Annotated in this window: 56 protein-coding genes and 7 tRNA genes (1 of these 63 only partly in view); 46 read left to right on the top strand and 17 right to left on the bottom strand. The window is 51.6% G+C overall.

The features are described from left to right. Positions 1-168 precede the first annotated feature (168 nt). From asnB to OGV89_RS18830, 8 genes are all read left to right on the top strand, one after another. On the top strand, positions 169-1,833 hold the full coding sequence (asnB, locus tag OGV89_RS18865; protein WP_003835552.1) for an asparagine synthase B: 1,665 nt from the start codon (positions 169-171) through the stop codon (positions 1,831-1,833). Positions 1,834-2,057: 224 nt separating this feature from the next. Beyond that, positions 2,058-2,134, top strand: a tRNA-Met gene (locus OGV89_RS18860). Positions 2,135-2,143: 9 nt separating this feature from the next. After that, positions 2,144-2,228, top strand: a tRNA-Leu gene (locus OGV89_RS18855). A 23-nt stretch (positions 2,229-2,251) separates the two neighbouring features. After that, a tRNA-Gln gene (locus OGV89_RS18850) sits at positions 2,252-2,326 on the top strand. Positions 2,327-2,363: 37 nt separating this feature from the next. Next, positions 2,364-2,438, top strand: a tRNA-Gln gene (locus tag OGV89_RS18845). A 21-nt stretch (positions 2,439-2,459) separates the two neighbouring features. Continuing rightward, positions 2,460-2,536, top strand: a tRNA-Met gene (locus tag OGV89_RS18840). 43 nt (positions 2,537-2,579) lie between these two features. Further along, positions 2,580-2,654, top strand: a tRNA-Gln gene (locus OGV89_RS18835). Positions 2,655-2,690: 36 nt separating this feature from the next. After that, a tRNA-Gln gene (locus tag OGV89_RS18830) sits at positions 2,691-2,765 on the top strand. A gap of 120 nt (positions 2,766-2,885) precedes the next feature. Here the strand turns inward: OGV89_RS18830 and ubiF are convergent. Next, on the bottom strand, positions 2,886-4,061 hold the full coding sequence (gene ubiF, locus OGV89_RS18825; RefSeq protein ID WP_048998183.1) for a 3-demethoxyubiquinol 3-hydroxylase: 1,176 nt from the start codon (positions 4,059-4,061) through the stop codon (positions 2,886-2,888). A gap of 145 nt (positions 4,062-4,206) precedes the next feature. On the opposite strand from ubiF, the gene miaB reads away from it, so the two are divergent. From miaB to rihA, 10 genes are all read left to right on the top strand, one after another. Continuing rightward, entirely contained in the window at positions 4,207-5,637 is a 1,431-nt protein-coding gene (gene miaB, locus OGV89_RS18820; protein ID WP_003022779.1) for a tRNA (N6-isopentenyl adenosine(37)-C2)-methylthiotransferase MiaB, read from the top strand. 206 nt (positions 5,638-5,843) lie between these two features. Next, on the top strand, positions 5,844-6,890 hold the full coding sequence (locus tag OGV89_RS18815) for a PhoH family protein (protein WP_003022776.1): 1,047 nt from the start codon (positions 5,844-5,846) through the stop codon (positions 6,888-6,890). After that, on the top strand, positions 6,887-7,360 hold the full coding sequence (gene ybeY / locus OGV89_RS18810; RefSeq protein WP_003022773.1) for an rRNA maturation RNase YbeY: 474 nt from the start codon (positions 6,887-6,889) through the stop codon (positions 7,358-7,360). The genes OGV89_RS18815 and ybeY overlap by 4 nt, the downstream gene beginning before the upstream one ends. Before the next feature lie 158 nt (positions 7,361-7,518). Further along, the gene (gene corC, locus OGV89_RS18805; RefSeq protein ID WP_003847383.1) at positions 7,519-8,397 is read left to right on the top strand and encodes a CNNM family magnesium/cobalt transport protein CorC; all 879 of its coding nucleotides are present in this window, start codon (positions 7,519-7,521) and stop codon (positions 8,395-8,397) included. 24 nt (positions 8,398-8,421) lie between these two features. After that, a complete protein-coding gene (gene lnt, locus OGV89_RS18800; protein ID WP_003847385.1) occupies positions 8,422-9,960 on the top strand; it encodes an apolipoprotein N-acyltransferase in 1,539 nt (512 codons plus the stop codon). Between the two features lie 409 nt (positions 9,961-10,369). Next, positions 10,370-11,278 (top strand): glutamate/aspartate ABC transporter substrate-binding protein GltI, encoded by a 909-nt coding sequence (gene gltI / locus OGV89_RS18795; protein ID WP_003022762.1) that lies wholly within the window; start codon positions 10,370-10,372, stop codon positions 11,276-11,278. 159 nt (positions 11,279-11,437) lie between these two features. Beyond that, positions 11,438-12,178, top strand: a complete 741-nt coding sequence (gene gltJ / locus OGV89_RS18790; protein ID WP_003022759.1) for a glutamate/aspartate ABC transporter permease GltJ — start codon at positions 11,438-11,440, stop codon at positions 12,176-12,178. Next, entirely contained in the window at positions 12,178-12,852 is a 675-nt protein-coding gene (gltK, locus tag OGV89_RS18785) for a glutamate/aspartate ABC transporter permease GltK (RefSeq protein WP_003022757.1), read from the top strand. Before gltJ ends, gltK begins: the two co-directional genes overlap by 1 nt. Next, entirely contained in the window at positions 12,852-13,577 is a 726-nt protein-coding gene (gltL, locus tag OGV89_RS18780; protein WP_003022754.1) for a glutamate/aspartate ABC transporter ATP-binding protein GltL, read from the top strand. Before gltK ends, gltL begins: the two co-directional genes overlap by 1 nt. Before the next feature lie 116 nt (positions 13,578-13,693). After that, positions 13,694-14,629, top strand: coding sequence for a pyrimidine-specific ribonucleoside hydrolase RihA (gene rihA, locus OGV89_RS18775; protein ID WP_200014537.1), 936 nt, complete (start codon positions 13,694-13,696; stop codon positions 14,627-14,629). A gap of 96 nt (positions 14,630-14,725) precedes the next feature. On the opposite strand, the gene OGV89_RS18770 is transcribed toward rihA, so the two are convergent. Further along, positions 14,726-15,208, bottom strand: a complete 483-nt coding sequence (locus OGV89_RS18770; protein WP_003022748.1) for a zinc ribbon-containing protein — start codon at positions 15,206-15,208, stop codon at positions 14,726-14,728. Between the two features lie 235 nt (positions 15,209-15,443). Between OGV89_RS18770 and leuS the strand changes: the two genes are divergently transcribed. Genes leuS through nadD form a run of 4 tightly spaced genes read left to right on the top strand, consistent with a single transcriptional unit; the run spans position 15,444 to position 20,314 of the window. After that, on the top strand, positions 15,444-18,026 hold the full coding sequence (gene leuS, locus OGV89_RS18765) for a leucine--tRNA ligase (protein ID WP_096889490.1): 2,583 nt from the start codon (positions 15,444-15,446) through the stop codon (positions 18,024-18,026). A 14-nt stretch (positions 18,027-18,040) separates the two neighbouring features. After that, positions 18,041-18,640, top strand: coding sequence for an LPS assembly lipoprotein LptE (gene lptE, locus OGV89_RS18760; protein WP_286559123.1), 600 nt, complete (start codon positions 18,041-18,043; stop codon positions 18,638-18,640). Further along, the gene (gene holA / locus OGV89_RS18755; RefSeq protein WP_071684914.1) at positions 18,640-19,671 is read left to right on the top strand and encodes a DNA polymerase III subunit delta; all 1,032 of its coding nucleotides are present in this window, start codon (positions 18,640-18,642) and stop codon (positions 19,669-19,671) included. Before lptE ends, holA begins: the two co-directional genes overlap by 1 nt. 1 nt (position 19,672) lies before the next feature. Then, entirely contained in the window at positions 19,673-20,314 is a 642-nt protein-coding gene (nadD, locus tag OGV89_RS18750) for a nicotinate-nucleotide adenylyltransferase (protein ID WP_003022738.1), read from the top strand. On the opposite strand, the gene cobD is transcribed toward nadD, so the two are convergent. Further along, positions 20,289-21,383: a threonine-phosphate decarboxylase CobD gene (gene cobD / locus OGV89_RS18745; RefSeq protein ID WP_096878286.1), complete on the bottom strand. Its 1,095-nt coding sequence runs from the start codon at positions 21,381-21,383 to the stop codon at positions 20,289-20,291. The genes nadD and cobD overlap by 26 nt on opposite strands. A gap of 96 nt (positions 21,384-21,479) precedes the next feature. On the opposite strand from cobD, the gene OGV89_RS18740 reads away from it, so the two are divergent. The 10 genes from OGV89_RS18740 to lipA all read left to right on the top strand — a co-directional run bounded on the left by OGV89_RS18740 (position 21,480) and on the right by lipA (position 30,953). After that, a complete protein-coding gene (locus OGV89_RS18740) occupies positions 21,480-22,091 on the top strand; it encodes an adenosylcobalamin/alpha-ribazole phosphatase (RefSeq protein ID WP_286559120.1) in 612 nt (203 codons plus the stop codon). 254 nt (positions 22,092-22,345) lie between these two features. Beyond that, the gene (gene rsfS, locus OGV89_RS18735; protein WP_003022728.1) at positions 22,346-22,663 is read left to right on the top strand and encodes a ribosome silencing factor; all 318 of its coding nucleotides are present in this window, start codon (positions 22,346-22,348) and stop codon (positions 22,661-22,663) included. A gap of 3 nt (positions 22,664-22,666) precedes the next feature. Next, positions 22,667-23,134 (top strand): 23S rRNA (pseudouridine(1915)-N(3))-methyltransferase RlmH, encoded by a 468-nt coding sequence (gene rlmH, locus OGV89_RS18730; protein WP_003022725.1) that lies wholly within the window; start codon positions 22,667-22,669, stop codon positions 23,132-23,134. A 30-nt stretch (positions 23,135-23,164) separates the two neighbouring features. Beyond that, positions 23,165-25,066: a peptidoglycan DD-transpeptidase MrdA gene (mrdA, locus tag OGV89_RS18725; protein ID WP_057063295.1), complete on the top strand. Its 1,902-nt coding sequence runs from the start codon at positions 23,165-23,167 to the stop codon at positions 25,064-25,066. Positions 25,067-25,068: 2 nt separating this feature from the next. Beyond that, positions 25,069-26,181 carry a peptidoglycan glycosyltransferase MrdB gene (gene mrdB, locus OGV89_RS18720; RefSeq protein ID WP_003022718.1) on the top strand — a complete coding sequence of 371 codons (1,113 nt, stop codon included), beginning with the start codon at positions 25,069-25,071 and terminating at the stop codon, positions 26,179-26,181. A gap of 10 nt (positions 26,182-26,191) precedes the next feature. Next, positions 26,192-27,301, top strand: a complete 1,110-nt coding sequence (gene rlpA / locus OGV89_RS18715; protein WP_286559118.1) for an endolytic peptidoglycan transglycosylase RlpA — start codon at positions 26,192-26,194, stop codon at positions 27,299-27,301. Between the two features lie 142 nt (positions 27,302-27,443). Beyond that, positions 27,444-28,655, top strand: a complete 1,212-nt coding sequence (dacA, locus tag OGV89_RS18710; RefSeq protein ID WP_003022711.1) for a D-alanyl-D-alanine carboxypeptidase DacA — start codon at positions 27,444-27,446, stop codon at positions 28,653-28,655. A gap of 106 nt (positions 28,656-28,761) precedes the next feature. Next, complete coding sequence (gene ybeD / locus OGV89_RS18705) at positions 28,762-29,025, top strand: DUF493 family protein YbeD (RefSeq protein ID WP_003022706.1); 264 nt, start codon at positions 28,762-28,764, stop codon at positions 29,023-29,025. A 114-nt stretch (positions 29,026-29,139) separates the two neighbouring features. Continuing rightward, entirely contained in the window at positions 29,140-29,781 is a 642-nt protein-coding gene (lipB, locus tag OGV89_RS18700) for a lipoyl(octanoyl) transferase LipB (RefSeq protein ID WP_003022703.1), read from the top strand. A gap of 206 nt (positions 29,782-29,987) precedes the next feature. Beyond that, on the top strand, positions 29,988-30,953 hold the full coding sequence (lipA, locus tag OGV89_RS18695; RefSeq protein ID WP_003022702.1) for a lipoyl synthase: 966 nt from the start codon (positions 29,988-29,990) through the stop codon (positions 30,951-30,953). Positions 30,954-31,051: 98 nt separating this feature from the next. Here the strand turns inward: lipA and tatE are convergent, their stop codons facing one another. Continuing rightward, entirely contained in the window at positions 31,052-31,255 is a 204-nt protein-coding gene (tatE, locus tag OGV89_RS18690; RefSeq protein WP_003022699.1) for a twin-arginine translocase subunit TatE, read from the bottom strand. A 128-nt stretch (positions 31,256-31,383) separates the two neighbouring features. Beyond that, the gene (locus tag OGV89_RS18685) at positions 31,384-32,172 is read right to left on the bottom strand and encodes a deaminated glutathione amidase (protein ID WP_048233262.1); all 789 of its coding nucleotides are present in this window, start codon (positions 32,170-32,172) and stop codon (positions 31,384-31,386) included. Between the two features lie 90 nt (positions 32,173-32,262). Between OGV89_RS18685 and crcB the strand changes: the two genes are divergently transcribed. Beyond that, positions 32,263-32,646, top strand: a complete 384-nt coding sequence (crcB, locus tag OGV89_RS18680) for a fluoride efflux transporter CrcB (protein WP_003831281.1) — start codon at positions 32,263-32,265, stop codon at positions 32,644-32,646. Between the two features lie 51 nt (positions 32,647-32,697). On the opposite strand, the gene cspE is transcribed toward crcB, so the two are convergent. Both cspE and pagP read right to left on the bottom strand, forming a co-directional pair. After that, positions 32,698-32,907, bottom strand: a complete 210-nt coding sequence (gene cspE, locus OGV89_RS18675) for a transcription antiterminator/RNA stability regulator CspE (protein WP_000034825.1) — start codon at positions 32,905-32,907, stop codon at positions 32,698-32,700. A 189-nt stretch (positions 32,908-33,096) separates the two neighbouring features. After that, the gene (gene pagP, locus OGV89_RS18670) at positions 33,097-33,660 is read right to left on the bottom strand and encodes a lipid IV(A) palmitoyltransferase PagP (protein WP_003835590.1); all 564 of its coding nucleotides are present in this window, start codon (positions 33,658-33,660) and stop codon (positions 33,097-33,099) included. 462 nt (positions 33,661-34,122) lie between these two features. Here pagP and dcuC point away from each other — a divergent pair, with 462 nt between their 5' ends. Next, positions 34,123-35,508, top strand: a complete 1,386-nt coding sequence (gene dcuC, locus OGV89_RS18665; RefSeq protein WP_003835592.1) for an anaerobic C4-dicarboxylate transporter DcuC — start codon at positions 34,123-34,125, stop codon at positions 35,506-35,508. A 116-nt stretch (positions 35,509-35,624) separates the two neighbouring features. Here the strand turns inward: dcuC and dpiA are convergent, their stop codons facing one another. Both dpiA and dpiB read right to left on the bottom strand, forming a co-directional pair. Beyond that, a complete protein-coding gene (gene dpiA, locus OGV89_RS18660; protein WP_003022133.1) occupies positions 35,625-36,305 on the bottom strand; it encodes a two-component response regulator DpiA in 681 nt (226 codons plus the stop codon). Beyond that, a complete protein-coding gene (gene dpiB, locus OGV89_RS18655) occupies positions 36,274-37,935 on the bottom strand; it encodes a sensor histidine kinase DpiB (RefSeq protein ID WP_003847410.1) in 1,662 nt (553 codons plus the stop codon). Before dpiB ends, dpiA begins: the two co-directional genes overlap by 32 nt. 389 nt (positions 37,936-38,324) lie before the next feature. Between dpiB and citC the strand changes: the two genes are divergently transcribed. The 8 genes from citC (at position 38,325) to rna (ending at position 45,979) form a co-directional block, all read left to right on the top strand. Next, entirely contained in the window at positions 38,325-39,401 is a 1,077-nt protein-coding gene (gene citC, locus OGV89_RS18650) for a [citrate (pro-3S)-lyase] ligase (RefSeq protein ID WP_003022129.1), read from the top strand. After that, positions 39,398-39,694, top strand: coding sequence for a citrate lyase acyl carrier protein (citD, locus tag OGV89_RS18645; RefSeq protein ID WP_003022125.1), 297 nt, complete (start codon positions 39,398-39,400; stop codon positions 39,692-39,694). Before citC ends, citD begins: the two co-directional genes overlap by 4 nt. Further along, entirely contained in the window at positions 39,691-40,599 is a 909-nt protein-coding gene (locus tag OGV89_RS18640) for an aldolase/citrate lyase family protein (protein WP_003022123.1), read from the top strand. Before citD ends, OGV89_RS18640 begins: the two co-directional genes overlap by 4 nt. A gap of 9 nt (positions 40,600-40,608) precedes the next feature. Then, positions 40,609-42,141: a citrate lyase subunit alpha gene (gene citF, locus OGV89_RS18635; protein WP_003022120.1), complete on the top strand. Its 1,533-nt coding sequence runs from the start codon at positions 40,609-40,611 to the stop codon at positions 42,139-42,141. Between the two features lie 3 nt (positions 42,142-42,144). Continuing rightward, positions 42,145-42,699 (top strand): citrate lyase holo-[acyl-carrier protein] synthase, encoded by a 555-nt coding sequence (citX, locus tag OGV89_RS18630; protein ID WP_016149774.1) that lies wholly within the window; start codon positions 42,145-42,147, stop codon positions 42,697-42,699. After that, the gene (citG, locus tag OGV89_RS18625; protein WP_003835603.1) at positions 42,668-43,573 is read left to right on the top strand and encodes a triphosphoribosyl-dephospho-CoA synthase CitG; all 906 of its coding nucleotides are present in this window, start codon (positions 42,668-42,670) and stop codon (positions 43,571-43,573) included. The genes citX and citG overlap by 32 nt, the downstream gene beginning before the upstream one ends. Before the next feature lie 25 nt (positions 43,574-43,598). Next, positions 43,599-45,062, top strand: coding sequence for a citrate/succinate antiporter CitT (gene citT, locus OGV89_RS18620; protein WP_003022114.1), 1,464 nt, complete (start codon positions 43,599-43,601; stop codon positions 45,060-45,062). Positions 45,063-45,172: 110 nt separating this feature from the next. Beyond that, positions 45,173-45,979: a ribonuclease I gene (gene rna, locus OGV89_RS18615; protein WP_016149773.1), complete on the top strand. Its 807-nt coding sequence runs from the start codon at positions 45,173-45,175 to the stop codon at positions 45,977-45,979. Between the two features lie 41 nt (positions 45,980-46,020). Here the strand turns inward: rna and OGV89_RS18610 are convergent, their stop codons facing one another. Next, positions 46,021-46,644: a flavin reductase family protein gene (locus tag OGV89_RS18610; RefSeq protein WP_003022109.1), complete on the bottom strand. Its 624-nt coding sequence runs from the start codon at positions 46,642-46,644 to the stop codon at positions 46,021-46,023. A gap of 96 nt (positions 46,645-46,740) precedes the next feature. Beyond that, positions 46,741-47,571, bottom strand: a complete 831-nt coding sequence (locus OGV89_RS18605; RefSeq protein ID WP_044712726.1) for an alpha/beta fold hydrolase — start codon at positions 47,569-47,571, stop codon at positions 46,741-46,743. A 275-nt stretch (positions 47,572-47,846) separates the two neighbouring features. On the opposite strand from OGV89_RS18605, the gene rnk reads away from it, so the two are divergent. Together rnk and uspG are read left to right on the top strand one after the other, a co-directional pair. Beyond that, positions 47,847-48,257 carry a nucleoside diphosphate kinase regulator gene (rnk, locus tag OGV89_RS18600; protein ID WP_003022104.1) on the top strand — a complete coding sequence of 137 codons (411 nt, stop codon included), beginning with the start codon at positions 47,847-47,849 and terminating at the stop codon, positions 48,255-48,257. A gap of 183 nt (positions 48,258-48,440) precedes the next feature. Then, the gene (uspG, locus tag OGV89_RS18595) at positions 48,441-48,869 is read left to right on the top strand and encodes a universal stress protein UspG (RefSeq protein ID WP_003022101.1); all 429 of its coding nucleotides are present in this window, start codon (positions 48,441-48,443) and stop codon (positions 48,867-48,869) included. Between the two features lie 69 nt (positions 48,870-48,938). Here uspG and OGV89_RS18590 read toward each other — a convergent pair whose 3' ends face one another. The 6 genes from OGV89_RS18590 to ahpC all read right to left on the bottom strand — a co-directional run bounded on the left by OGV89_RS18590 (position 48,939) and on the right by ahpC (position 55,588). After that, on the bottom strand, positions 48,939-49,706 hold the full coding sequence (locus tag OGV89_RS18590; protein ID WP_286559116.1) for a dimethyl sulfoxide reductase anchor subunit family protein: 768 nt from the start codon (positions 49,704-49,706) through the stop codon (positions 48,939-48,941). Further along, on the bottom strand, positions 49,706-50,263 hold the full coding sequence (locus OGV89_RS18585) for a 4Fe-4S dicluster domain-containing protein (protein ID WP_060855584.1): 558 nt from the start codon (positions 50,261-50,263) through the stop codon (positions 49,706-49,708). The genes OGV89_RS18590 and OGV89_RS18585 overlap by 1 nt, the downstream gene beginning before the upstream one ends. Further along, entirely contained in the window at positions 50,260-52,530 is a 2,271-nt protein-coding gene (locus OGV89_RS18580) for a molybdopterin-dependent oxidoreductase (RefSeq protein ID WP_060855583.1), read from the bottom strand. Before OGV89_RS18580 ends, OGV89_RS18585 begins: the two co-directional genes overlap by 4 nt. Then, positions 52,527-53,081: a TorD/DmsD family molecular chaperone gene (locus OGV89_RS18575; RefSeq protein ID WP_069219714.1), complete on the bottom strand. Its 555-nt coding sequence runs from the start codon at positions 53,079-53,081 to the stop codon at positions 52,527-52,529. Before OGV89_RS18575 ends, OGV89_RS18580 begins: the two co-directional genes overlap by 4 nt. Positions 53,082-53,304: 223 nt before the next feature. Further along, positions 53,305-54,870, bottom strand: coding sequence for an alkyl hydroperoxide reductase subunit F (gene ahpF / locus OGV89_RS18570; protein WP_003835619.1), 1,566 nt, complete (start codon positions 54,868-54,870; stop codon positions 53,305-53,307). A 154-nt stretch (positions 54,871-55,024) separates the two neighbouring features. Beyond that, on the bottom strand, positions 55,025-55,588 hold the full coding sequence (gene ahpC / locus OGV89_RS18565) for an alkyl hydroperoxide reductase subunit C (RefSeq protein ID WP_002894394.1): 564 nt from the start codon (positions 55,586-55,588) through the stop codon (positions 55,025-55,027). Between the two features lie 366 nt (positions 55,589-55,954). Here ahpC and dsbG point away from each other — a divergent pair, with 366 nt between their 5' ends. Together dsbG and citR are read left to right on the top strand one after the other, a co-directional pair. After that, positions 55,955-56,701, top strand: a complete 747-nt coding sequence (dsbG, locus tag OGV89_RS18560; RefSeq protein WP_286559114.1) for a thiol:disulfide interchange protein DsbG — start codon at positions 55,955-55,957, stop codon at positions 56,699-56,701. A gap of 204 nt (positions 56,702-56,905) precedes the next feature. After that, positions 56,906-57,671 carry the 5' portion of a DNA-binding transcriptional repressor CitR gene (gene citR / locus OGV89_RS18555; protein ID WP_139935209.1) on the top strand. The gene runs 149 nt beyond the window's last position, so the window shows 766 of its 915 coding nt (coding positions 1-766); it begins with the start codon at positions 56,906-56,908; the stop codon falls past the right edge of the window.

Here is a 57,671-nt window from a genome sequence, read left to right as displayed (position 1 = left end):
TTCATCAATAAACACGTCTATTCTGTAATCTTTTTTCACCAATCCACAATGACCATTGCATTTTTTATTTTCTGACCCGCAATTCGCTTGCGCCCTCTCCCGCTTTGCGGCATTTTCTTTATCAAGCAAACATAAAAAGCATCACGCAACAGGTTAACGGAGAAGGTTATGTGTTCTATTTTTGGCGTATTCGATATTAAAACTGACGCAGTTGAACTGCGTAAAAAAGCCCTGGAATTGTCTCGTCTGATGCGCCATCGCGGCCCGGACTGGTCGGGTATTTACGCCAGTGATAACGCCATTCTGGCACACGAACGTCTGTCCATCGTCGACGTCAACGCCGGTGCTCAGCCGCTGTACAACGTGAAGAAAACGCATATCCTGGCGGTTAACGGTGAAATTTATAACCACCAGGCGCTGCGCGCTGAGTACGGCGATCGCTATCAGTTCCAGACCGGTTCCGACTGCGAAGTTATCCTCGCGCTGTATCAGGAAAAAGGCCCAGAGTTTCTGGATGATCTGCAAGGCATGTTTGCTTTTGCCCTGTATGACAGCGAGCAGGACGCTTATCTGATCGGTCGCGATCATATTGGGATCATCCCGCTGTATATGGGTTACGACGAACACGGTAACTTCTATGTTGCGTCTGAAATGAAAGCGCTGGTTCCTGTCTGCCGCACAATCAAAGAATTCCCGGCCGGTAGTTATTTATGGAGTAAAGACGGCGAAATTCGTCAGTACTACCAGCGCGACTGGTTTGAATACGATGCAGTCAAAGACAACGTTACCGATAAAAACGAGCTGCGCCAGGCGCTGGAAGATGCGGTTAAAAGCCACCTGATGTCTGATGTTCCTTATGGAGTACTGCTGTCCGGCGGTCTGGATTCATCCGTCATTTCCGCGATCACTAAAAAATACGCGGCACGCCGTGTTGAAGATCAGGAACGTAGCGAAGCCTGGTGGCCACAGCTGCACTCCTTCGCCGTCGGCCTGGAAGGCGCTCCGGATCTGAAAGCTGCGCAAGAGGTGGCAAACCATTTGGGTACCGTGCACCACGAGATCCACTTCACCGTGCAGGAAGGTCTGGATGCTATCCGCGACGTGATTTATCACATCGAAACTTACGATGTCACGACGATTCGCGCCTCGACGCCAATGTACTTAATGTCGCGTAAAATTAAAGCGATGGGCATTAAAATGGTGCTGTCGGGCGAAGGTTCGGACGAAGTATTTGGCGGTTATCTCTATTTCCACAAAGCACCAGATGCAAAAGAACTGCACGAAGAAACCGTGCGCAAGCTGCAGGCACTGCATATGTTCGACTGCGCTCGTGCCAACAAAGCGATGTCAGCCTGGGGTGTGGAGGCACGCGTGCCGTTTCTGGATAAGAAATTCCTTGATGTGGCGATGCGCATCAACCCGCAGGACAAAATGTGCGGCAACGGCAAAATGGAAAAACACGTTCTGCGCGAATGTTTTGAGTCCTACCTGCCAGCAAGCGTCGCATGGCGTCAGAAAGAGCAGTTCTCTGACGGTGTCGGTTACAGCTGGATTGATACGCTGAAAGAAGTCGCTGCTGAACAAGTTTCTGACCAACAACTGGAAACCGCCAGCTTCCGTTTCCCATACAACACGCCATCATCTAAAGAAGCGTATTTGTACCGTGAGATTTTCGAAGAGTTGTTCCCGGTTGCGAGCGCTGCGGAATGCGTACCTGGCGGGCCGTCTGTAGCCTGTTCTTCCGCTAAAGCGATCGAATGGGATGAAGCGTTTAAAACCATGAACGATCCGTCTGGTCGTGCGGTTGGCGTACACCAGTCCGCTTATAAATAAGTTAATCCTTAGAAAAGGGCCCTGCAGGGCTCTTTTTTTATGTCTGTTTTCTGTGCAAAAAAACAATTAATAACTAATAATTGCCGAATATTGCGTCATGCTGTTCGCAACCTAACCAAACAGTCACATTCCAGCTATTTTCAATGAAAAAGGGGTTGACGCTTCAAGGCTCAATACGCATAATGCGCCCCGCAACGCCGATAAGGTTACGCGAAAAAAAAGATGGCTACGTAGCTCAGCTGGTTAGAGCACATCACTCATAATGATGGGGTCACAGGTTCGAATCCCGTCGTAGCCACCATCTTTTTTTGCGGGAGTGGCGAAATTGGTAGACGCACCAGATTTAGGTTCTGGCGCCGCAAGGTGTGCGAGTTCAAGTCTCGCCTCCCGCACCATTCACCCGTAAGCGTTGCACGGATGGGGTATCGCCAAGCGGTAAGGCACCGGTTTTTGATACCGGCATTCCCTGGTTCGAATCCAGGTACCCCAGCCATTTTTTCTTCGATATAGCGGTTCACCGCAACGGTCATTGGGGTATCGCCAAGCGGTAAGGCACCGGTTTTTGATACCGGCATTCCCTGGTTCGAATCCAGGTACCCCAGCCATCGAAGAATATGATAGTATCTGGCTACGTAGCTCAGCTGGTTAGAGCACATCACTCATAATGATGGGGTCACAGGTTCGAATCCCGTCGTAGCCACCATATTAAGGACGTATCGACTCGTTCGGTAAATCCAAAAAATTGTTGGGGTATCGCCAAGCGGTAAGGCTCTGGTTTCTGATACCAGCATTCCGAGGTTCGAATCCTCGTACCCCAGCCAATTTCAAAAAGTCGTCCACTTTGTGGGTGCACCCGTTGGGGTATCGCCAAGCGGTAAGGCTCTGGTTTCTGATACCAGCATTCCGAGGTTCGAATCCTCGTACCCCAGCCATATTAAAAAAGCTCGCTTCGGCGAGCTTTTTGCTTTTCTAACGTCGTGTGATGGCAAGACTTACCAAGCCTACATGACTTGTAGGCCTGATAAGCGTAGCGCCATCAGGCACCACTCGAGCTACAACCCTAACGCATACTTCAGTACCTGACGTTTCAGTACGCCAGCGCGCTCTGCGGCCATGAGCCCGAGATTACGCATGATGCGCAGCGGCTGCAGGTTATTGCTGAATCCGGCGTAGAACAGATCCATACCGCTTTGCATGACGAAATTGTCAGTCATACGGCGATTCTGATAACGCTTGAGCACCGGCTGACTGGCCCAGGATTCACCGTAGCTGCGCGCATTCACCAGCACATCAATCAACGCATCGACATCACGAAAACCCAGATTAACGCCCTGCCCCGCCAGTGGGTGAATGGTATGCGCGGCATCACCTACCAGCGCCAGCCCCGGTTGCACATATTGCAGCGCATGACGACGCGTAAGTGGGAATGCCCCCGCCGCCACAGGCGTAACGTTACCGAGTCTTGAAGGGAAATGTTTAGCGATCTCCGCCTGCAGTTGCGGCATATTTAGCGCTTGCAATTGGCGGATGCGAGCTGGTGAGTCGTACCACACCAGCGAGGCCCAGTTATCGAACAACGGTAAAAACGCGCGCGGACCGTCAGGGGTAAATTGCTGCCAGGTGCTGTCTCCCGGCGAATGCTCGCATTGCACGGTAATCAACATACAGGACTGCGCATACTGCCAGGCATGAATGCCAATCCCGGCCATTTTCCGCACCTGAGAATTTGCACCATCCGCGCCGATAACCAGCTTCGCGCTGATTTTTTCACCGTCTGCCAGTTCAAGTTCATGCCGATCGTGATGTTGATGCAAAGAGAGAAGCGACGCCGGCACGCGCAGCGTAACTTTAGGGTGAACTTCCAGCGCCTGCCAGAGCGCCTGTTGCAGGACCGTGTTCTCCACCATATAGCCCAACAGAGGCAGCTTAAGCTCGGCGGCATCAAACATCACATGGGCATTTTCCCATTCCCACGTTTCCAGACGACGGTAAGGATGGCTACGCATTCCCTGAACCGTATCCCAGACGCCCAGCCCTTTCAGCAACGACACGGAGGCGGAGCTAATGGCCGAAATTCTGACATCAGGCTGTCCGCCAGCAACAAACGGCGCAGGAGCGGCATGTTCAATCACCGTTACCGAAAATCCATGCTGCGCCAGTCCCAGCGCCAGCGCGCCGCCGACCATCCCCCCGCCGACAATGGCAATTTCCGTTGGTTGATTTGTCATGGTCAATTTTCCAGTTACATGTATTGTGTAAGTTTACAGGATTTTTTACCCCTTGAGGCTGACATCCGTCATACTGGTCACAACCGCGCCAAAGCAGTACACTATGCGCCCTGCATTTCAGCCACAATTTCGCAAGAGCAAGTCGATGACCAAAAAACTCCATATTAAAACCTGGGGCTGTCAGATGAACGAATACGATTCATCGAAGATGGCCGATCTGCTGGATGCCACTCATGGGTATCAACTGACTGACGTGGCGGAAGAAGCGGATGTGCTGCTGCTGAATACCTGCTCAATCCGTGAGAAGGCTCAGGAAAAAGTGTTCCATCAACTGGGCCGCTGGAAACTGTTAAAAGAGAAAAATCCCAAGCTCATCATTGGGGTCGGTGGCTGTGTTGCGTCTCAGGAAGGCGATCATATTCGCCAGCGTGCGCATTACGTCGATATTATTTTTGGGCCGCAAACGCTGCATCGCCTGCCGGAAATGATCAACAAAGTGCGTGGAAGCACGACCCGTAGCCCGGTGGTTGATATCAGTTTCCCGGAGATCGAAAAGTTCGACCGCCTGCCGGAACCGCGTGCTGAAGGTCCAAGCGCGTTTGTGTCCATCATGGAAGGTTGTAATAAATATTGTACTTACTGCGTGGTTCCCTACACCCGCGGTGAGGAAGTCAGCCGTCCGGCGGATGATATTCTGTTTGAAATCGCCCAGCTTGCAGCCCAAGGCGTGCGTGAAGTGAACCTGCTGGGGCAAAACGTGAACGCCTGGCGTGGTGAAAACTACGACGGCACGATCGGATCCTTTGCCGATCTGCTGCGTCTGGTAGCAGCAATCGACGGCATTGATCGTATCCGCTTCACCACCAGCCATCCGATCGAATTCACCGATGATATCGTTGAAGTTTATCGCGATACGCCAGAGCTGGTGAGCTTCCTGCACCTGCCGGTACAGAGCGGCTCAGACCGCGTACTGAACCTGATGGGACGTACCCACACGGCGCTGGAATACAAAGCGATCATCCGCAAACTGCGCGCTGCGCGTCCGGATATCCAGATTAGCTCCGACTTCATCGTTGGCTTCCCAGGTGAAACCACGCAGGATTTCGAGCAGACCATGAAGCTGATCGCTGACGTCAATTTTGACATGAGCTACAGCTTTATCTTCTCTGCGCGTCCTGGCACCCCTGCCGCCGATATGGTTGATGACGTACCAGAAGAAGAGAAGAAACAGCGTCTGTACATTCTACAGGAGCGTATCAACCAGCAAGCTATGGCCTGGAGCCGTCGTATGGTTGGTACGACCCAGCGCATCCTGGTTGAAGGCACATCGCGTAAGAGCATTATGGAACTGTCAGGGCGTACCGAAAATAACCGCGTGGTGAACTTTGAAGGTACCCCGGATATGGTCGGTAAGTTTGTGGATGTTGAAATTACCGATGTCTGGACGAACTCCCTGCGCGGAAAAGTGGTGCGTACCGAAGACGAAATGGGCCTGCGCATCGCAGAATCCCCTGAATCGGTCATTGCGCGTACCCGCAAAGAAAACGATCTGGGTGTTGGTATTTATCAGCCTTAATCCTGCTGAAAGACGTAAAAAAGGCCCGATACCGCTACACTTATCGGGCCTACACTTCTGGGCTCGCTGTCCCGGCGGGCCTTGTAATCAGCCCTGGCATCCCCATATTTATTGCAATGCTTGCGCCTTTCCCCCATGGCGTGAATAATTTCCTTAGATGCCGGTAAATGTTCAGCGTCCGGCGAGACATGCATAAGAGGAACAGTTTGAACATAGACACTCGCGAAATCACCCTTGAACCCGCAGACAACGCCCGCCTGTTGAGCCTTTGCGGCCCATTTGATGACAACATCAAACAGCTGGAACGTCGCCTCGGCATCGAAATTAACCGCCGTGATAACCACTTTAAACTGACCGGCCGCCCAATTTGCGTCACCGCTGCGGCAGATATTTTACGTAGTCTGTACGTCGATACCGCCCCAATGCGCGGTCAGACGCAGGACATCGAGCCTGAACAAATTCATCTGGCGATCAAAGAAGCGCGTGTGCTTGAGCAAAGCGCAGACAGCGTGCCTGAATTTGGCAAAGCGGTGAACATCAAAACCAAGCGCGGGGTAATTAAGCCGCGTACGCCGAACCAGGCACAGTACATTGCGAATATCCTCGATCACGACATCACCTTCGGCGTTGGCCCTGCGGGTACGGGTAAAACGTATCTCGCTGTTGCCGCTGCGGTTGATGCGCTTGAGCGTCAGGAGATCCGTCGTATTCTGCTGACCCGTCCGGCAGTGGAAGCGGGCGAAAAACTGGGATTCCTGCCGGGGGATCTCAGCCAGAAAGTCGATCCCTATTTACGACCGCTATATGACGCGCTGTTCGAAATGCTCGGTTTTGAGAAGGTTGAAAAGCTGATTGAACGTAACGTCATTGAAGTTGCACCGCTGGCCTATATGCGCGGACGTACACTCAACGATGCGTTCATCATTCTTGATGAGAGCCAGAACACCACCATCGAACAGATGAAAATGTTCCTGACCCGTATCGGCTTTAACTCCAAAGCGGTTATCACCGGCGATATCACCCAGATTGACCTGCCGCGTAGCACCAAGTCCGGTCTGCGTCATGCCATTGAAGTGCTGGCTGAGGTCGACGAGATTAGTTTTAATTTCTTCCATAGCGAAGACGTGGTTCGCCATCCGGTGGTGGCTCGTATCGTCACGGCGTATGAAGCCTGGGAAGAAGCAGAACAGAAACGTAAAGCCGAGCAGGCTGCAGAACGCAAGCGCGAAGCTCAGGAGCAGGAACAAAAATGAGTCAGGTTATTCTCGATTTACAGCTGGCATGTGAAGACGAATCCGGTTTACCCACAGAAAGTCAGTTTCAGGGGTGGCTGGATGCGGTGATCCCGCAGTTTCAGGAAGAGTCTGAAGTAACCATTCGTCTGGTCGATGACGCGGAAAGCCATGAGCTCAACCTGACCTATCGCGGGAAAGATAAATCCACCAACGTGCTCTCTTTCCCGTTTGAAGCCCCGCCGGGCATTGAGATGCCGCTGCTGGGTGATTTGATCATCTGCCGTCAGGTCGTCGAGAAAGAAGCGCAGGAACAAGGTAAGCCGCTTGAGGCCCACTGGGCGCACATGGTGGTGCACGGAAGCTTGCATTTACTCGGCTACGACCATATCGAAGACGATGAAGCGGAGGAAATGGAATCCCTCGAAACAGAGATTATGCTTGCTCTGGGCTATGAGGATCCGTACATTGCCGAGAAGATTGCAGAATAGTAGCTTGCCGGATGGCGGCGCTTACGCCTTATCCGGCCTACATTCATGCCTTTCGTAGGCCTGATAAGCATAGCGCCATCAGGCAAAACATGCCGTCAACAGCTGAGTATACGCATGACGCGCTTTGTATTAACTAACATGAGAACCCATACGACGCCATGAGCGACGACAATTCACACAGTAGTGACACCTTAAACAGCAAAAAGGGATTTTTTTCCCTGTTACTGAGCCAACTTTTCCACGGTGAACCGAAAAACCGCGACGAACTGTTGGAGCTGATCCGTGATTCCGGGCAAAACGACCTTATCGATGAAGATACGCGCGATATGCTCGAAGGGGTAATGGATATTGCGGACCAACGCGTGCGCGACATCATGATCCCTCGCTCTCAGATGATTACCCTGAAACGCAACCAGACCCTGGATGAATGTCTCGATGTCATTATCGAGTCTGCTCACTCGCGTTTCCCGGTGATTAGCGAAGACAAAGATCACATTGAAGGGATTCTGATGGCCAAAGATTTGCTGCCGTTTATGCGCAGCGATGCCGAAGCCTTCAGCATGGAGAAAGTGTTACGCCAGGCGGTTGTCGTACCTGAAAGCAAGCGGGTTGACCGCATGCTGAAAGAGTTCCGCTCCCAGCGTTATCATATGGCTATCGTCATCGACGAGTTTGGCGGTGTCTCAGGTCTGGTGACCATTGAGGACATCCTTGAACTGATTGTCGGTGAAATTGAAGATGAGTACGACGAAGAAGACGATATTGATTTCCGTCAGCTCAGTCGCCACACCTGGACTATTCGCGCGCTGGCATCGATTGAAGACTTCAACGAAGCTTTCGGGACCCACTTTAGCGACGAAGAAGTCGATACCATTGGCGGGCTGGTCATGCAGGCCTTTGGTCATCTGCCCGCGCGTGGGGAAACTATCGACATTGATGGTTACCAGTTTAAAGTGGCAATGGCCGACAGCCGCCGTATTATTCAGGTTCATGTCAGAATTCCGGACGACTCACCCCAGCCAAAACTGGACGAATAAACCCGAAACTGGATCTAAGACTACATGGCATTTGCCCCATTAATTGAACGCCAGCGCATTCGCCTGCTGCTGGCGTTATTATTCGGTGCCTGCGGGACACTGGCTTTCTCACCGTATGACATCTGGCCCGCTGCGATTGTTTCGCTGATGGGCCTGCAGGCTCTCACCTTCAACCGCCGTCCGCTCCAGTCTGCCGCTATCGGCTACTTCTGGGGACTGGGACTGTTTGGCTCAGGCATCAACTGGGTTTACGTCAGTATCGCGCAGTTTGGCGGTATGCCCGGCCCGGTTAACATTTTCCTCGTGGTTCTGCTTGCCGCATACCTTTCCCTCTACACCGGTCTGTTTGCCGGCGTGTTGGCGCGCTTGTGGCCGAAAACCACCTGGCTGCGGGTGGCAATTGCCGCGCCGGTAGTCTGGCAAATCACGGAATTCCTGCGCGGTTGGGTACTGACCGGCTTCCCGTGGCTGCAGTTCGGTTATAGCCAGATCGACGGTCCGTTAAAGGGGCTGGCGCCGGTAATGGGCGTTGAGGCGATTAACTTCCTGCTGATGATGGTTAGCGGCCTGTTGGCGCTGGCGCTGGTGACACGTAACTGGAAGCCGCTGGTTGCCGCACTCGTGCTCTTTGCTCTGCCTTTTCCACTGCGCTATATCCAGTGGTACACGCTTGAGCCGGAAAAAACCACCCAGGTCTCGATGGTGCAGGGCGACATTCCGCAGTCGCTTAAATGGGATGAAGGTCAGTTACTCAACACCCTGAAGATTTATCTCGACGCCACCCAACCCGAGATGGGCAAATCACAGCTAATCATCTGGCCAGAATCTGCTATTCCGGATCTGGAAATTAACCAACAGCGTTTTCTGAGCATGATGGATGACCTGCTGAAATCGAAAAACAGCACACTGATTACCGGTATCGTGGACGCGCGTCTGAACAAGCAGAATCGTTACGACACCTACAACACCATCATCACACTGGGTAAAGACAGTCCATACAGCTACGACTCCAGCAACCGCTACAACAAAAACCATCTGGTACCGTTTGGCGAGTTTGTCCCTCTGGAATCAATCCTGCGACCGTTAGCGCCGTTCTTTGACCTGCCAATGTCTTCGTTCAGCCGTGGCCCGTATGTACAGCCGCAGCTGCATGCGCACGGCTTTAAGCTGACCGCTGCCATTTGCTACGAAATCATTCTTGGCGAACAGGTTCGGGATAACTTCCGTCCGGATACGGACTACCTGCTGACTATCTCCAACGATGCCTGGTTTGGTAAGTCCATTGGCCCGTGGCAGCACTTCCAGATGGCGCGGATGCGTTCCCTTGAGCTGGCGCGCCCCTTGCTGCGTAGCACCAACAATGGTATTACGGCGGTGATTGGTCCTCAGGGTGAGATTCAGGCGATGATCCCGCAGTTTACCCGTCAGGTTCTGACCACCAGCGTGACGCCAACCACGGGTCTGACCCCTTATGCCCGTACCGGTAACTGGCCGCTCTGGCTGCTGACTGCACTGTTTGGCTTTGGTGCGGTGGTAATGAGCCTGCGCCAACGTCGCAAATAAAACAGTGCCCCATCAAATTCAGGCCGGATAAGGCGGTACGCCGCCATCCGGCCGTTGTGCAGCATCTTGCCTGATGGCGCTAAGCTTATCAGGCCAACTCCCCTCCAAAAGACCATTTTGGCACGTCTATTGCTTTGTTCTACAAGGCAAACGCTGTTTTGGCTGAATGTGCAACCTGGTCGCACCAAAGTTGAGCGCCGGTAGCACCTGAAAAGTGCAACAAGATATTTTTGCCCCCAAATGGTGCGGCGCACTTCGCAAAAATAAACAATAACACAGCAAATTCTTTACATTCATCCAAACTAAATGTTAACAAACACATACAAGACTGCACGTTTTAGTAGCAAACAATAACAACATCACAATGGGTATCAATGCGTCCCTGGCGCAGACGATAAAGGAGTTGGATATGCAATTACGTAAGCTCGCCACTGCCATGCTGGTCATGGGAATGTCCGCCGGTCTGGCGCACGCAGAAGACGCAGCACCCGCGGCAGGCAGCACGCTGGATAAGATCGCCAAAAATGGCGTGATCGTGGTCGGTCACCGTGAATCATCGGTACCGTTTTCTTACTACGATAATCAGCAAAAAGTGGTCGGTTATTCACAGGATTACTCCAACGCGATCGTTGAAGCGGTGAAGAAAAAGCTGAACAAGCCCGATCTGCAGGTAAAACTGATCCCGATTACCTCACAGAACCGTATCCCGCTGCTGCAAAACGGTACCTTCGACTTTGAATGTGGCTCCACCACCAACAACGTCGAGCGCCAGAAACAAGCGGCATTCTCTGACACTATTTTCGTTGTCGGCACCCGTCTGCTGGCGAAAAAAGGCGGCGATGTTAAAGATTTCGCAGACCTGAAAGGCAAAGCCGTGGTCGTGACTTCGGGTACCACCTCAGAAGTGCTGCTGCACAAGCTGAACGAAGAACAAAAAATGGATATGCGCATCATCAGCGCGAAGGACCATGGTGACTCTTTCCGTACTCTGGAAAGCGGTCGCGCCGTTGCCTTTATGATGGATGATGCCCTGCTGGCTGGTGAACGCGCGAAGGCGAAGAAACCAGACAACTGGGAGATCGTCGGCAAGCCGCAGTCTCAGGAAGCCTACGGCTGCATGCTGCGCAAAGATGATCCTGAGTTCAAAAAGCTGATGGACGACACTATCGCCAAGGCGCAGACCTCAGGCGAAGCAGAGAAATGGTTTGATAAGTGGTTTAAAAATCCAATTCCACCGAAGAACCTGAACATGAATTTCGAACTGTCAGACGAGATGAAAGCCCTGTTCAAAGAACCGAATGATAAAGCGCTTAACTAACTAAAATAAATGGGAGGCTTCCCCTCCCTCTCGATTGTTACCCGGCACGGACAGACTATAAGCCTGATGGTCGTTCCCCATCAGGCCTGAAAACCGCAAAACGCCGAATAACAATCTTCGAGGGTAGCGCTGCTACCCTTTTTTTTCTGGAGTAGATTTATGTCTATAGACTGGAACTGGGGTATTTTTTTACAACAGGCCCCGTTCGGCAACACCACCTATCTCGGCTGGCTCTGGAGTGGTTTCCAGGTCACGGTCGCGTTATCTATCACCGCCTGGATTATCGCTTTCCTCATAGGCTCTTTATTCGGCATCTTACGTACCGTCCCAAATCGTTTCCTTTCCGGGATCGGCACGCTATACGTTGAGCTGTTTCGTAACGTCCCGCTCATCGTTCAGTTCTTTACCTGGTATCTGGTCATTCCTGAACTGCTGCCGGAAAACATTGGCATGTGGTTCAAGTCGGAACTGGATCCCAACATTCAGTTCTTCCTCTCATCCATGCTTTGTCTGGGGCTGTTTACCGCAGCTCGCGTCTGTGAGCAGGTTCGCGCTGCGATTCAGTCCCTGCCTCGCGGGCAAAAAAATGCCGCGCTGGCGATGGGGCTGACTTTGCCGCAGGCCTACCGCTATGTGCTGCTGCCAAACGCATACCGCGTGATTGTTCCGCCAATGACCTCAGAGATGATGAACCTGGTGAAGAACTCCGCGATCGCCTCCACCATCGGCCTGGTGGATATGGCGGCGCAAGCGGGCAAGCTGCTGGATTACTCCGCCCACGCATGGGAATCGTTTACCGCCATCACGCTGGCCTACGTCCTGATTAACGCCGTCATCATGCTGGTGATGAATCTCGTCGAACGCAAAATCCGCCTGCCTGGCAATTTGGGAGGCAAATAATGTACGAATTTGACTGGAGTTCTATCGTCCCTTCCCTGCCGTATCTGCTGGACGGGCTGATCATCACCCTGAAAATCACCGTTACGGCGGTCGTCATTGGTATTGTCTGGGGAACCATCCTTGCAGTAATGCGTCTGTCCAGCTTCGCGCCGATTGCCTGGTTTGCGAAAGGCTACGTCAACGTATTTCGTTCTATTCCGCTGGTCATGGTGCTGCTGTGGTTCTACCTGATTGTGCCCGGCTTTTTGCAAAACGTACTGGGTCTGTCGCCTAAAACCGATATTCGCCTGATCTCAGCGATGGTCGCGTTTTCGATGTTTGAAGCTGCGTACTATTCCGAGATTATCCGTGCCGGTATCCAGAGTATTTCTCGTGGGCAATCCAGCGCCGCGCTGGCGCTGGGGATGACACACTGGCAGTCGATGAAGCTGATCATTCTGCCACAGGCCTTCCGCGCGATGGTACCACTGCTGCTGACCCAGGGCATCGTACTGTTCCAGGATACCTCGCTGGTCTATGTATTGAGTCTGGCAGACTTCTTCCGTACCGCCTCCACCATTGGCGAGCGTGACGGCACACAGGTTGAAATGATCCTGTTTGCTGGCGCCGTTTATTTTGTATTCAGTCTGAGCGCATCGTTGTTGGTCAGCTATTTGAAGAAAAGGACAGTTTAATGATTACCCTGAAAAATGTTTCTAAATGGTATGGTCACTTTCAGGTGCTGACCGACTGCTCCACGGAAGTGAAAAAAGGTGAAGTGGTGGTGGTCTGCGGCCCGTCAGGTTCAGGTAAATCAACGCTTATCAAAACGGTGAACGGTTTGGAGCCGGTACAACAGGGCGTCATCACCGTTGATGGTACCGTGGTGAATGATAAAAAAACCGATCTGGCCAAACTGCGCTCTCGTGTTGGTATGGTGTTCCAGCACTTTGAACTGTTCCCACATCTGTCGATCATTGAGAACCTGACTCTGGCGCAGGTAAAAGTGCTTAAGCGCGATAAAAAGCCGGCCCGCGACAAAGCGCAAAAGTTACTGGAACGCGTTGGCCTGTCGGCACATGCCGAGAAGTTCCCCGCCCAGCTATCCGGGGGCCAGCAACAGCGTGTCGCCATCGCCCGGGCGCTGTGTATGGATCCTATCGCCATGCTGTTTGACGAACCGACATCGGCGCTTGATCCTGAAATGATCAACGAAGTACTGGACGTTATGGTTGAACTGGCCAATGAAGGGATGACCATGATGGTGGTGACCCATGAAATGGGCTTTGCGCGTAAAGTGGCGAACCGGGTGATCTTCATGGATGAAGGGAAAATTGTTGAAGACTCACCGAAAGAAGAGTTCTTCGCTAATCCGAAATCGGACCGCGCCAAAGACTTCCTCGCGAAAATCCTGCACTAATCTTGCTGGCGCGCATCTCCATGTGCGCGCCACCTCACGCTTTATCCCTTCGCCTCTCGAAACACATACAGCCCAGCGTTAACCTTGTCACAAAGTCCCACTTACAAGGAGCAACAATGGCACTACCGATCCTGTTTGATTGCGATCCAGGTCATGACGACGCTATCGCAATTGTACTCGCCCTCGCCTCACCTGAACTGGATGTGAAAGCGATAACCTCGTCAGCCGGGAATCAGACTCCCGACAAAACGCTGCGTAACGTATTGCGCATGCTGACGTTGCTCAAGCGTACGGATATTCCCGTCGCCGGTGGCGCTGTGAAACCACTGATGCGCGATCTGATTATCGCCGATAACGTTCATGGCGAGAGTGGGCTGGATGGTCCAGCGCTGCCGGAACCCACTTTTGCGCCACAAGACTGTACCGCTGTGGAACTGATGGCGAAAACCCTGCGTGAAAGCCCGGAACCGATGACGATTGTCTCCACCGGCCCGCAAACTAACGTGGCATTGCTACTAAATAGCCATCCTGAGCTGCACGCCAAAATCGACCGTATCGTGATAATGGGTGGTGCGATGGGCCTCGGAAACTGGACACCCGCCGCCGAGTTCAACATCTTTGTGGATCCCGAAGCCGCGGAGATCGTATTCCAGTCAGGTATTCCTGTGGTGATGGCTGGTCTGGACGTGACGCATAAAGCGCAAATACATCGCGAAGATACCGAGCGGTTCCGCGCTATCGGCAATCCTGTTTCAACGATCGTGGCTGAACTACTCGATTTCTTCTTTGAATATCACAAAGATGAAAAATGGGGATTCATCGGTGCACCGCTGCATGACCCATGCACCATTGCCTGGCTGCTGAAACCTGAACTGTTTACCACCGTCGAACGCTGGGTTGGCGTGGAAACTCAGGGGAAATATACCCAGGGAATGACCGTGGTGGACTACTACTTCCTGAGCGGCAATAAGCCAAACGCCACCGTGATGGTGGATGTTGATCGCCAGGGGTTTGTCGATTTGCTGGCAGAACGGCTGAAGTTTTACGACTAATACACGCCGGATGCCGCTAACGCTTATCCGGCCTACAAAATCGTGCAATTTGTAGGCCGGAGAAGACGCTTTGCGTCGCCATCCGGCAATAAGCAATTACGGTTCAAACGGTCGGCGCTGAAACTGATCGTGTCCGCATTTCGGACACAGCGGCAGCACATCCGGGGTGTAAACCGCTAAATGGAAGTGGCACTTCTCGCAGACCAGATTACCTAATCCGACCACCTCGCCGCTGTGATAAACACCGTGATGACTGAGGTCCTGGAACACTTCGCGCCATTCGAGCTGCGTTTTATCGGTAATATCGGCCAGTTCCTGCCAGATACTCTCCTTGATAACCCGCATAAAGACGCTGTCTGTCTCCTCATCGAGACTTTCTTCATAGCTCAGAGCAAACTCTTCCAGGTCACGTCTGACGGCCCGAGTGAGCTCTTCCACCTCGGTTCGCGTTAACTCCCCGGTCTGCATAACTCGTTGACGCGCCTGCTCCACCAACGCATCGATATCGCGTTCGCCATTACGCAGACGTTCGCTCAGTGAAGCTACCAGTTCACGGTAATATTGAGCAACCTTGTTCATCGCTTCGCCTCCTGGGTCGTTAACTGTCTATAATAATAGACGTTATTTACGCTACGCTTTGCAAGACTGTCCACAGAGTGTGTAAATTCGTGCAAGAATTATCCTTGCGGGAATTCAACGCTGAATGCGCGAAAGGCTGTTTTGGCGCGGGCGTTTGGGCTATGCTATGCGGATCTGAAACACCACATCTAGAGCTACGTTTGTAGCTGTATTGAAAACAGGACCACTGGCTGCCATGCAAGAGCAATACCGCCCGGAAGAGATAGAATCCAAAGTACAGCTTCACTGGGATGAGAAGCGCACATTTGAAGTTACCGAAGACGAGAGCAAAGAGAAGTATTACTGCCTGTCTATGCTTCCCTATCCTTCTGGTCGACTACACATGGGCCACGTACGTAACTACACCATCGGTGACGTGATCGCCCGCTACCAGCGCATGCTGGGCAAAAACGTACTGCAGCCAATTGGCTGGGATGCGTTCGGTCTGCCAGCAGAAGGTGCTGCGGTTAAAAACAACACCGCGCCGGCACCGTGGACGTACGACAACATCGCATACATGAAAAACCAGCTCAAAATGCTGGGTTTCGGTTACGACTGGAGCCGTGAGCTGGCGACCTGCACCCCGGAATATTACCGTTGGGAACAGAAATTCTTCACCGAGCTGTACAAAAAAGGCCTGGTGTACAAGAAAACGTCTGCGGTCAACTGGTGCCCGAATGACCAGACCGTACTGGCGAACGAACAGGTTATCGACGGATGCTGCTGGCGTTGTGATACCAAAGTCGAGCGTAAAGAGATCCCGCAGTGGTTCATCAAAATCACCGCTTACGCTGACGAACTGCTGCGTGACCTGGATAACCTGGATCACTGGCCTGACACCGTGAAAACGATGCAGCGCAACTGGATTGGCCGTTCTGAAGGCGTAGAAATCACCTTCGATGTGAACGATTACGACAACACGCTGACCGTTTACACAACCCGTCCGGACACCTTTATGGGTGCGACCTATCTGGCCGTTGCCGCAGGTCACCCGCTGGCGCAGAAAGCCGCTGCAAATAACCCGGAACTGGCCGCCTTCATTGACGAATGCCGCAACACCAAGGTTGCTGAAGCCGAAATGGCAACCATGGAGAAGAAAGGCGTCGACACGGGCTTTAAAGCCGTTCACCCGCTGACTGGCGAAGAGATCCCGGTTTGGGCAGCAAACTTCGTCCTGATGGAATACGGTACGGGCGCAGTCATGGCCGTTCCGGGCCACGATCAACGCGATTACGAGTTTGCGACTAAATATGGCCTGACCATCAAGCCTGTAATTCTGACCGCTGAAGGCGCAGAGCCGGATCTGTCCGAACAAGCTCTGACCGAAAAAGGGGTACTGTTTAACTCCGGTGAGTTTGACGGCCTCGACTTCGAAGCAGCCTTCAATGCCATTGCTGACAAGCTGGTGGCTCTTGGCGTGGGTGAGCGTAAAGTAAACTACCGTCTGCGTGACTGGGGTGTTTCCCGTCAGCGTTACTGGGGCGCGCCGATTCCGATGGTGACATTGGAAGACGGTACCGTACTGCCGACGCCAGAAGACCAGTTGCCGGTTATTCTGCCGGAAGACGTGGTTATGGATGGTATTACCAGCCCAATCAAAGCCGATCCGGAGTGGGCAAAAACCACCGTTAACGGCATGCCTGCACTGCGTGAAACCGACACTTTCGATACTTTTATGGAATCCTCCTGGTACTACGCGCGCTACACCTGCCCGCAGTACAACGAAGGGATGCTGGATCCAGAAGCTGCAAACTACTGGCTGCCGGTTGATATCTACATTGGTGGTATTGAACACGCCATCATGCACCTGCTCTACTTCCGCTTCTTCCACAAGCTGATGCGCGATGCGGGTATGGTCAACTCTGACGAACCGGCTAAACAGCTGCTGTGCCAGGGTATGGTGCTGGCCGATGCGTTCTATTACGTTGGTGCAAACGGTGAGCGTAACTGGGTTTCTCCGGTTGATGCCATCGTTGAGCGCGACGAGAAAGGTCGTATCGTCAAAGCTCAGGACGCAGAAGGCCATGAACTGGTGTATACCGGCATGAGCAAAATGTCCAAGTCGAAAAATAACGGTATCGACCCGCAGGTTATGGTTGAACGTTACGGCGCCGACACCGTACGTCTGTTCATGATGTTCGCTTCTCCGGCTGATATGACGCTGGAATGGCAAGAATCCGGCGTTGAAGGGGCGAACCGCTTCCTGAAACGTGTCTGGAAGCTGGTTTACGAACATACCTCCAAAGGTGATGTAGCTGAACTGAACGTTGATGTGTTGAGCGAAGACCAAAAAGCGCTGCGTCGCGACGTGCACAAAACCATTGCTAAAGTGACCGATGATATCGGTCGTCGTCAGACCTTTAACACCGCAATTGCGGCGATTATGGAGCTGATGAACAAGCTGGCGAAAGCACCGCAGAAAGACGAGCAGGACAGAGCCCTGATGCAGGAAGCGTTACTGGCCGTCGTTCGCATGCTGAACCCGTTCACCCCACACGTTTGCTTCACGATGTGGCAGGCGCTGAAAGGTGAAGGCGATATCGACAACGCACCGTGGCCGGTAGCTGACGAAGCCGCAATGGTTGAAGACTCGACGTTGGTTGTTGTTCAGGTGAACGGTAAAGTCCGTGGCAAAATTACCGTTCCGGTAAATGCGACAGAAGAACAGGTTCGTGAACGTGCTGGCCAGGAGCATCTGGTGGCAAAATATCTTGATGGCGTTACCGTACGTAAAGTGATTTATGTACCGGGTAAACTCCTCAATCTGGTCGTTGGCTAAGCGCGGGAGGAAGCGTGCGACTTCTGACAACATTGTTGTTATCTCTGGCGGTGCTTGCCACCGCCGGGTGTGGCTGGCATCTGCGTAGTACTACGCAGGTTCCACCCTCAATGAAAACCATGATCCTGAACTCTGGCGATCCGAACGGCCCGTTAAGCCGTGCGGTCCGTAACCAGCTGCGTCTGAACGGTGTGACGCTGCTTGAAGACGGTACAATGCGTAAAGATGTGACGTCTTTACGTCTTGGCGCGGTCAGCATTTCGCAGGATACGGCGTCGGTATTCCAGAACGGTCAAACGGCTGAATACCAGATGGTGATGTCCGTTAGCGCTACTGTGCTGATTCCAGGTCATGATATATACCCAATCAGCGCCAAAGTTTATCGTTCGTTCTTTGACAACCCACAGGCTGCACTGGCGAAGGATAACGAGCAGGACATGATCATCAAAGAGATGTATGACAAAGCTGCTGAACAGTTAATTCGTAAGCTGCCAAGCGTACATCTGGCTGATACTCTGTCATCCAATGCTGATGATGATGCTAAGCCAGCTGCGACAAAAGCCGCAGAGCCTGCGTCATCTCCGGCGCGTGTCTCCACCACGCTGGGTAACTGATGCTCAAGTTGTACCCTGAACAACTCCGCGCACAGCTCAATGAAGGGCTGCGCGCGGCGTATTTGCTCTTAGGTAACGATCCCCTCTTATTGCAGGAAAGCCAGGATGCCATCCGTCAGGCTGCTGCCACCCAAGGGTTCGAAGAACACCATGCCTTCACTCTGGACAACAGCACCGACTGGGGAGAGATTTTTTCACTCTGCCAGGCGATGAGCCTGTTTGCCAACCGTCAAACCCTGCTCCTGCAACTGCCTGAAAATGGCCCCAATGCCGCCATTAACGAACAGCTCGCTTCACTCGTCACACTGCTACATAACGACCTGCTGCTGATTGTTCGTGGCAACAAGCTGACTAAAGCGCAGGAAAACGCCGCATGGTATACCGGACTTGCCAATAATGCGGTGCAGGTCAGTTGCCAGACGCCGGAGCAAGCGCAGCTCCCGCGTTGGGTCGCCGCGAGGGCTAAACTCAATAACCTGCAACTGGATGACGCAGCCAATCAGCTGTTGTGCTATTGCTATGAAGGTAACCTGTTAGCACTGGCGCAAGCACTGGAACGGTTAGCATTGCTTTGGCCTGATGGCAAACTAACGCTGCCTCGCGTAGAGAAAGCCGTTAACGATGCAGCGCACTTTACCCCGTTCCACTGGGTGGATGCGTTGCTGATGGGCAAAAGCAAACGCGCGCTGCACATTCTGCAACAGCTACGTCTGGAAGGCAGTGAGCCGGTTATTTTGCTGCGTACTATACAGCGTGAATTGCTGTTGCTGGTCACCCTAAAACGGCAGTCGGCGAATACCCCCTTGCGCACGTTGTTTGATAAACACCGGGTGTGGCAAAATCGCCGGGGCATGATGGGTGATGCGCTAAACCGGCTGAACCCGGCACAGTTGCGTCAGGCGGTAACGCTGTTAACGCGTACGGAAATTACGCTTAAACAAGACTATGGTCAGTCAGTGTGGGCGGAACTTGAGGGTCTGTCCCTTTTGCTCTGCCATAAATCACTGGCCGATGTTTTTATTGATGGTTGATATGAAATCATTGCAGGCTCTGTTCGGCGGCACCTTTGATCCGGTGCATTATGGTCATCTTAAACCGGTTGAAATTCTGGCGAATCTGATTGGTCTTTCCCGGGTCATCATCATGCCCAATAACGTGCCGCCGCATCGTGCGCAGCCTGAAGCGTCCGGTGAGCAACGTAAGCGCATGGTTGAACTGGCCATTGCTGATAAACCGCTGTTTTCCCTGGATGAACGCGAACTGAAACGCGACACGGCCTCCTACACCGCGCAAACGCTAAAAGAGTGGCGCGAGGAACAAGGCCCGAACGTGCCGTTAGCGTTTATCATTGGTCAGGATTCGCTGCTGACCTTCCCTTCCTGGCACGACTACCACACGATTCTGGATAATACCCATCTCATCGTGTGCCGACGTCCAGGTTATCCTCTCGAAATGACGCAGGAAAAGCACCAGCAATGGCTGGAGGATCACCTGACTCATTCGCCGGATGACCTGCACAACCTGCCTTGCGGAAAAATCTACCTGGCCGAAACGCCGTGGTTCAACATCTCCGCCACGCTCATTCGCGAGCGCCTGGAAAAAGGCGAGCCGTGCGACGACCTGATGCCAGGCGCAGTGCTTGACTATATCAATCAGCAGGGGTTGTACCGCTAAGCGTGTTGTTTAATGCCGCCAGCAGGCGGTCATTTTCTTCCTGACTGCGAACAGCAACTCGGTAATAACGCGCGTCCAACCCAGGGTAATTGGCACAACTGCGAATCAAGACATGCTGTTCCAGCAACATCCGTTGCAAATCAATATCCGCGCGATCGCAGCGTAATAAACGATAATTTGCCTGGCCGGGATACACCGTCAGGCCAGGCAGGTTTTGTAGCTGTTGCTCAAACCGCGCACCCTCTTGTTCCAGCCATTTCCACGTCGCCTGCTGATAAGCGCTGTCGCGTAAAATAATCTCGCCGGCCAGAGCAGCAAACGCATTAATTGACCACGGCATTTGTCGGCTGCGCATATGTACAACGGCCTGCTCGTTACTATTAACCAGATACCCCAGACGCAGCCCCGGTATCGCATAGAACTTGGTGAGCGAGCGCAGTACCCAAATATGCGGGTTATCCCGAAGTAGCGGAATAAACCCCGGCTCCCCGGCAATAAAATCGATAAACGCTTCATCAAGGATCAGATTGATCCCAAGCCGCTCACAGCGTGAGGCAATCTCACGTAGTAGCCGGTTATCCGGTAGTAACCCGGTGGGGTTGTTGGGCGTGCAGAGAAACAGGCAGTCCAGCTCTGAGGTTAACGCATCGAGGATCACATCGGTAAGCTGCCAGCCATCGCCTTCGCGCAGCGCAAACTCATGGATCGTACAGTCTCCCCATTGCAGCGCCCGACGATATTCAGCAAACCCAGGCGTCACGATCATCGCGTGGCGTGGCTTCAGGCCATCTACCAGGGTAAAAATAGACTCGGTCTCACCGTTTCCGGCCAGGATCCACGAGGCCGGAATCTGATGATGCTCCGCCAGCGCTGCATGCAGTTGCGCGTAATCGACATCCGGGTAACGCTCCGCGCAGTCCATATTGTCGATAATTGCGCGTTTTAAACCTGCTGGCATACCCAGCGGATTAATATTCGCGCTAAAATCCAGCAATTGCTCAGGCGAGACGCCCAACAGTTCGGCGGCTTCTCGGGTATTACCACCATGCGCGCTCTTCAATAAAGACATCGTGCCGCTCCACGTAAAAAAAGGTATTTTAGTGAAAAATCTCTGCGCAATCAGGGCAAACATCATGTTTTGTGCGAATAACCCCAAGAGGAAAAAATGAGACTCTGGTTGGTACGTCATGGCGAAACTGAAGCCAACGTCGCGGGTTTATATAGCGGCCACGCTCCCACACCACTAACAGAACGGGGAATAGCTCAGGCGCAAACGCTGAGTACGCTGTTACGCAATGTGCCTGTCGACAACGTTCTGTGCAGCGAGCTGGAGCGCGCCCGCCATACAACGCAGTTGATCTTAGGCGATCGCGAGATTCCTGTGCGTAACATGCCTGAGCTCAATGAGATGTTTTTTGGCGACTGGGAAATGCGCCACCATCGAGATCTGGCGCGCGAAGACGCCGAAAACTACTCCGTGTGGTGTAACGACTGGCAGAACGCGACGCCCACTAATGGCGAAGGTTTTCAGGCATTTTCCCTGCGCGTGGAACGCTTCATTGCTCAACTCGATGATTACAAAATGTGCCAAAACCTGCTGGTGGTGAGCCATCAGGGTGTACTGAGCGTGTTGATCGCCCGTTTGTTGTCCATGCCGGCAGCAGCAATGTGGCATTTTCGCGTCGAACAAGGTTGCTGGAGCGCGATTGATTTTTGCGACGATTTTGCGGTTCTGAAAGTACTTAACAGCCGGGCTGTATGGTACGACGGAGAGTGAAAGCACTGTTTTTTCTGCCGAAGGGCTTCTCTCCCATTGACACCCCATGACAGGCTGTTATTCTCCGCAACCTGACTTTTCCCGCCCTTCAGAGCTTTGCAGAAATTGTTTTACAAAAATGGCGATGCATTCTGCGGCGTGGGGTGGGATGATAGCGCACTTCACAAGCGCTTTCGGAGACATTTGTCCCGATATCGCCTCTGGTTCAGGTATACTAACAGACGTTTTTAACTCTTTTCACCCAGGGGGAACACTTGCAGGGTAAAGCACTTCAGGATTTTGTAATCGACAAAATTGATGACCTGAAAGGTCAAGACATCATCGCCTTAGACGTTCAGGGCAAATCCAGCATCACTGATTGCATGATTATCTGTACTGGCACGTCCAGCCGTCATGTAATGTCTATCGCAGACCACGTTGTTCAGGAGTCCCGCACTGCTGGTCTGCTGCCGCTCGGCGTAGAAGGCGAGAACGTCGCAGACTGGATCGTCGTTGACCTCGGTGATGTGATTGTCCACGTGATGCAGGAAGAAAGCCGTCGCCTGTATGAACTGGAAAAACTCTGGAGTTAATGCGTGAAGCTGCAACTTGTCGCTGTGGGTACGAAAATGCCTGACTGGGTGCAAACCGGTTTTACGGAGTATCTCCGTCGGTTTCCGAAAGATATGCCCTTTGAGCTGATCGAAATCCCGGCAGGAAAACGCGGCAAGAACGCGGATATTAAACGCATTCTCGACAAAGAGGGTGAACAGATGCTGGCTGCCGCAGGCAAAAACCGCATCGTCACCCTTGATATCCCGGGCAAACCCTGGGACACGCCGCAGCTGGCGACCGAACTGGAACGCTGGAAACTGGACGGTCGTGACGTCAGTTTGTTGATTGGTGGGCCGGAAGGTCTTTCTCCTGCCTGTAAAGCAGCAGCAGAACAAAGCTGGTCACTCTCAGCGTTAACCCTTCCTCACCCTCTTGTTCGGGTTCTGGTTGCGGAGAGTCTGTACAGGGCGTGGAGCATTACCACCAACCATCCTTATCACCGTGAGTGATCATTGATTCTTGAGTAGATTAAGCAGCGGATGAAACTACAGAATTCTTTTCGCGACTATTCGGCTGAGTCCGCGCTATTTGTGCGCCGGGCGCTGGTCGCTTTTTTGGGGATTTTGCTGCTCACCGGCGTGCTGATCGCCAACCTTTATAATCTGCAAATCGTTCGCTTTACTGATTATCAGACCCGCTCGAACGAAAACCGCATCAAACTGGTGCCTATCGCCCCCAGTCGCGGCATCATTTATGACCGAAACGGAATTCCGCTCGCCCTTAACCGCACCATTTATCAGATAGAAATGATGCCAGAAAAGGTCGACAACGTTCAGGATACCCTCGACGCGCTGCGTAACGTCGTAGACCTGACGGACGATGACATTGCCGCCTTTAAAAAAGAGCGCGCCCGTTCACACCGTTTCACATCCATTCCGGTAAAAACTAACCTGAGTGAAGTTCAGGTCGCACGCTTTGCCGTTAATCAATATCGCTTTCCTGGCGTCGAAGTTAAAGGTTATAAACGCCGCTACTACCCCTACGGCTCTGCGCTGACCCATGTCATTGGCTACGTATCAAAAATCAACGATAAAGACGTAGACCGCCTGGACAAAGACGGCAAACTGGCTAACTACGCGGCGACGCACGACATCGGCAAGCTGGGTATTGAACGTTATTACGAAGATGTACTTCACGGCCAGACCGGTTATGAAGAGGTTGAGGTGAACAACCGCGGCCGCGTCATTCGCCAGCTGAAAGAAGTGGCGCCGCAGGCTGGGCACGATATCTATCTCACCCTCGATTTGAAACTCCAGCAGTACATTGAAACGCTGCTGGCAGGCAGTCGCGCCGCCGTGGTGGTTACCGACCCGCGTACCGGCGGCGTTCTCGCGCTGGTGTCCATGCCGAGCTACGACCCGAACCTGTTTGTCGATGGTATCTCCAGTAAAGATTACTCCGGGTTGCTCAATGACCCGAACACCCCATTGGTTAACCGCGCCACGCAGGGTGTTTACCCACCGGCTTCGACAGTTAAACCTTACGTCGCAGTTTCTGCATTAAGTGCAGGTGTCATCACCCGCAATACTGGTCTGTTCGATCCAGGTTGGTGGCAATTACCGGGCTCTGAAAAACGTTACCGTGACTGGAAAAAATGGGGGCACGGCCATCTGAACATCACCCGTTCTCTGGAAGAGTCGGCGGATACGTTTTTCTATCAAATCGCCTATGATATGGGGATTGACCGACTTTCAGAGTGGATGAGCAAGTTTGGCTACGGCCAATATACGGGCATCGATCTTGCCGAAGAGCGCGCGGGAAACATGCCAACTCGCGAGTGGAAGCAAAAACGGTTTAAAAAACCATGGTACCAGGGTGATACCATTCCGGTCGGCATCGGTCAGGGTTACTGGACGGCAACCCCTATCCAGATGAGTAAAGCGCTGATGATCCTTATCAACGACGGTTTGGTAAAAGTTCCGCATTTGTTGATGAGCACGGCAGAAAACGGCAAGCAAGTACCGTGGGTACAGCCACACGAACCCCCCGTTGGTGACATTCATTCCGGTTACTGGGAAATCGCAAAAGACGGTATGTACGGTGTAGCAAACCGTCCTAACGGTACTGCGCACAAGTATTTCGCTGGCGCACCTTACAAAATTGCGGCGAAATCCGGTACTGCCCAGGTCTTTGGCCTGAAAGCCAATGAAACCTATAACGCGCACAAGATCGCCGAGCGCTTACGTGACCACAAGCTGATGACGGCCTTCGCACCCTATGATAAGCCCCAGGTTGCTGTCGCCATAATCCTTGAAAACGGTGGCGCGGGCCCGGCTGTGGGTACCATTATGCGCCAGATCCTTGACCACATTATGTTGGGCGACAACAACACCAATCTGCCTGCAGAAAACCCCGCGGTTGCAGCAGCGGAGGACCAATAATCGTGACGGATAATCCGAACAAAAAAACATTCTGGGACAAAATCCACATCGATCCCACGATGTTGCTTATTTTGCTGGCGCTGCTGGTTTACAGCTCGCTGGTCATCTGGAGTGCCAGCGGCCAGGATATCGGCATGATGGAGCGCAAGGTCGGCCAGATCGCAATGGGCCTGGTCATCATGGTGGTGATGGCGCAAATCCCGCCCCGGGTTTATGAAGGCTGGGCACCCTATCTCTATATATTCTGCATCATCCTGTTGGTGGCGGTAGATGCCTTCGGCGCGATATCCAAAGGGGCGCAGCGCTGGCTGGATTTGGGTATTGTGCGTTTTCAGCCTTCCGAAATTGCCAAGATTGCCGTGCCGCTGATGGTCGCACGCTTCATCAACCGTGATGTTTGCCCGCCATCGCTAAAAAATACCGCCATTGCACTGGTGCTGATATTTATGCCCACCCTGCTGGTGGCCGCTCAGCCTGACCTCGGTACCTCAATACTGGTCGCCCTTTCCGGTCTGTTTGTTCTGTTCCTTTCTGGTTTAAGCTGGCGTTTAATCGGTGTTGCGGTGGTTCTGGTTGCGGCGTTTATCCCGATACTGTGGTTCTTCCTGATGCATGATTACCAGCGTCAGCGCGTCATGATGTTGCTCGATCCGGAAACCGATCCACTGGGTGCGGGATATCATATTATTCAGTCTAAAATTGCTATTGGCTCCGGCGGTCTACGCGGCAAGGGCTGGCTGCACGGTACGCAGTCGCAACTTGAATTTTTACCCGAACGTCACACGGACTTTATCTTCGCGGTATTAGCAGAAGAGCTGGGTCTGGTAGGGATCTTAATTCTGCTTGCGCTGTACATTTTGCTGATTATGCGCGGATTATGGATCGCTGCCCACGCGCAAACCACCTTTGGTCGCGTCATGGCAGGTGGTTTAATGTTGATATTATTCGTTTATGTCTTCGTAAATATTGGTATGGTGAGCGGTATTCTGCCCGTGGTTGGCGTTCCTCTCCCACTGGTCAGTTACGGAGGCTCGGCACTTATCGTGCTGATGGCCGGGTTCGGGATTGTTATGTCGATCCACACCCATAGAAAAATGTTGTCGAAAAGCGTGTAAGGGGTACGCAATGCGTAAGCAGTGGCTTGGTATCTGCATCGCAGCAGGAATGCTCGCGGCGTGTTCGAGTGATGATGGTCAGCAACAGGGTGCTGTCGCGCCGCAGCCTGCGGTGTGCAATGGTCCGATTGTTGAAATCAGCGGGGCCGATCCGCGCTTTGAACCCCTGAACCCAACGGCGAATCAGGACTATCAACGTGATGGTAAGAGCTACAAAATCGTCCAGGATCCTTCCCGCTTTAGCCAGGCAGGACTTGCCGCTATCTATGATGCGGAACCCGGAAGCAACTTAACCGCGTCTGGTGAAGCGTTCGACCCGATGCAACTGACCGCAGCGCATCCCACGCTGCCAGTCCCAAGCTATGCCAGAGTAACTAACCTGGCAAACGGCAGGATGATTGTCGTGCGCATAAACGATCGCGGCCCTTATGGCAACGATCGCGTGATTTCACTTTCACGTGCAGCAGCAGACCGTCTGAATACCTCCAACAACACCAAAGTGCGTATCGACCCGATCATCGTCGCCCAGGATGGTTCATTGTCCGGTCCGGGTATGGCGTGTACGACAGTCGCAAAGCAAACCTATGCCCTGCCCGCGCGTCCTGATTTAAGCGGTGGCGGTAATATTGGAAGTATGCCTTCGCCATCGGATGCGGGTCAGCCGCAAGGCGATATTCGTCCGATCAGCAATTCCACGCTGAAAAGCGATGATCCAACCGGTGCGCCAGTGAACAGCGGTGGATTCCTCGGTGCGCCAACCACCCTCGCCGCAGGCGTGCTGGAAGGTAGCGAGCCGACTCCGGCTCCGCAACCGACCATCTCCGCACCGGCAACACCAACCGCACCAGCAGCAACACCAACCGCCGTCGCGGCACCAGCTCCAGCGGCAGTAGCCAACGGACGTTACGTGGTTCAGGTTGGCGCAGTCAGCGAGCAGTCGCGTGCGCAGCAGTATCAAAAACGTTTAAGCCAGCAGTTTGGCGTCCCAGGTCGGGTGGTACAAAATGGCGCAGTCTGGCGTATCCAGATGGGGCCGTTCGCCAGCAAAGCTGAAGCCTCCACATTGCAGCAGCGTCTTCAATCCGAGGCGCAATTACAGTCCTTCATCACCGGCGTGTAATAACGTAAATCAGGTATCTGAACTGTCAATTTCTGTAAATGACATTAACAAAGTCACGCGGAAAGTCAGATGCCTGCCCGTTTTGCATTTGCTATAGTAGGGCACTTTTTTAAATTTCATCACGGACGTCGTAGTTCAGACCATGAAGACCACTTTTTCCGCTCGTTTCGTGCAGCGTATGGCGCTCACCGCGGCTCTCTGCGCAGCTTCTCTCTCTGCTGCCCATGCCGATGACCTGAATATTAAAACCATGATCCCGGGTGTTCCGCAGATCGATGCGGAGTCATATATCCTGATTGATTACAATTCAGGCAAAGTTCTGGCAGAACAGAACGCAGACACTCGCCGCGACCCCGCCAGTCTGACCAAAATGATGACCAGCTACGTCATCGGCCAGGCGATGAAAGCCGGCAAGTTCAAAGAAACCGATCTGGTCACTGTAGGCAATGACGCCTGGGCTACAGGTAACCCGGTGTTTAAAGGTTCATCGTTGATGTTCCTGAAACCTGGAATGCAGGTTCCTGTTTCCCAGCTAATCCGTGGTATCAACCTACAATCCGGGAATGACGCGTGTGTGGCAATGGCGGACTTCGCAGCCGGTAGCCAGGATGCTTTCGTCGGTCTGATGAACAGCTATGTGAACGCGCTGGGCCTGAAAAATACCCACTTCCAGACCGTTCATGGTCTCGATGCTGACGGTCAGTACAGCTCGGCTCGCGACATGGCAATGATTGGCCAGGCGCTGATTCGTGACGTGCCTAACGAATACTCTATCTATAAAGAAAAAGAGTTCACCTTTAACGGCATTCGTCAGCTAAACCGCAACGGCTTGCTGTGGGATAACAGCCTGAATGTCGACGGTATCAAAACCGGTCATACCGACAAAGCTGGCTATAACCTCGTTGCATCCGCAACCGAAGGTCAGATGCGTCTGATCTCTGCCGTCATGGGTGGCCGCACCTATAAAGGTCGTGAAACCGAAAGTAAAAAACTGCTGACCTGGGGCTTCCGTTTCTTTGAAACCGTGAATCCACTGAAAGTCGGTAAAGAGTTTGCTTCAGAACCGGCCTGGTTTGGTAACACCGATCGCGCATCGTTAGGCGTAGATAAAGATGTCTACCTGACTATTCCGCGCGGCCGCATGAAAGATCTGAAAGCAAGCTATGTGCTGAACACCACAGAACTGCATGCACCGCTGCAGAAAAACCAGGTTGTTGGCACCATCAACTTCCAGTTGGATGGCAAAACCATCGAACAGCGCCCGCTGGTAGTCCTGCAGGAAATCCCTGAAGGCAACTTCTTTGGGAAAATCATTGATTACATTAAATTAATGTTCCATCACTGGTTTGGCTAAAAATCGAACACTTGAAAGTGTGATTTACGTCCCCATATACTAGGTATCCAGATAACTCCCACACGCTGTGGGAGTTATTATTTATTGATGTAACGCCGGAGCTGACATGAAAACCAAACTTAACGAACTGCTTGAATTCCCTACTCCATTTACTTACAAAGTAATGGGGCAGGCGTTGCCTGAGCTGGTTGATCAGGTGGTTGAAGTGGTACAGCGCCATGCGCCAGGTGATTACTCTCCGACGGTAAAACCGAGCAGCAAAGGCAACTACCACTCGGTCTCAATCACTATTACTGCTACACACATTGAGCAGGTTGAAACGCTGTACGAAGAATTAGGTAATATCGATATCGTACGCATGGTACTGTAAAAACCTGTTGGTTACCCGCTGCATCCCCGCTCGGGTAACCCCTCCCCCCTGTGATATACTTTTCCCCCTCTTTTATATTCTCTACTCTATGTGAGTATCTACGGAGATGCCGTTTTGTATCAGGATAAAATTCTGGTCCGCCAGCTCGGTCTTCAACCTTACGAGCCAGTTTCTCTGGCCATGCACGAATTCACCGATACCCGCGATGAAAACAGTTATGACGAAATCTGGCTGGTAGAGCATTATCCTGTTTTTACCCAGGGTCAGGCAGGTAAAGCAGAGCACGTACTGATGCCGGGCGATATTCCGGTGATCCAGAGCGATCGTGGCGGCCAGGTGACCTACCACGGGCCGGGCCAGCAGGTCATGTATGTGCTGTTGAATCTGAAGCGTCGCAAACTTGGCGTTCGTGAACTGGTTACGCTGCTGGAACAAACCGTCGTCAATACACTTGCGGAAATCGGCATTGATGCCCACCCGCGAGCCGATGCGCCTGGCGTATACGTCGGGGAGAAGAAAATCTGCTCTTTGGGATTACGTATTCGTAGAGGATGTTCGTTTCACGGCTTAGCGCTCAACGTGGATATGGATTTATCGCCTTTCCTGCGTATCAATCCTTGTGGTTACGCCGGAATGGAGATGGCGAAAGTATCGCAGTGGGATAGCGCAGCCACGACCGAGAGCGTTCGCCCACGCCTGCTGGCCAACATATTAGCGCTGTTGGGTAACCCACCGCACGAGTACGTTGCAGACTGAAAATACGGTCATACTTTGCCACGGCAAATGTTGTGGCAAATGGCACAAAACAACAACTATTTTACATTTTGCCAGCCTGTCAGGCTGCTTTCTGGCCCGTTTCAATGATATACTGCGTATCACTAATTCAAAAATAGTTGATAAATGCAACATTCCCTTGAATTGAAACGCTTTCCTTCGTAATTCGCAACTGGAACACGCAAGCTATGAGTAAACCCATTGTGATGGAACGCGGTGTTAAATACCGCGATGCCGATAAGATGGCTCTTATCCCGGTAAAAAATGTGGCAACAGAGCGTGAAGCCCTGCTGCGTAAACCGGAATGGATGAAAATAAAACTGCCAGCGGACTCCACTCGCATCCAGGGCATCAAAGCGGCAATGCGCAAAAATGGCCTGCACTCTGTCTGCGAAGAAGCTTCCTGCCCTAACCTGGCTGAATGTTTCAATCACGGAACCGCAACCTTTATGATCCTCGGCGCAATCTGTACCCGCCGTTGCCCATTCTGTGACGTTGCCCATGGCCGTCCGGTTGCTCCGGATGCTAACGAGCCGTTAAAACTTGCTCAGACGATTGCTGACATGGCGCTGCGCTATGTCGTCATTACCTCCGTTGACCGCGACGATCTGCGTGACGGCGGCGCTCAGCACTTTGCTGACTGTATCACCGCTATTCGTGAGAAAAGCCCGTCGATTAAAATCGAAACGCTGGTGCCTGACTTCCGTGGTCGTATGGATCGCGCGTTGGATATCCTCACCGCCACGCCGCCAGACGTGTTTAACCACAACCTCGAAAACGTACCGCGTATTTATCGCAATGTACGTCCGGGGGCGGACTACAACTGGTCGCTGAAGCTTCTGGAACGTTTCAAGGAAGCGCACCCGGAGATTCCGACTAAATCAGGTCTGATGGTTGGTTTGGGCGAAACCAATGCAGAAATCATTGAGGTCATGCGTGACCTGCGCAGTCATGGCGTGACCATGCTGACGCTGGGGCAGTATTTACAGCCAAGCCGTCACCACCTGCCGGTTCAACGCTATGTAAGCCCGGATGAGTTCGATGAGATGAAAGCCGAAGCTATGGCCATGGGCTTTACCCATGCAGCCTGCGGTCCATTCGTTCGCTCTTCATACCATGCAGACATGCAGGCCAAAGGGCTGGAAGTGAAGTAATCGTGTAATACTCACTTACATATCAGTAATAAAAAAACCGGCAAATTGCCGGTTTTTTTTCATGCAGAGTATGCAGTATGAGCATCATGCTCCTGACATTACTCTTTATGAGAAAGCTTCTCAGCCTGAACGCTACCATCAGCATCTTTCTTAGCATCGGCATTATCGTCGTTCATTGCTTTCTTGAAGCCCTTGATTGCCGTTCCCAGGTCTCCACCCAGTGTACGTAACTTCTTGGTACCAAACAGCAGAACAACCAGTGCGGCAACCACCAGCAGTTTGGTAATACTAATCTCACCCATAGATACCTTCTTCACTTAAACCAGGCTGCATAAAGCGCCATATTAACCTGAGAATATTAACGGCCTTTCGACGCGCGCACACAATAGCAATCTGTAACAAGGTGAATCAAGCCTTGTTTAAAAAAACGTCATAATAATTGCGGTGGCGCAAAACGTCGGTTACTTAACACCGGAAGTTGTGCTCTGACCTGCCTTACCCGCTCTGCAGAAACCTCGGCCATAATTAGTGCAGGCGTTTCCGCCGCAGCAGCAATGGTCACACCAAAAGGGTCGATGACCCGGCTTTGGCCGATATTCTTATTACCGCACTCTCCCGCCGCAATCAGGTAACACGTTGCATCTAACGCTCTTGCAGCCAAAAGCGTAGACCAGTGATGCTCTTTAAGCGATCCCCGTACCCAGGCTGCGGGTAATACGAGAATTTCCGCTCCCTGCAATGCGTGCGCCAGCGCCAGCTCAGGGAAGCGCAGATCATAACAGGTCATTAACCCTACTTTTAACCCGCCTACGTCCAGCAGCGGCGCTATGGCGTCCCCTGCATCCACATTTCGTGACTCCTGAATCGAAAAGGCGTCGTAGAGATGTAATTTAGCGTAATGGGCAACTACCTGACCTGCCCGTAGCGCCACCAGCATGTTAAACGCCCGTCTAGGCACAGAGGGAACATGAATCGTCAGGATTGTCGTCATCTCGTTTTGCGCGCTTTCTCGCAGCAAGCGCGTCAAAAACCCGCCTTCCAGCAATTGAGCTGATTTCACTGACAGATCAGGGTCCAGATCGTCACGGGCCAGAAGCGCTTCCGGTAATACCAGTAACGATGCCCCCTCTCCCGCAGCCTGAGACATCAGTAAAACGCAGGTTTCTGCATTTTTTTCCCATGAAGGTCCCACGGCAAATTGCCCTGCTGCAACGAACATATTCCCTCCAGAAAACGTTGTTAGGCTCGCCAACCACGATTATTCAGCGTTACACTCATCCTATATACAATCAAATAGCAGGATTACGCAGTGTTACAACTCCTTTTAGCGGTTTTTATCGGTGGTGGTACAGGTAGTGTAGCAAGATGGATGTTGAGCATGAGGTTTAACCCGCTACATCAGGCCATTCCATTCGGTACGCTGGCTGCAAACTTACTTGGCGCATTTATCATTGGTATGGGTCTGGCATGGTTTAATCGCATGACAAACATTGATCCAATGTGGAAGGTACTGATTACAACTGGCTTTTGCGGGGGACTAACAACATTTTCCACTTTCTCGGCTGAGGTGGTGTTTTTGCTACAGGAAGGACGCTTTGGTTGGGCTATGGTGAATGTGCTGGTGAATCTGCTGGGATCATTTGCGATGACCGCCCTGGCATTCTGGCTGGTTTCGGCCTCTCCCGCACACTGAGGCGAAAAAAACCCGCAATTAAGCGGGTTTTGAATGCTTGCTGTCGTATGCTTACAGAGCGATTACGTTTGCAGCAGAAGGGCCTTTGGCACCGTTAGTGATTTCGAACTCTACACGCTGACCTTCAGCCAGAGTTTTAAAACCATTGGTCTGGATTGCAGAGAAGTGTACGAACACGTCTTTGCTGCCATCTTCCGGAGTAATGAAACCGAATCCTTTGGACTCATTAAACCACTTAACGTTACCTTTAATCTTAGACATCAAAATTACCTTTACATGAAAAATAGACACAAATGCTGTGTCGGGTATCAGTACAACAATTGTGGTGCACTTTGTCCAGTCGAACTTTATCAAAAAGTGATAAATGTCGCGTTATTTTTCAGTTAACGCTGATATCACACTGTTTTAAAAAGACTTTTTAATAATCCATCTGACAATACAGGTAGTCCATCAAAACTGGAAACGCATCCACGCAAAGTAGACGTTACCGTTGTTGTACGTTCCCGGAATGTAGGTCATCTGGAACGTTGCCGGACCATACCCTATCGATGCCAGCGGTAACAGCACGGGTACCGGAATGTAGTTCCAGTTATCACGCGCGGTAAAACCGGCGGTAAAACCGAGACCTGTATGGAAATTTTCATCGGCCAGCGGTCGCCAGGTTTTTTCCCAGCCATAACCACCAATGGGTTCCCATTTATTGTAGGAATCCTTAAAGGCCATTATATAAAGTCCGTGCCAGTTACCTTTATCATCCCAACGGGATTGACCAAATCCTGCCCCCCACGGGCGTTCATTGTAGCGATCCGTTTTTTCTTTATCGTAGGCAAAGCGTGCATGCCAGGTAATAGCCGGTATATACAAATCATAATGTTCCGGCTGCTGCCAGGTTTCACTGACGTTGTCTTTAAAAGTAGCGAACCAGCCTTTATCTTCAGCAGCGCCCTGGGGAATGAAAGCTAACTGAATAAAAAGAAATGAAAAAATGAGAAAATATCGTTTAGCGACAATCACAACTTAATTACCATCCTGGGATTTATTATTAATTGTAGCAAACCCAACCTTAATGTTAGCTTAACAAAAATGCGCAGCTAAAAAATCAGAATATTCCTCAGCATGTAATTTTTAAGATAATTAGCCCTTAATTTATTGAGCCATCTCATAGGAACTATTTTCTCTTTATTGCCAATAAATTGTTCTTTCCTCCGGGAAAAGTTAAATAATATTACAATAAATTAACAATTAAGAATCAATATCACCACAAAACACACACACCGTCGCTGCACTTCACAGTTTTTTATTGTGAGATTCTTTTTTTAACCACGATGCTGAAAAAACGGCTAAGCCATCGCTTGAATCCGTATTTTTATTGATTTTAATCAGCAAGAGTCATCGGTTTATTAGGCACATTCTGTCACCACTTTTTACTTTTTTTAGTTTTTTTACTTTCTGGGCAGCAATGCGACAGGGGAAACGATGTTGACATTTATTGAACTCCTTATTGGAGTTGTGGTTATTGTGGGTGTAGCGCGCTACATCATTAAAGGTTATTCCGCGACAGGCGTACTGTTTGTTGGCGGTCTGGTTTTGCTGATTATCAGTGCGCTGATGGGGCATAAAGTGTTGCCATCCAGCGCGGCATCGACGGGCTATACGGCAACAGACATTGTTGAATATATTAAAATTTTGCTGATGAGCCGTGGTGGCGATCTCGGCATGATGATCATGATGCTGTGTGGTTTTGCCGCCTATATGACCCATATTGGCGCGAACGATATGGTCGTTAAGCTGGCCTCCAAGCCCCTGCAATACATCAACTCTCCTTACCTGCTAATGATTGCCGCCTATTTTGTCGCCTGCCTGATGTCACTGGCGGTTTCTTCAGCAACCGGTCTGGGCGTTTTGCTGATGGCAACACTGTTCCCGGTCATGGTTAACGTTGGAATCAGCCGTGGCGCTGCAGCGGCTATTTGTGCCTCCCCTGCTGCAATTATTCTTTCACCAACATCCGGTGATGTGGTGCTGGCGGCAAAAGCTGCGGAAATGCCGCTGATCGATTTCGCCTTTAAAACCACGCTGCCAATTTCCATTGCCGCCATCATTGCTATGGCGATTGCCCACTTTTTCTGGCAGCGTTATCTGGATAAAAAAGAGAACATTTCTCATGAAATGTTAGATGTGGCTGAAATCACCACGACTGCCCCGTCATTTTACGCCATTCTGCCGTTTACCCCGATCGTTGGCGTCCTGATTTTTGATGGTAAATGGGGCCCGCAGCTGCACATCATTACGATTCTGGTTCTGTGCATGCTCATCGCGGCTATTCTGGAGTTCGTACGTGGGTTCAACACCCAAAAGGTTTTCTCTGGTCTGGAAGTCGCTTACCGTGGCATGGCGGATGCCTTTGCTAACGTGGTGATGTTGTTAGTCGCTGCGGGTGTTTTTGCCCAGGGTCTGAGCACAATCGGCTTTATTCAGAGTCTGATTTCTATCGCCACCTCGTTTGGTTCAGCGAGCATTATCTTGATGATGGTGCTGGTGATCCTGACTATGTTGGCGGCAATGACTACGGGTTCCGGTAACGCCCCGTTCTACGCCTTCGTTGAGATGATCCCTAAGCTGGCGCATTCTTCCGGCATTAACCCGGCTTACCTTGTTATCCCGATGCTGCAGGCGTCAAACCTTGGGCGCACCATCTCCCCGGTCTCCGGCGTGGTTGTCGCTGTAGCAGGTATGGCAAAGATTTCTCCGTTCGAAGTGGTGAAACGTACTTCGGTTCCGGTTCTGGTTGGACTGCTGGTGGTGATTATCGCAACTGAAGTGATGGTACCAGGTTCTTCTTCAGCCGTCGTTGGCGGCTGATACTCAGTGAAATTTAGGCCGGATTAGGCATCTACGCCGCATCCGGCATTTAAACCGCACCATTGCCGGATGTCGATGCTAAAGCATCTTATCCGGCCTACGTCAGAAATCAGCATTTAGCCGCCATGATAAATACGCTGCGGCCTACCCACCTTACCGTGAATAATCTCCGCAATAATCAAATGACGGCTGGCACAGTACTCCAGGTAGCGTCTGGAAGTCGTTCGGCTGATGGTAAGCGCCTGGGCGATCGTTTCCGCAGTATGGTGTACCGTCGGGTCGGCGAATAATTTCAACACTGCATTCAGTGTTAACGCATCAATCCCGGTCGGTAAATCCCCTTTCGGTTCGCCCCGCGCGTAGGCATTAAACATTTCATCAATCTGCTTTTGGCTGGCGCTGTCATTCCCCGCCAACATGCGTCGACGTTGCTGATAACGCGTCAGGGTCTGCCCCAGCCGCTCGTAGGCAATGGGTTTGACCAGGTAATCAAACGCACCGCTGCGCACGGCCTCGGAGACCGTTTCCATATCGCTGGCCGCCGTGGTAAACACTACGCCGCCCGGATAGCGCGCCTGGGTCAGCTCATGCAGCAACGTAATTCCCTTGCCGTCCGGCAAGTAGTTATCGAGCAGTATCAGACCGGGCTTAAAACGCTCAATCATCATCCTCGCCTGCTCAAGATTACCCGCCAGCCATATCTGGCTGAAACCGGGTATATGGCGGATATATTCAGCATGCATTTCCGCCAGTAGCGTTTCATCCTCAACGATCAACAGCGTTAATGGTTCCGTCATTATTTTTTTTCACTTTCGGAAGAAATAAAGAAAATAAGGTACCGCAAGGGGAGTTATCTTCGAGCGTAATCACCCCGTCACAGCGCCTCACATAACTTGCAATTAGATACAAACCGATGCCATGTTCACCTGGTTCATCGGTACGGGTGCTCACACCCTGTTCAAATATTTTCTCACGCAATGCTTCCGGCACACCGCATCCCTGATCGGCAACTTCGATGATCACGTCATCCCCTTCATCGCTCAAATAGAGCTCTACGACATTGTTGCCTTGCTGGGTGCGCAAGCTCGCTTCGAATGCATTATCAAGCAGATTGCCAACAATTGCTGCAAACTCTGTGCTATCCAGCCCCTCGGGGAGTTGATGCAGTTGGCTCCCCGGAACGATAGTCATGGTGAGGCCCAGTTCCCGCGCGCGCTGCACCTTGCCAAACAACAGACCGGCGACCTGACGATCGGCAAACGCGCCACGCAGGCTGTCAATCAGTTGCTGTTGCGCCTGGGATTCTCCCTGCACCATGGCCAGAACCTTGTCATATTCTTTCATTTGCAGCAGGCCATTGATAGTCGACATCCAGTTCAGGTGCTCATGACGCAGCGTTCTCAGGCTCTCTACATACTGTTTGATCTGCGTTAATTGCGCATTAAGGGTAGCAATTTCATCTTTACTACGAAAACTGATGATTGCCCCAAGCAGTTCGTCACCAGAGCGAATCGCTTCACGGTTGGCGATAACGCTCAGGCCATTAAAGTTTACCATCGCATCCTGTCGTTTTTCCGCAATCTGTTGGGTGAAAAAGTCCGCTGGCTGAACCACCTCACTCACCGGTTTTCCAAGCCACTTTCGCCCTGGTGAAGACAGCCCCAGCATTTTCCTCGCACTGCGGTTTATTGCGGTGATATATCCATCAGGATCCACGGCAATCAATCCTTCATATACCGAGCTGAACAACGCTTCCTGCTGACGTACCACCCGCGCAATTTGTTTCGGTTCCATACCCAACATCTGCCGACGAATATGGGCAGCGAAAAACCAGGAGAGCAGCATAAGTACCAACAACAGCAAGATAAACACACCGGCCATCGGGAGTAAGAAATCCGATCGCCAGCTATCGATTTTGCTGATCAGATAACCAATTGAGACTACGCCAATGATTTTGCCATCGTCATCAAAGATGGGCGTTTTAGCGCGCATTGCCATCCCGATGGACCCTTTACCGGTAATAAAGTAGCTCTCCCCTTTTTCCAGCGCACCGGGTTTGGTGAACTGCATCGGGTAGCCAATTTTTTCCGGGTTCGGATGATATAGACGAATGGAGTTGGTATCCCCGATAACCACATAGTCGAAGTCAGTTCCGCTCTGCAGTTTGTCGGCAATCGTCGCCAAACGCTTGTAATCACGATGTTTAACCGCCGTAATGATACTCTCGTTAGAGGCGATGATTTTGGCCTGGTTCATTGCCATATCGCGGACATGCGCGGCCAGATAATCTTCGAAGCTGGCGGTAAAGTATTGTGCCAGGGCGGCGATGATAAAAACAGAAACGACCAAAATAAGCAGAAAGATGCGTAAAGGAAACGCCAGGCTGCGGAAAAAAGGAAACCGTGTTTTATTTTTCTGCTCAGCCATATATCTTCCTCATCCACGTTACCCGAAACTTATTTCTCATTGTAGTTGTAATAGAAATGTTTTATTTACACGTTACGGTATAAAACAAGATCGTTGCAGATTCCCCACTTTAAATCAATTAAACAAATTAAAACCACACGCTATTTCGAGGTTAAATTAATTAAAAAACTTAAAACCATAAAACACATTAAAACCTTCTAACTTATTGTGAAATAAATCAAAAATTACCTCCAAAATACCCCTTACGATGTATGCAGCAGGGAAAAAAAGAAATACTCCGTAATAAAAAACCATTCCCTTCAATTGCAAACAAAACGTTATCAGGTTGCTAAGCAGAGCAACAAAAACAGAAACCCAGTAACAAATATAGCATCGGGGCTCTATTCACTATGTTCGGTAATAATATATTCACGCAAGTTAAACGCTCAGAAAATAAAAAGATGGCGGCTATCACGCAATTTCTGAAAGAGAATGATTTGAGCGTTGACACCACCGTCGAAGTATTTATCACCGTCACCCGTGACGACCGCCTGATTGCCTGCGGCGGTATCGCTGGGAATATTATTAAATGTGTCGCCATCTGCGAATCCGTACGGGGCGAAGGCTTAGCGCTGACGCTGGCGACCGAGTTAATCAACCTCGCCTATGAGCGCCACTGTACGCACCTCTTCATCTATACCAAAACCGAGTACGAATCGCTGTTTAAACAGTGTGGCTTTTCTACGCTGACCAGCGTTCCCGGCATTATGGTGCTGATGGAAAACAGCACCACGCGTCTGAAACGTTACGCTGAATCTCTGGCAAAACAGCGTCGTGAAGGGAAAAAAATTGGTTGCATCGTCATGAACGCCAACCCCTTCACCAACGGACATCGTTTTCTGATCCAACAGGCGGCCGCACAATGTGACTGGCTGCATCTGTTTTTGGTCAAAGAGGATACCTCACGGTTTCCGTATGAAGACCGGTTGGATCTGGTGCTTAAAGGGACAAAAGATATTCCACGTTTAACCGTGCATCGCGGTTCGGAATACATCATTTCCCGCGCCACGTTCCCGTGCTACTTCATCAAAGAGCAGAGCGTTATTAACCACTGCTACACCGAAATAGACCTGAAAATCTTCCGCCAGTACCTGGCACCGGCTCTCGGCGTTACACATCGTTTCGTCGGTACCGAGCCGTATTGCACCGTCACCTCCCAGTACAACAACGATATGCGCTACTGGCTGGAGACCCCAACGCTTCCCGCCCCACCGATTGAACTGGTGGAAATTGAGCGGCTGTGCTTCCAGGAGATGCCGATTTCCGCCTCTTGGGTGCGCAAGTTGCTGGTTAAAAAAGATCTCACGGCTATCGCATCCCTGGTCCCTGACGCCACGCTGCACTATCTGCAAAGCATGGTTGAACGAGCCTCATCAGGTGCGGCAGTCCGCCAAAATACCCCCGCATTAGCAACAGGTGAAAAATGAAAATAAACCAGGCAGCCGTCGCAGGCACACTCGAGTCCGGTGATGTGATGATTCGCATCGCCCCACTCGATTCGCAGGATATTGACCTGCAGGTTAACAGTAGCGTCGAAAAACAGTTCGGTGATGCCATCCGCACCACCATCCTGGACGTTCTGTCCCGCTACAACGTACGCGGCGTGCAATTAAATGTTGATGATAAAGGCGCACTGGACTGCATTTTACGTGCGCGACTGGAAGCACTACTGGCCCGCGCTGGCGGTATTCCGGCACTGCCATGGGAGGATTGCCAGTGATTTCCGCATCTTTGCAACAACGTAAAACCCGTACTCGCCGCAGCATGTTGTTCGTACCGGGTGCCAATGCCGCCATGGTCAGCAACTCGTTCATCTACCCGGCAGATGCACTGATGTTCGACCTGGAAGACTCCGTCGCGTTGCGTGAAAAAGATACCGCTCGCCGCATGGTGTACCACGCGCTGCAGCATCCGCTGTATCACGACGTTGAAACCATCGTGCGTGTAAACGCCCTCGACTCCGAATGGGGCATCAACGACCTTGAAGCAGTGGTACGCGGCGGTGCTGACATCGTACGTTTACCGAAGACCGATACCGCGCAGGATGTCATCGACATCGAAAGTGAAATTCTGCGCATCGAGAACGCCTGTGGCCGTGAACCCGGCAGCACCGGCCTGTTAGCCGCCATTGAGTCGCCGTTAGGCATTACCCGTGCGGTAGAAATTGCCCACGCTTCCGAGCGCCTGATCGGTATTGCTCTGGGTGCGGAAGATTATGTGCGTAACCTGCGCACTGAACGCTCGCCAGAGGGTACTGAACTGCTGTTTGCCCGCTGCTCTATTTTGCAGGCTGCACGTTCTGCCGGTATTCAGGCGTTCGACACCGTGTATTCCGATGCCAACAACGAAGCAGGTTTCCTGCACGAAGCCGCACACATCAAGCAGTTGGGTTTTGACGGCAAGTCGCTCATCAACCCGCGCCAGATCGAACTCCTGCATAACCTGTACGCCCCGACGCGCAAAGAGCTGGCTCACGCCCGTTTGGTCGTAGAAGCCGCTGAAGCCGCTGCCCGCGAAGGTCGTGGAGTGGTTTCCCTGAACGGCAAAATGGTCGACAGCCCGGTTATCGAGCGCGCCCTTCTGGTTATCTCCCGTGCAGAACTTTCCGGCATTCGCGAAGAATAAGGCAAAAAAATGACGCAGAAAATCGAACAGTCTCAACGCCAGGATCGCGTGGCGACCTGGAGCCGTCATGCAGAAAGTGAGCTTTCCGCTTATCAGAGCACCGCAAAAGTAGAACTACAGGCGCAAAAACCGCGCGACAAAAAGCTGTGCGCTAACCTGGAAGACGCCATTCGTCGTTCGGGTTTACAGGATGGCATGACCATCTCTTTCCACCACGCTTTTCGCGGTGGCGATCTGACCATTAACCTGGTGATGGACGCCATCGCCAGTATGGGTTTCAAAAACCTGACGCTGGCCTCCAGCTCTCTGAGCGATTGCCATGCTCCGCTGGTTGAGCACATCCGTCAGGGCGTGGTCAGCCGTATTTATACCTCCGGGTTGCGTGGCCCGCTGGCGGAAGAGATCTCCCGTGGCCTGCTGGCCGAACCGGTACAGATTCACTCCCACGGTGGACGTGTACACTTGGTACAAAGCGGCGAACTCAGCATTGATGTGGCGTTCCTCGGCGTACCGTCCTGCGACCAGTTTGGTAACGCCAACGGTTATACCGGTAAAGCATGCTGCGGCTCACTGGGCTATGCCCGCGTAGACGCCGAAAACGCGAAACAGGTTGTCCTGCTGACTGAACAACTGCTGACCTATCCACATAACCCGGCCAGCATTACACAGGATCAGGTAGATCTGATCGTGCAGATCGATCAGGTCGGCGATGCGGACAAAATCGGTGCTGATGCGACCCGCATGACCACTAACCCGCGTGAACTGTTAATCGCCCGTAGCGCGGCAGAGGTCATTGCTAACTCCGGCTACTTCAATGAAGGCTTCTCACTGCAGACAGGCACCGGCGGCGCTTCTCTGGCCGTGACGCGTTTCCTGGAAGACAAAATGCGCAGCCGCGATATCCGTGCTGACTTCGCGCTGGGCGGCATCACCGCCACCATCGTGGATCTGCATGAAAAAGGCCTGATTCGCAAACTGCTGGACGTGCAGAGCTTCGACCGTAACGCGGCTGAGTCCTTGGCCCGCAACCCAAACCACATTGAAATCAGTGCAAACCAGTATGCCAACTGGGGTTCAAAAGGCGCATCCGTTGACCGTCTGGATGTGGTGGTACTGAGCGCATTAGAAGTAGACACCAACTTCAATGTGAACGTACTGACCGGTTCTGACGGCGTACTGCGAGGCGCATCCGGCGGACACTGTGATACGGCTGTGGCCGCAGCGCTTTCCATCATCGTCGCACCGCTGGTTCGCGGACGCATCCCGACGCTGGTTGATAACGTGCTGACCTGCGTAACCCCTGGCTCCAGCGTTGACATTCTGGTCACTGACCACGGTATCGCCGTCAACCCTGCACGTCCGGAACTGGCAGAACGACTGAAAGAAGCCGGTATGAAAGTGGTGTCCATTGAATGGCTGCGCGAACGTGCACAGCAACTCACCGGTCAGCCACGCGCTATCGAATTCACTGACCGCGTGATTGCCGTTGTGCGTTATCGCGACGGTTCAGTGATTGACGTTGTGCATCAGGTGAAGGAATAAGCCATGCGCCTGCTCCCTGAACTCGCCACCCAACACGCGGTTTCGATTCCCGAGCTGCTCGCCAGCCGCGATGAGAGACAAGCAAGGCAACAGGACTGGCTGACACGCCACTCTGCACCACTGGTCTCGTTTACCGTAGTCGCACCGGGTCCGATTAAAGACAGCGAATTAACCCGTCGCATCTTTAATCACGGCGTAACCGCCTTGCTCGCGCTGGCGGAACAATCTGCCTGGATTGTCAGGGAGCAAACAGCGCTGGTTTCTGCCAGCGGTCCAGAAGGTCTTTTGTCTATTGAGGCTCCGGCCCACGACCTCAAGCTCGCCACGATTGAACTTGAGCATTCACACCCGCTGGGACGGCTATGGGACATCGATGTCCTGACCCCTGAAGGGGAAATTCTGTCCCGGCGTCATTTCGCACTCCCTGCCCGCCGCTGTCTGCTGTGCGAGCAAAGTGCTGCCGACTGTGCGCGGGGTAAAACCCACGCACTTTCCGACTTACTCACTCAGATGGAGGCACTGCTGCATGATGCCGATTCCCGCAACATCAACCAATAATGCAGTCCTTCCTCTGGATCTGCCTGATGCTTACGCAACGCTCGCGTGGCGCGCCATGCTGACTGAAGTCAACCTGTCACCTAAACCCGGTCTGGTAGATCGTATTAACAACGGCGCGCATAAAGATATGGCACTGGAAGATTTTCATCGCAGCGCCGAAGCGATTCAGGCCTGGCTGCCACGTTTTATTGAATATGGGGCGTTTAGCGCACAGCTATCGCCTGAGGATGTATTGAAAGGACTGCGCCCGCTAGGCATGGCCTGCGAAGCTGATATGTTCCGCGCCACCGCTGGGGTGAACACTCATAAAGGGAGCATCTTTTCTCTGGGCCTGCTGTGCGCCGCCATTGGCCGCCTGCACCAGCTCCAACTAACTGTTACCGCTGAAACCATTTGCTCTACGGCAGCAACATTTTGCCGTGGTCTGACCGAGCGCGAACTGCGCCAGAACAATCAACAACTCACGGCAGGCCAACGTCTTTATCAGCAACTGGGATTAACCGGCGCACGGGGCGAAGCCGAAGCGGGATACCCGCTAGTCATCCAGCATGCCCTGCCGCACTACCGCGCACTGCTGACTCAGGGCCGTGACCCTGAACTGGCGTTACTCGACACTTTATTGCTGCTGATGTCTATCAACGGCGACACCAACGTGGCTTCACGTGGCGGCGCAGAAGGTCTGCGTTGGCTACAGCAGCAGGCCACCGCCCTGATGCAGCAAGGGGGGATTCGTACCCCTGCCGATCTCGAATACCTACACCAGTTCGACCAACAGTGCATTGAACGCAACCTCAGTCCCGGAGGCTGCGCCGATCTGCTGATCGTCACCTGGTTCTTAGCTCAGATTTCACAAGTTCATCATTATCACAATTAAAGATCCTTTCCGGAGAATCACACACATGTCTTTAGCAAAAGATAAAATATGGAAGTTACTGGCCCCATTGGTCGTAATGGGCGTCATGTTTCTTATCCCCGTCCCTGATGGAATGCCTCCACAGGCCTGGCACTACTTTGCCGTGTTTGTGGCGATGATCGTCGGTATGATCCTCGAGCCAATTCCGGCAACAGCGATCAGCTTTATCGCCGTAACGATCTGCGTTATCGGCAGCAACTATCTGCTGTTTGATGCTTCAGAACTGGCCGACCCGGCATTTAAAGCGGGTAAGCAAGCGTTGAAATGGGGTCTGGCGGGCTTCTCCAGCACCACCGTGTGGTTGGTGTTTGGTGCGTTTATCTTCGCACTGGGTTATGAAGTCACCGGTCTGGGTCGTCGTATCGCGCTGTTCCTGGTGAAATTCATGGGTAAACGCACCCTGACGCTGGGCTATGCGATTGTTATCATCGACATTCTGCTGGCGCCGTTTACACCGTCTAACACCGCGCGTACCGGTGGTACCGTATTCCCGGTTATCAAAAACCTGCCGCCGCTGTTTAAATCATTCCCGAACGATCCTTCCGCGCGCCGTATCGGCGGATACCTGATGTGGATGATGGTAATCAGTACCAGCCTGAGCTCCTCTATGTTCGTGACCGGCGCTGCGCCAAACGTACTGGGTCTGGAATTCGTCAACAAAATTGCCGGTATTCAAATCAGCTGGCTGCAATGGTTCCTCAGCTTCCTGCCGGTCGGTATTATTTTGCTGATCGTTGCTCCGTGGTTGTCATACGTTCTGTACAAACCAGAAGTCACTCACAGTGCTGAAGTTGCCGCATGGGCCGGTGATGAACTGAAAGGCATGGGTAAACTGACCCGTAAAGAGATAACGCTGATCGGTCTGGTTCTGCTCAGCCTGGGCCTGTGGGTCTTCGGTGGTAAACTGATTGATGCAACCGCAGTGGGTTTGCTTGCTGTCTCCCTGATGCTGGCGCTGCATGTGGTACCGTGGAAAGACATTACCCGCTATAACAGCGCATGGAACACCCTGGTTAACCTCGCCACGCTGGTCGTTATGGCGAATGGTTTAACCCGTTCAGGCTTCATCGACTGGTTCGCCAACACCATGAGCACGCACCTGGAAGGCTTCTCGCCTAACGCGACCGTAATCGTGCTGGTGCTGGTGTTCTACTTTGCTCACTACCTGTTTGCCAGCCTTTCTGCACACACTGCCACCATGCTGCCGGTTATTCTGGCTGTCGGTAAAGGTATCCCGGGCGTGCCGATGGAACATCTGTGTATCCTGCTGGTACTGTCCATCGGTATCATGGGCTGTCTGACTCCATATGCAACAGGCCCTGGCGTTATCATCTACGGATGTGGTTATGTGAAGTCCAAAGACTACTGGCGTCTGGGTGCTATCTTCGGCGTTATCTACATCTCTATGCTTCTGCTGGTCGGCTGGCCGATTCTGGCGATGTGGAGCTAATCATTTCGGTTCACACCTGATGAAAATGATGCCAGTCAGCTAAACCTGACTGGCATTTTTTATGATTAAATAGATGATATTCAGAATTTATATAAGTATCCGAAATCATCATGACATCAACATGGCGTTATTCTTCGTTGCTGGCAGCACTCCTGCTGCCAGTTTCTGCAGCTCAGGCCGATGAACTTCAGGCAAAACAGTACGCTGATTTTGACAGCTACGTGTTGGCCCTCTCCTGGCAAACTGGATTTTGTCAGAGCCAACACGAGCGTAATCGTCAGGAGCCTGACGAATGTCGTTTACAAAAAGAGAGCGCAGACAAAGCGGATTTCCTGACCGTTCACGGTTTATGGCCCAGCCTGCCTAAATCCATTGCCGCCCGTGGAGTCGACAACCGCCGCTGGATGCGTTTTGGCTGCGCGACTCGCCCTATTCCCAACCTGCCTGAAGCACGTGCCAGCCGTAAATGCGCGGCCCCCGAAACCGGGCTGTCGCTGGAAAGCGCAGCAAAACTCAGCGCCGTAATGCCCGGCGCTGGAGGGAGATCCTGTCTGGAACGTTACGAGTATGCCAAACATGGCGCGTGTTTCGGTTTTGATCCCGACGCGTACTTTGGCACGATGGTACGGCTGAATAATGAGGTTAAGAACAGCGAGGTGGGCAAATTCCTGGCGGAAAACTACGGCAAAACTGTCAGCCGTAACGCATTTGACGCCGCAGTTGCCAAAAGCTGGGGCAAAGAGAACGTCAAAGCTGTGAAGCTAAGCTGCCACGGCAATCCGGCGTATCTCACTGAGATCCAGTTATCCCTGAAAGCCGACAACATCAACCAGACGTTATCTGCACGGTCATTCTTACCGCAACCGCATCCGGGTAGCTGCGGTAAACAGTTTATTATCGACAAAGTGGGATATTGAAACTTGCGACCGACGCTGCAAGCTGGCGTCGGTCCGTAAGCTCAGCGTTTTGCTCGTGCATCCGGGCGAACTAAATCAAAACGGTGTGTTTCACTGATCGAATAATACGCCGTTGGCCCACCTGCACGCAGTACCGGCTTCGCTTTCGCCGTCTGATAGATGCCGTCTTCCAGGAGTGTTTCATCAATGTGGATGCCCACCACTTCCCCCAATACCAGCCAGGTATCAACCGGTGAGCCATCAGCGGTAGTCAGTTGCAGGCTTTGCGATAAGCGACACTCAAAATTGACCGGGCTTTGCGCCACGCGCGGCACGTTGACTATCCGGCTATCTGCTTTACTAAGCCCGGCGGCAAAAAACTCGTCCTCACCGTGCGGCAAGCTGGCTGACGTTTCGTTCATCGCAGTGGCCAGCTCAAGAGTCGTCAGGTTCCAGACAAATTCACCGGTTTCGATAATATTCTGCACGCTGTCTTTCCAGCCGCTGCTAGCGAAACCGATAATCGGCGGATGATAGTTAAAACAGTTAAAGAAACTGTATGGTGCCAGATTGTGCCGACCATTGCCGTCACGCGACGCAATCCAGCCAATCGGGCGCGGTCCAATGATGGCATTTAGCGGGTCATGCGGTAAGCCGTGTCCCTGTGACGGTTGATAGAAATACATAGCGTTCCCTGTTGAAGTTAACGTCAGCGCAGCACAAATTATGCTTCGCTCATCCCCCTGGAAAAAGAAGATCAGCGTAGAACAATCTGCCAACGATTACGACTGAATAAAGTTGAGCAGGTCACCGTTGATCTGTTGTTTATGGGTGGTGCAAATGCCATGCGAGCCGCCGACATATACCTTCAACTGCGAATCAGGCAGTATTTCCGCCGCGATCTTTCCGCAGGTTTCAAACGGGACAATCTGATCGTCATCACCGTGGATCACCAGCGTCGGGATGGTCATCTTTTTGAGGTCCTCACGCAGATCTGTTTCCGAAAACGCGTGGATACAGTCGTACAACGCTTTGATGGAACCTTGTAAACCCTGTTCAACAAAACTTTCCCTGACGGCTTTCGACTCTTTTGCGCCAGGACGGTTGTAGCCATAGAATGCAGCGGTTAATTCATAGAAAAAGGCGGCGCGATCGTTCACAACCCCTTCACGGATGCCATCGAATACCTCTTTCGGCACGCCATTTGGATTAAAGTCGGTCTTGATCATAATGGGCGTCACCGCGCCAATTAACACCGCTTTTGCGACCCGCTGCGTTCCATGGCGGCCAATATACCGCGCCACTTCCCCGCCGCCGGTAGAGTGTCCGACATGGACGGCATCTTTAAGATTGAGATGCGCGGTAAGTTCAGCCAGATCGTCAGCATACTGATCCATATTGTGACCATCCCAGGGTTGGGCCGAACGCCCATGCCCACGCCTGTCATGGGCGATCACACGAAATCCTTTCGACCCGAGGAATAACATCTGATCCTCAAACGCATCTGCCGTCAGCGGCCAACCATGACTGAAGACAATGGGCTGTCCACTTCCCCAATCTTTAAAATGCAAATAGCTGCCGTCTTTCAAGGTAAGTTTGTCGTACTGGCTCATGAGATCTCCTGTCGCGGAACACTGAGTTGTTTGACGCGCCCGCAGCGAGCGCTTAAAAAGCATAATGCAAATTGGAGAACGATCACGTTTTTCGGCTAAAATCACACCATACGCGACAATATTGATGATTTGCCTGAATGTGAACTAAATCACTTCAAACATGGGGTAAGTCTCAGTATCATCATAAAAGCTAAACCCTTGCCGCCTGACGGTGAGGGTTTTCTTTTGGGATTATTTACCTGCGCACCCGCAGTATCGACGACATGGAGTAATAAATGTCCAGACCAACTATCATCATTAACGACCTCGATGCGGAACGCATTGACCGCCTGTTGGAGCAACCTGCGTTTGCTGGTTTACCGATTGCCGACGCCCTTAACGCCGAGCTGGATCGTGCCCAAATGTGTTCTCCAGAAACCATGCCGCACGATGTCGTGACCATGAACAGCCGCGTGAAATTCCGCAATCTGAGTGATGGCGAAGTCCGTGTGCGTACCCTGGTGTATCCGGCCACTATGACTGACAGCAGCACACAGCTTTCGGTAATGGCACCTGTCGGCGCTGCACTTTTGGGGCTGCGCGTTGGTGATACCATTCACTGGGAACTGCCAGGCGGGACCTCAACGCACCTCGAAGTTATTGAGCTTGAGTACCAGCCTGAAGCTGCAGGCGACTACCTGCGCTAACTCTGTCTTATCAAAGCCACTCGCTTTATCTTACAGGGGATGCATCCGCATCCTCTTTCCGGTTAGCTCTCCCTGCTCCTCGCTTTCTTTCCTGTTCGCAAAACATAAATCTGTGTCGTGACTGACAGAATCATTTTTAATACTATGCTGTTATGTGTTCATGTAATGACAAGGAGAATGTTTATGTACAACACAATCATAATGCCTGTTGATGTATTCGAAATGGAACTGAGCGACAAGGCTATTCGCCATGCAGAATTTCTGGCCCAGGATAAAGGGGTTATCCATCTGCTGCATGTGCTGCCAGGCTCAGCGAGCTTAAGCCTGCACCGCTTTGCCGCTGACGTTCGCCGTTTTGAAGAGCACCTGCAACACGAAGCGGAAACCCGTCTGCAAACGATGGTCGGTCACTTCAGCATCGATCCTTCCCGTATTAAGCAACACGTCCGCTTTGGCAGCGTCCGTGACGTGGTCAACGAGTTGGGTGAAGAGTTGAATGCAGATGTCGTTGTCATTGGGTCGCGTAACCCATCAATCAGCACCCATCTGCTCGGCTCAAACGCTTCCAGCGTTGTCCGTCACGCGACTTTGCCAGTGCTGGTTGTTCGTTAACTGCCACTGATTCGCTAAAGAAAACCCCTGCCAGGTTAACGCCTGACAGGGGTTTTTATTACCTCACGATCAATACAAATGACCGATATTCACGATGGTGCTGATCGTATCGCCAAAGAACGTCAGACGACTCAGGAATATGCCAACAAACAGCAGGACAAAAATCGCTTTTGCGCGACGCTCTCCCTGACGGCTTAGCACAAAGGCCACCGCCAGACACACCAGACTCGCCAGATAAAGCGGCGACGTCAGCCAGGCATGCGCCGTCATCTGCATGATAGTGCCGCCGCTTAGCCAGGTAATGGGCGCGGCGATCATGACCGCCATACACACAACAATCCCCTGGCGCAATGCGGCAACGGCAGGTGCAAGGTTAAGCAGTGGAATCGCCGCACACCCCATCACCCACACCGTGATAAAGAACAACAGCATTGTCAGACCGTTGGCTATCGCCACCATTGCCGGGGCAGCATAGGTCATCCCCTGCACCGCCACCAGCGCGATACCGAGAACAGAGGCCAGAACAGCTGGCGCTTTGTGCCCTTTTGCCAAAAACGTCACCCCGACCGCCGCACCGTATAAGGTTGCGCCAATAATTTCACGGCTCAGCCAGGCGTGCTGCAGGTTAATCAGGGCATCGTAGGCGCGATCCGGATGTGCAAGGTGCAGGATCGCTGCAACGGACGCCACCGCCAGAACCAGCCCACTTACCAGCCAGTACAGGCGTTTGCTTTCCAGTTTTCCTTGCAGCGTGCGTAGCGTCAGAATGAGCGTGATCCCAACCGACATCTGGCTCAATACGGTAAAAATAACCAGCGGAAGTTCATACTTTTCCATTACTTGCCCTCCGGCTGCTTCGGCTGACGCGCAAGGATAAAACGCGTGCCAGGATTAAGCTGCGGCATACGCGGGAATCCCGGCGGATACTGTACGGCATTGTCAGGTATAGGATCGGCATCCAGATCGATAAGCGTCAGCGCACCTACCGGACAGGCATTCACGCAAGCCGGTTGCATACCAACATCAAGGCGCTCGTAGCACATGCTGCATTTTTCCGCTTTCTTCGTCTCCTCATTAAAACGCGGCGCACCGTATGGGCAGTTGCGGATACAGTTTTTGCATCCAATACAGCGCTCCGGGTTATGCACCACGACACCATCTTCACGCTTGGTGTACGCCTCTACCGGACACGCCGCCAGACAGGCCGGGTTTTCGCAGTGGTTACAGGCCAGCGAATAGAACGCCCGCTCTTCATGCGGATAAATTTCTTTATCCAGCGGGTAGACATAGCGCCAGAAACGTTCAGGTTCCAACTGGTTAAAACTCTTACACGCCATTGCACAGCCACGGCAGCCGATGCATTTATCGCTATTAACTACAAACGCGCGTCTCATGCCGCTGCTCCTTTACTGATCAAAATGATGTCCGCAAACTGACTGTGGATAGCCGCACCTGGCGCACCGGTTTTCATCATCCCCATATCGGCTGGGGTATCCGCCACCACGTTTTGAACGTTGTATTTCCGTTTCGGGAACCACGCCTCGTACATCACCAGGAAATCTTCCGGAACGTTAGCGGTTACCTTCGCACGCAGTTCTACTTCACCTACGGTGTTAAACACTTTCACCAGGTCGTTTTCGGCAATGCCTCTTTTTTCTGCGGAAATCGGATGCATATAGACAAACGGCTCCGGATAGAAGACCTGCATCCAGTCAAGGTTGATAAATTGGGAATGGATACCGAACTGCACATGCGGTGTAAACAAGTGGAATGGCAGCGTGCTTTTCGCCTCCGGTTTGTATTCCGGCAGCGCCGTATGACCATTTTTCTCACACAGCTCAGATCTGAACTCAAACTTTCCTGAGGGGGTTTTAAATTTGCGGTCATACCAGGCCGCAGAACTCGGCAAAATGGCTTTTTTCGGGCCATCCAGTAAGTCATCCCAGGAGGAGATGCCAAACATTTTGGCCATTCCGTCATTGAATTCCTGGTCCAGCCAACGCTTATGATTGAACTCCTGCGGGAATGTGCAAGAACCCGGCTCCAGCTTGTTGATTGTGCGGGAAAGTAAAACGGCGATTTCCAGATCGCATTTTGCCTCGTACATTGGCTTAATTGCAGGCTGGTTGATTGAGAGCCAGTAGTGCCAATATGAGGCGTCTACGTTCCACTCTTCAAAGGCCGTGGTGACAGGCAAAACGATATCGGCATGCTGGACGGTCTCGTTAAAGAACTGATCGGCACAGACCACCATTTCCAGTTTTTCGAATGCTTTTTCCATCTTGCTGCGATCAAAATCCTGAGCAAACGGGTTCTTACAGGCAACCCAAAGCATTCGGACAGGCGGCTCGTTGGCTTCCAGAATTCCCTTGGCGGTCTGGTTGATATTCAATGAGCGATCGGAATACTGTGCGACTTCCCCCGCAGAACCAAACTCGCTGGTAGTTCCCGCCGCACCTGGCATACCGATGGAGCCTACCGGTGGCTTCTGCAGCATGGCGTTGTAGTTAAAGCCCCAGGTATGCAGATGACCGTAGCGAGCGCCGCCGCCTTCAATGCCAATATTGCCGGTCATTGCCACAAAGGCATCGATCGCCCGTACGTTAGCGCCGCCGTTAACATGACGCTGCATGCCGTAGCCAATCCACACGGTAGCAGGGTTAACCGCGGTAAATTCTTCCGCCAACTGGCGAATAACATCCGCCGACAGCCCGCAAATCTCAGACGCCCACTCTACGGTAACGCTGTTGCGCAGATAGGCTTCGAATTCCGGGTAACCGTGGGAATAGTTGTTGACGAAATCCTGGTCCACCAGACCTTTATCCACCAAATGACGTGCCATACCCAGCGCCAGCGCACCATCAGAACCAGGACGAACGCGTAAATAGAGATCGGCTTTCGCAGCGGTCTGGGTTAACAGCGGATCGATAACGACCACCTTCGCCCCTTTCTCCCGCGCCTGGTAGATATACTTCATGGTGTGCATAGAGCACCAGGCCGGGTTAGCGCCCCAGATAATGATGTATTTTGCTTTCACAAAATCTTCCGGGTCGTTACACCACATATCACCCATATCGTAGTTCTGGGCATCGATACCGGCTGGCCAGCAAGGTGTTCCGGCAAAACGCGTGGTGTAACCCAGCGAAGACATCATCCCTTCAACCGCATAGTTCAATACCCCAAATTTGCCGGAATATTTGGTCATCGCCAGACCCAGCATTGAACCGTCTTTCTTTTTAATCTCCAGCATCTTGGTCGCAATGCGCTGCATTGCTTCGTCCCAGGAAATACGACGCCAGTTCCCACTGCCGCGAACATCCTGAACCATCGGATATTTAATGCGATCCGGGCTGTATACCCGACGCGGGTAGCTCAGTCCCTTCACACACGGAGTTCCATGCGTAAACGTTGACTCAGGCGCACCCTCCACAAAGGTGATGACGTCATCCTTCACCCAGGTTTTCAGGCTACAAGTGTCATAGCAGTTACGCGGACAGGCGTTACGATAGATTTTGTAGGTTTTGGGGTTAAATGGAATGGGCGGTTGCGCCAATGCACAGCGTGAAGTCAGCAATCCCCCTGGCAGGGCTGCGACCGTGCCAAGGGCAATCAACCCTTTCAAAAATGAACGTCTGTTCAGAACTCCCGGTTCATTACTCATATTGATACTCTCGTTTTTAATTCATCAAGCCAAGAAGACAATCTTCCAGCAACGTTTTTCAACGTGGCGGTTTGTGCATTTATATTTATTTTTTCTATATACTCGGGCACCCACACCGCGACATACTCAGAGGCATATCGAGTAAGGGTCACCTGGTATTCTGACGATGCTCTGGCATTAGCTGATAATAAAACCGCCAATTCCAATACACAGGAAATATGATCATCCGGAATATTATTCACTACACTTATAGATAACCCTATATTTGCCATGAATTCCCGAATGCTAAGGGTTGATTTACCCATTACAAGGGCATCTTCTTCAAGATAAACCGAGGCAAACGGCGCGGCCTTTAGCTTCTGCGGTCCGACAAACAGCGCATTGAAGTCGTACTCCGCTTCCAGCCACTCCTGCTCTGTTAGCGCCGAGGCATTTGTATCTAAAGCTGAATAAGCCGCTTTCAGCGTGCAATTATCGTGAGAGATAAAAAAATCACGTAACAATAACCCTGTCGATTCAAAGATCGTCAGGGTTTCATATATTTCACCCATGAATTAACCAACCATTTATTCACACAACAAATGAAAAAATAATGCAGGTTAATATAATAAAGATAACGCCCTCTCTTTCTTTGATGAAAATAATGATCAGGCTAATTAAGTGAATGTTTTATACGGTTTATTGTTTCAAGAATTGACAATGTGAGTATATGGAAATAAAAAACCGCCAGCGGATGACTGGCGGTTTTGGCATTGCAGGTGAGTCTTACTCTTTTTATGCTACTGTCGTGCGAATCAGATAATCAAACGAACTCAACGAGGCCTTCGCGCCTTCACCGGTCGCGATGATAATCTGCTTATACGGTACGGTGGTGCAGTCACCGGCAGCGAAAACACCTTTCACGCTGGTTTCGCACTTGGCATCGATGATGATTTCACCCATGCGATTACGTTCAACGGCGCCTTCCAGCCAGTTGGTGTTCGGCAGCAGACCAATCTGTACAAAGATACCGGCCAGTTCCACATTGTGAACATCCCCGCTCACGCGGTCACGATACTCCAGGCCAGTGACCTTGCTGCCATCGCCTTTCACTTCTGTCGTTTGCGCGTTCAGAATGATGTCGACATTTTTCAGGCTGCGAAGCTTATTCTGCAGCACCTGGTCTGCCTTCATTTCAGGAGCAAACTCCAGCAGCGTCACATGTTCAACAATACCTGCCAGGTCGATAGCCGCTTCAACGCCAGAGTTACCGCCGCCAATTACCGCAACACGCTTACCTTTAAACAGCGGACCATCACAGTGCGGGCAATAGGTTACACCTTTGGTGCGATACTGATCTTCACCCGGAACGTTCATGTTGCGCCATTTCGCGCCGGTGGCGATGATAATGCTACGTGCTTTCAGCACCGCGCCGGAGGCTGTTTCAATCTGATGCAAACCGCCTTCCTGCGCTGCCGGGATCAGTTTGCTTGCGCTCTGGCTGTCGATCACATCGACATCATAATCATCAACGTGTGCTTTCAGCGCACCTGCCAGTTTCTGACCTTCAGTTTTCGGTACTGAGATGTAGTTTTCAATATCAACGGTATCAAGAACCTGACCGCCAAAACGTTCGCCCATCAGACCGGTGCGAATGCCTTTACGTGCAGAGTACACCGCTGCCGCCGCCCCCGCAGGACCAGAACCGACAATCAACACGTCATAAGCATCGCGCTTATTCAGTTCTTCAGCCGCACGTTTTTCTGCGCCGGTATCCACTTTCGCCACGATCTCAGTCAGCGTCATACGACCCTGGCCGAACTCTTTGCCGTTCATAAACACCGCCGGAACGCCCATCACGTTACGATCGGTGATTTCGTTCTGGAATGTACCGCCGTCAATCGCCGTATGTTTGATACGTGGGTTCAGTACCGACATCAGGTTCAACGCCTGCACCACGTCCGGGCAGTTGTGGCAGGAGAGCGAATAATAGGTTTCAAATTCAAAATCACCGTCGAGATCGCGGATCTGCTCCAGCAACGCCTGCGCCTCTTTTGACGGGTGACCGCCGGTCCACAGTAGAGCCAGCACCAGAGAGGTAAACTCATGACCCAGCGGAGAACCGGCAAAACGCGGTCCCTGGTGAGAACCGGGATTGGTAATCAGGAACGATGGCTTACGCACCGCCAGAGTATTGTCTTCTTTAAAGGTGACTTTTTCTGACAGTTCAGCAATTTCAGTCAGCAGTTCCTTGATTTCTGCCGATTTAGCGCTGTCATCCAGCGTAGCAATCAGCTCAACAGGTTTGGTCAGTTTCTCAAGATAAGCCCTGAGCTGGGTTTTCATATTTGTGTCGAGCATTATTCTTCCCTCTCTGAAAACATCATCATGCAAGCCGATTTTGCGGGACTGCATTAATGCAACTTGCGTCATGGTGCTGGAATAAAACAGGCGCAGATTTGCGCCTGTGGAATGCCGGATGCACTACGTTTATCCGGCCTACAAATTATGCGACTTAAATCTTACCAACCAGGTCCAGAGATGGAGCTAAGGTTGCTTCACCTTCTTTCCATTTCGCCGGGCAAACTTCACCTGGGTGAGAAGCGACATACTGTGCAGCTTTAATTTTACGCAGCAGGTCAGATGCATCACGGCCGATACCTTCAGCAGTAACTTCGATTGCCTGGATGATACCCTGCGGGTCAACAACGAAGGTTGCGCGGTCAGCCAGACCTTCATCTTCACGCATGTTGTCGAAGTTACGGGTCAGGGCGCCAGTCGGGTCGCCGATCATCGCGTATTTGATTTTCGCGATGGTCTCAGAGCTGCTGTGCCATGCTTTGTGGGTGAAGTGGGTGTCAGTAGATACGGAATACACATCTACGCCCAGTTTCTGCAGTTCTTCGTAATGGTCTGCAACGTCACCCAGTTCGGTCGGGCATACGAAAGTAAAGTCAGCCGGGTAGAAGAAGAAGACGCTCCAGCGACCTTCGGTATCTTTCTCGGTTACTTCGATGAACTCACCGTTTTTGAACGCCTGGTTTTTGAAAGGTTTAATTTTGGTATTAATCAAAGACATCTGTACTTCCTCCGTGTTTTCGTTGAGAGATAAGTTAACGAAAATCTCTTAGCAGGGCTAATGCGTTTCCTTTATCAAATCAATAAGCGTTAACTAACAACTTACTCAATCGAACCTAAAAGACAAAAGTAAAAAAGGCCCCCTATGCAGGGAGCCTCATTACCCGAGCTACCCGCAGGTAACGTCAGTGCCAGCAGGGCTGGCTATGTGTTGCGCTCTACATTACCTTAACAAAGGTCGTAACAGCGATTGGGATTACATCACCCAACTCAAGAAAGGGCAATCGACGGACCGTCGATCTTACCTATGGCTGCGATAGGTTTTGCAATTAAGCCCCCTTTCCTGCTGATTTTATAAGGAAAATCAATGTTTAAACGTACCTTACTTTTAACCCTGCTCCCTGCCGTGGTGCATGCCGAAGAACTACCTGCTCCCGTTAAAGCTATTGAGAAACAGGGCATTACCATCCTGAAGCCTTTCGATGCACCGGGTGGAATGAAAGGCTATCTGGGAAAATACCAGGACATGGGGGTCACTATCTATGTCACGCCTGACGGTAAACATGCCATCTCCGGCTACATGTATAATGAAAAAGGCGAAAACCTCAGTAATTCGCTCATAGAAAAAGAGATCTATGCCCCTGCCGGACGTGAAATGTGGCAGCGAATGGAAAAAGCGTCGTGGATTCTGGACGGGAAAAAAGAGGCACCGGTTATTGTGTACGTGTTTGCCGATCCCTTCTGTCCCTATTGTAAACAGTTCTGGCAGCAGGCGCGTCCGTGGGTAGAATCCGGTAAAGTTCAGTTGCGTACATTATTGGTTGGCGTAATTAAACCTGAAAGTCCGGCCACCGCCGCTGCAATTCTGGCAACCAAAGATCCGGGCAAAACCTGGCATGACTATGAGGCATCCGGTGGGAAAATGAAGCTGGAAATCCCGGCTTCGGTCCCTGCGGAGCAAATGAAGTTACTGAATATCAACCAAAAGTTGATGGATGATTTGGGGGCCAACGTAACGCCGGCTATCTATTACATGAGTAAAGACGATACGTTACAACAGGAAGTAGGCTTACCGGATAAAGAAAAATTAAAAATTATCATGGGAAATAAATAAAAGTAACAAGATGAGTGATTGTTATCGTTCTCATATCAATCACTCATTTAAATTAACTTCCCTGCTGAAAATTACGCAACTTGTGCTATTTTAGCTAAAGTTAATTATTCATTAAGCACACAAACATAAATTTCAAGAATAACTACCCTTTAAACTATTCCACAATTGAATTTTTCAATACATTACCATCACAGGAAGGTACGCATGGCTAACCTCTATGACCTCAAAAAGTTCGATCTCAACCTGTTGATTATATTTGAATGCATATATCAACATTTGAGCATCAGCAAGGCTGCAGAAACGCTGTACATCACGCCATCAGCTGTAAGTCAGTCATTGCAACGACTGCGTACGCAGTTTAACGACCCGCTGTTTATTCGCTCAGGTAAAGGAATCACCCCAACGACGGCTGGAATTAACCTACATCAGCATCTTGAGAAAAATCTCAACAGTCTGGAGCAGACAATCAACATTATGCATAACTCCAGCCTGAAGAAAAAATTTATTATTTACTGCCCACAACTAACAACAACTATTAATATCGCGGAAGTTATTCATTTTCTCAGAGAAGACTCACATGTCGAAATTGAGCACCATGACATACTCATCACTGCTGAAAGTGCGGAAAACCTGTTGGCTTACAGAAAGGCAGATTTAGTCATTACTACCGCTCCAGTGAGTAATCGCTCGATCATATGCTCGCCATTTAAAACCATCGAAACAGTATTAGTCTGTAACAAAAACCATCCCAGAATTAATGGAAAAACCACGCTTGAAAAAATATTAAAAGAACAGTTTACGCAGCTTCTTTCTGAAGACCCAGGCATTAAAGAATACAGGCAACAAACCAAATTTTTTCTGGAAAATTGTGATGTTGGTTTCCGTAGCGACTCATTGATAACGCTTGCCAACATCATTTCAAATACAGATATCATTGGTTTACTACCAACAGCGATTTATGAGCAATATG

The sequence above is a fragment of the Citrobacter sp. Cf125 genome, from assembly GCF_030333935.1.
Classification (GTDB): Bacteria; Pseudomonadota; Gammaproteobacteria; order Enterobacterales; family Enterobacteriaceae; genus Citrobacter; species Citrobacter freundii.
The sequence above is the reverse complement of the archived record's forward strand: the minus strand, read 5'-3'. Positions and strand labels throughout refer to the sequence as shown.

Excerpts from the sequence above, each read along its gene's own strand:
- dpiA (WP_003022133.1), bottom strand. The coding sequence starts at position 36,305 with ATGACGGAACCATTAACGCTGTTGATCGTTGAGGATGAAACGCTACTG.
- rnk (WP_003022104.1), top strand. The coding sequence starts at position 47,847 with ATGTCCAGACCAACTATCATCATTAACGACCTCGATGCGGAACGCATT.
- lnt (WP_003847385.1), top strand. The coding sequence starts at position 8,422 with ATGGCATTTGCCCCATTAATTGAACGCCAGCGCATTCGCCTGCTGCTG.
- OGV89_RS18740 (WP_286559120.1), top strand. The coding sequence starts at position 21,480 with ATGAGACTCTGGTTGGTACGTCATGGCGAAACTGAAGCCAACGTCGCG.
- citD (WP_003022125.1), top strand. The coding sequence starts at position 39,398 with ATGAAAATAAACCAGGCAGCCGTCGCAGGCACACTCGAGTCCGGTGAT.
- citX (WP_016149774.1), top strand. The coding sequence starts at position 42,145 with ATGCGCCTGCTCCCTGAACTCGCCACCCAACACGCGGTTTCGATTCCC.
- rna (WP_016149773.1), top strand. The coding sequence starts at position 45,173 with ATGACATCAACATGGCGTTATTCTTCGTTGCTGGCAGCACTCCTGCTG.
- OGV89_RS18585 (WP_060855584.1), bottom strand. The coding sequence starts at position 50,263 with ATGAGACGCGCGTTTGTAGTTAATAGCGATAAATGCATCGGCTGCCGT.
- citT (WP_003022114.1), top strand. The coding sequence starts at position 43,599 with ATGTCTTTAGCAAAAGATAAAATATGGAAGTTACTGGCCCCATTGGTC.
- ahpF (WP_003835619.1), bottom strand. The coding sequence starts at position 54,870 with ATGCTCGACACAAATATGAAAACCCAGCTCAGGGCTTATCTTGAGAAA.
- citC (WP_003022129.1), top strand. The coding sequence starts at position 38,325 with ATGTTCGGTAATAATATATTCACGCAAGTTAAACGCTCAGAAAATAAA.
- ybeD (WP_003022706.1), top strand. The coding sequence starts at position 28,762 with ATGAAAACCAAACTTAACGAACTGCTTGAATTCCCTACTCCATTTACT.
- rlpA (WP_286559118.1), top strand. The coding sequence starts at position 26,192 with ATGCGTAAGCAGTGGCTTGGTATCTGCATCGCAGCAGGAATGCTCGCG.
- asnB (WP_003835552.1), top strand. The coding sequence starts at position 169 with ATGTGTTCTATTTTTGGCGTATTCGATATTAAAACTGACGCAGTTGAA.
- gltI (WP_003022762.1), top strand. The coding sequence starts at position 10,370 with ATGCAATTACGTAAGCTCGCCACTGCCATGCTGGTCATGGGAATGTCC.
- dcuC (WP_003835592.1), top strand. The coding sequence starts at position 34,123 with ATGTTGACATTTATTGAACTCCTTATTGGAGTTGTGGTTATTGTGGGT.
- corC (WP_003847383.1), top strand. The coding sequence starts at position 7,519 with ATGAGCGACGACAATTCACACAGTAGTGACACCTTAAACAGCAAAAAG.
- OGV89_RS18580 (WP_060855583.1), bottom strand. The coding sequence starts at position 52,530 with ATGAGTAATGAACCGGGAGTTCTGAACAGACGTTCATTTTTGAAAGGG.
- ubiF (WP_048998183.1), bottom strand. The coding sequence starts at position 4,061 with ATGACAAATCAACCAACGGAAATTGCCATTGTCGGCGGGGGGATGGTC.
- miaB (WP_003022779.1), top strand. The coding sequence starts at position 4,207 with ATGACCAAAAAACTCCATATTAAAACCTGGGGCTGTCAGATGAACGAA.
- OGV89_RS18590 (WP_286559116.1), bottom strand. The coding sequence starts at position 49,706 with ATGGAAAAGTATGAACTTCCGCTGGTTATTTTTACCGTATTGAGCCAG.
- OGV89_RS18610 (WP_003022109.1), bottom strand. The coding sequence starts at position 46,644 with ATGTATTTCTATCAACCGTCACAGGGACACGGCTTACCGCATGACCCG.
- ybeY (WP_003022773.1), top strand. The coding sequence starts at position 6,887 with ATGAGTCAGGTTATTCTCGATTTACAGCTGGCATGTGAAGACGAATCC.
- gltJ (WP_003022759.1), top strand. The coding sequence starts at position 11,438 with ATGTCTATAGACTGGAACTGGGGTATTTTTTTACAACAGGCCCCGTTC.
- nadD (WP_003022738.1), top strand. The coding sequence starts at position 19,673 with ATGAAATCATTGCAGGCTCTGTTCGGCGGCACCTTTGATCCGGTGCAT.
- gltL (WP_003022754.1), top strand. The coding sequence starts at position 12,852 with ATGATTACCCTGAAAAATGTTTCTAAATGGTATGGTCACTTTCAGGTG.
- OGV89_RS18685 (WP_048233262.1), bottom strand. The coding sequence starts at position 32,172 with ATGTTCGTTGCAGCAGGGCAATTTGCCGTGGGACCTTCATGGGAAAAA.
- gltK (WP_003022757.1), top strand. The coding sequence starts at position 12,178 with ATGTACGAATTTGACTGGAGTTCTATCGTCCCTTCCCTGCCGTATCTG.
- OGV89_RS18605 (WP_044712726.1), bottom strand. The coding sequence starts at position 47,571 with ATGAGCCAGTACGACAAACTTACCTTGAAAGACGGCAGCTATTTGCAT.
- OGV89_RS18770 (WP_003022748.1), bottom strand. The coding sequence starts at position 15,208 with ATGAACAAGGTTGCTCAATATTACCGTGAACTGGTAGCTTCACTGAGC.
- citF (WP_003022120.1), top strand. The coding sequence starts at position 40,609 with ATGACGCAGAAAATCGAACAGTCTCAACGCCAGGATCGCGTGGCGACC.
- cspE (WP_000034825.1), bottom strand. The coding sequence starts at position 32,907 with ATGTCTAAGATTAAAGGTAACGTTAAGTGGTTTAATGAGTCCAAAGGA.
- dacA (WP_003022711.1), top strand. The coding sequence starts at position 27,444 with ATGAAGACCACTTTTTCCGCTCGTTTCGTGCAGCGTATGGCGCTCACC.
- cobD (WP_096878286.1), bottom strand. The coding sequence starts at position 21,383 with ATGTCTTTATTGAAGAGCGCGCATGGTGGTAATACCCGAGAAGCCGCC.
- dsbG (WP_286559114.1), top strand. The coding sequence starts at position 55,955 with ATGTTTAAACGTACCTTACTTTTAACCCTGCTCCCTGCCGTGGTGCAT.
- rihA (WP_200014537.1), top strand. The coding sequence starts at position 13,694 with ATGGCACTACCGATCCTGTTTGATTGCGATCCAGGTCATGACGACGCT.
- lipA (WP_003022702.1), top strand. The coding sequence starts at position 29,988 with ATGAGTAAACCCATTGTGATGGAACGCGGTGTTAAATACCGCGATGCC.
- mrdA (WP_057063295.1), top strand. The coding sequence starts at position 23,165 with ATGAAACTACAGAATTCTTTTCGCGACTATTCGGCTGAGTCCGCGCTA.
- dpiB (WP_003847410.1), bottom strand. The coding sequence starts at position 37,935 with ATGGCTGAGCAGAAAAATAAAACACGGTTTCCTTTTTTCCGCAGCCTG.
- holA (WP_071684914.1), top strand. The coding sequence starts at position 18,640 with ATGCTCAAGTTGTACCCTGAACAACTCCGCGCACAGCTCAATGAAGGG.
- citG (WP_003835603.1), top strand. The coding sequence starts at position 42,668 with ATGATGCCGATTCCCGCAACATCAACCAATAATGCAGTCCTTCCTCTG.
- leuS (WP_096889490.1), top strand. The coding sequence starts at position 15,444 with ATGCAAGAGCAATACCGCCCGGAAGAGATAGAATCCAAAGTACAGCTT.
- OGV89_RS18575 (WP_069219714.1), bottom strand. The coding sequence starts at position 53,081 with ATGGGTGAAATATATGAAACCCTGACGATCTTTGAATCGACAGGGTTA.
- uspG (WP_003022101.1), top strand. The coding sequence starts at position 48,441 with ATGTACAACACAATCATAATGCCTGTTGATGTATTCGAAATGGAACTG.
- ahpC (WP_002894394.1), bottom strand. The coding sequence starts at position 55,588 with ATGTCTTTGATTAATACCAAAATTAAACCTTTCAAAAACCAGGCGTTC.
- tatE (WP_003022699.1), bottom strand. The coding sequence starts at position 31,255 with ATGGGTGAGATTAGTATTACCAAACTGCTGGTGGTTGCCGCACTGGTT.